The following is a 55,795-nucleotide window of genomic DNA, read 5'->3' on the forward strand; positions in this document are numbered from 1 at the left end:
AGATCGAACAGTACGGTTTGATGGTGCAGAGTCATTGATCGAATCCCTCGGCCAGGTGCAGGTCCTTGAGCTTCACGTAGTTCGCTGCGCTGTAGGTGAAAAACGCGCGTTCCTTGTCAGTCAGTTCGCGGATCTGTTTAACCGGGCTGCCGACGTACAAGAAGCCGCTTTCAAGTCTCTTGCCCGGCGGCACCAGGCTGCCGGCACCGATGATCACGTCGTCTTCGACCACGGCGCCGTCCATCACGATGCTGCCCATGCCGATCAGGATGCGATTACCGACGGTGCAGCCGTGCAGCATGACTTTGTGGGCGATGGTCACGTCGTCGCCGATCAGCAGCGCAAAACCATCGGGATTGAACGGCCCGGCGTGGGTAATGTGCAGCACGCAACCGTCCTGCACGCTGGTGCGCGCGCCGATGCGGATGCGGTGCATGTCGCCGCGGATCACCGTCAGCGGCCAAACCGAGCTGTCGTCGCCGATTTCGACATCGCCGATCACCACCGCCGAAATATCGACAAAAGCCCCGGCGCCCAGGGTTGGCGTGTGGTTCTGATAGGTGCGAAGGGTCACGATAGCCTCTCTCTCTTCTGCTGATAGCTGCGGTGGACGTTGATTGTAATTAAGATGGCCCCATCTTTGTTCTTACATGTTTCTTCAGCCAAGGTGCCAACCGTGAGCGCGAACAACCCTCTTCTGCAGCCCTACGACCTGCCGCCGTTCTCGGCGATCCGTGCCGAGCACGTTCAGCCGGCCATCGAACAGATCCTCGCCGACAACCGGCTTGCCATCGAAGGCATCCTGCAAAGTCAGGGGAAAAATCCGACGTGGGCCGGCCTGGTCCTCGCCATGGATGAGCTGAATGATCGCCTGGGTGCCGCCTGGAGCCCGGTCAGCCACCTCAATGCCGTGTGCAACAGCGCCGAACTGCGCGAAGCCTACGAGGCATGCCTGCCGGCGTTGAGCGCTTATTCCACCGAGATGGGCCAGAACCGCGAACTGTTCCAGGCCTTCGAAGCCCTGGCCAGCAGCCCGGAAGCCGGCGGTTTCGACGTGGCGCAAAAAACCATCCTGGAACACTCGCTGCGTGATTTCCGCCTGTCGGGTATCGACCTGCCGCCCGAGCAGCAAAAACGCTACGCCGAAGTGCAAAGCAAGCTTTCCGAACTGGGCAGCAAGTTCTCCAACCAGTTGCTGGACGCGACCCAGGCCTGGACCAAACACGTCACCGATGAAGCCACCCTCGCCGGCCTGACCGACTCGGCCAAGGCGCAAATGGCCGCCGCGGCCCAGGCCAAAGGCCTCGACGGTTGGCTGATCACCCTGGAATTCCCCAGCTACTACGCGGTGATGACCTACGCCCAGGACCGCGCCCTGCGCGAAGAAATCTACGCAGCCTATTGCACCCGAGCGTCGGACCAAGGCCCGAATGCCGGTCAGAACGATAACGGCCCGGTCATGGAACAGATCCTCGACCTGCGTCAGGAACTCGCCCAACTGCTGGGCTATGCGTCCTTCTCGGAATTGAGCCTGGCCACGAAAATGGCCGACTCCAGCGACCAGGTGCTGAGCTTCCTGCGCGACCTGGCCAAGCGCAGCAAGCCGTTTGCCGCCCAGGACCTGCAACAGCTCAAAGCCTACGCCGCCGAACAAGGCTGCGCCGACCTGCAAAGCTGGGACAGCGGTTTCTACGGTGAAAAACTGCGTGAGCAGCGCTACAGCGTGTCCCAGGAAGCCTTGCGCGCCTACTTCCCGATCGACAAGGTGCTTGGCGGCCTGTTCGCCATCGTGCAGCGTCTGTATGGCATCGAGATCGCCGAGCAGAAGGGCTTCGACACCTGGCACCCAGACGTGCGGCTGTTCGAAATCAAGGAAAACGGCCAGCACGTCGGCCGCTTCTTCTTCGACCTGTACGCCCGCGCCAACAAGCGTGGCGGCGCCTGGATGGACGGCGCCCGCGACCGTCGCCGCACCATCGACGGCGTGCTGCAAAGCCCGGTGGCCAACCTGGTGTGCAACTTCACCCCGGCCGACAGCGGCAAGCCTGCCCTGCTGACCCACGACGAAGTGACGACGCTGTTCCACGAATTCGGCCACGGCCTGCATCACCTGCTGACCCGTGTCGAGCATGCCGGCGTGTCCGGCATCAACGGCGTGGCCTGGGATGCGGTGGAATTGCCGAGCCAGTTCATGGAGAACTGGTGCTGGGAGCCGGAAGGCCTGGCGCTGATCTCCGGCCATTATGAAACCGGCGAGCCGCTGCCCCAGGACCTGTTGGAAAAAATGCTCGCGGCGAAGAACTTCCAGTCCGGCCTGATGATGGTGCGCCAGTTGGAGTTCTCGCTGTTCGACTTTGAATTGCATGCCACCCATGGCGATGGCCGCAGTGTGGCGCAGGTACTCGAAAGCGTGCGCGACGAGGTGTCGGTGATGCGTCCGCCGGCCTATAACCGCTTCCCCAACAGCTTCGCGCATATCTTCGCCGGTGGTTACGCCGCGGGTTACTACAGCTACAAGTGGGCTGAAGTGCTGTCGGCCGATGCGTTCTCCAAGTTCGAAGAAGACGGCGTGCTCAATGCCGAAACCGGACGTGCTTTCCGCGAGGCGATCCTGGCCCGTGGCGGTTCCCAGGCGCCGATGGTGTTGTTTGTCGATTTCCGCGGGCGTGCGCCGTCGATTGACGCACTCTTGCGCCACAGCGGCCTGAGTGAGGACGCAGCAGCATGAGTGACGTACCAGTGATTACCAAAAAGCAATTCATCGCCGGGGCTGTCTGCCCGGCGTGCAGCGAGCCGGACAAGTTGAAGATGTGGACCGAGGACAGCGTGCCGCATCGCGAATGCGTGGCCTGCGGCTATACCGACACCTTGAATGATCAAGGTTTGTCAGTGCCCAAGGAATTGGGCACGCGGGTCAACACCTCGGCGCTCAAAGCGCCGGACCCGACGGTGCAGTCGGTGCAGTTTTTTCCTAATCCCAAGCTGAAGAAAGACTGAGACCCTGTCAGGGGGTTGTCAGCGTCAGCGTGCTTTTCTGAGGTTCGACATGGCTGTTGCCGGCTGTGTTGAACCAGCTTTTCACCGAGCACAGGGCAAACGCGCTGGTGCTGCAATCGCCATTGGCCAAGGCTGTGCGCAACTTGTCGATATCGGCCTTCATCATGTAGCGAACGCCGTCCTTGAAGCCCTTGCTGCTGCCGAAGCCGCCCAAGGTCATTTCGTTCAACGCCTCTTCCTTGCTCCACCCCTGAACCACCACGCGATACATCGCCGCCATCAGGCCGGTGCGGTCTGAGCCATGCTTGCAGTGCATCAGCACTGCACCGTTGGCTTCGGAGTCGCGGATCGCCCTCAGTGCGGCCAGCACGTCAGCGTCATCGACATGATTTGTACGATAAATCAGCTGGATCTGTCGGATATCAGAATTTTTTAGCCAGCTGTCGTCGGACTCCGGCAGAAAGTTGATCACCGTGCCGACCTTGAGTTTTTCCAGCAGAGGCACGGCATTGCTGTCCGGCAGCGCGCTGCGGTAGAGGGTGGGCGTCATCTGGTGCAGGTTGTATTGATTGCCGACCGGCTGCGCCCATTCGGGGGAACGCAGGGATGTGCTGTCGTCCGCCCAGGTGTGAGCGCTGGTGAACAGTGCCAGGAACGCAAGGCCGAGGGCCGGTAGCCATTGATGATTGAACATGGGCGACGTAACCGATAGGGGGTTGGCGGGTGATGCCAAGAGTCGGCCAGGCGCGGTCAATGGGGTGTGAGGGGCGCGTCAAAGAATTGTGAATCACCGTCGATGTTGCAGTTTTGACGCTGAATCGATTCTCTTTATACTTAGCCTGCTATCATTTGTAACTATTGATTGCCGCTACGTTCTATCTGCTTGGATCGGTGGGGTCCACCTTGCTGCTGCCAAACCACAAGCTGCTCCTAGAAGCGGCTGATAAACCCGTGACCACATGATGAGGTACACCCATGTCTGATCAAGATCAAGACAACCCCCGGCGTGACTTTTTGCGCAAATCCTTGACCTTGATCCCGGTGGTCACGGTTGCCAGCACCGGCCTTGGCGGTTCGATGCTGATGGCCGCGCCCGCACCGGCCCAAGCCAGCCCCGCTTCGCCGCCGGTCAGCGACAAGGCGTATGAGCCGAGCTATTTCAGCGCCGAAGAATGGGCATTCATCAACGCCGCCGTGGCGCGCCTGATCCCCGCCGATGCCCAAGGCCCTGGCGCCCTGGAAGCCGGTGCGGCGGAATACATCGACCGCCAGATGAACACGCCCTACGCCAGTGGCGCGCTGTGGTTCATGCAAGGTCCGTTCAACGCCGACGCCGCGCCGGAAATGGGCTGGCAGAGCAAGTTGGTACCCAAGGTCATCTATCGCCTGGGCATTGCCGCGACGGATGCCTGGTCGAAAGCGTTCAACGGCAAGGCTTTTGCTGCGCAAGACAGCGCTACCCAGGATGACATGCTGCGCCGCCTGGAGGCTGGCGGTAGTGAGGTGAGTGCCCATTTCGAGGCGGTGCCGCCGAAGATGTTCTTCAATTTGCTGCTGCAAAACACCAAGGAAGGCTTCTTCTGCGATCCGATCCACGGCGGCAATAAAGGCCTGGTCGGCTGGACCATGATCGGCTTCCCCGGCGCCCGCGCCGACTTCATGGATTGGGTGGAGCGCAACGAGCAATACCCCTTCCCGGCGGTTTCCATTCGCGGCGAGAGGGCATAAACGTGGCGACCATCATGAAAAAAGTGGATGCGGTGATCGTCGGCTTCGGCTGGACTGGCGCGATCATGGCCAAGGAACTGACGGAAGCGGGCCTCAACGTGGTAGCGCTAGAGCGCGGCCCGATGCAGGACACTTACCCGGACGGCAACTATCCCCAGGTCATCGACGAATTGACCTACAGCGTGCGTAAAAAACTCTTCCAGGACATCTCCAAGGAGACGGTGACAATTCGCCATAGCGTGAATGACGTCGCCCTGCCCAACCGTCAGCTCGGCGCCTTTTTGCCGGGCAACGGCGTCGGCGGTGCGGGGCTGCACTGGTCGGGTGTGCATTTTCGCGTCGACCCTATCGAGTTGCGCATGCGCAGCCACTACGAAGAGCGCTACGGCAAACATTTCATTCCCAAGGACATGACTATCCAGGACTTCGGCGTCAGCTATGAAGAGCTGGAGCCGTTTTTCGACTACGCCGAAAAAGTCTTCGGCACCTCCGGCCAGGCCTGGACCGTCAACGGTCAGTTGGTCGGCGAAGGCCGTGGCGGCAACCCGTATGCGCCGGATCGTTCCAACCCGTTCCCGTTGGAGGCGCAGAAGAACACGGTGTCGGCGCAGCTGTTTCAGAAAGCAGCCACGGCAGTCGGTTACAAACCCTACAACCTGCCATCAGCCAATACCTCGGGGCCATACACCAACCCCTACGGCGCGCAAATGGGCCCGTGCAACTTCTGCGGTTTTTGCAGTGGCTACGTGTGCTACATGTACTCCAAGGCGTCGCCGAACGTGAACATCCTGCCAGCGTTGCGCCAGGTGCCGAACTTCGAGCTGCGGCCGAATTCCCACGTACTCAAGGTCAACCTCGACAACACCAAGAGCAAGGCGACCGGCGTGACCTATATCGACGCCCAGGGGCGGGAATGCGAGCAGCCGGCCGATTTGGTGATTCTCGGCGCGTTCCAGTTCCATAACGTGCGCTTGATGCTGCTGTCGGGGATCGGCAAGCCCTACGACCCGATCAGCGGCGAAGGCGTGGTAGGCAAGAACTTCGCCTACCAGAACATGGCGACCATCAAGGCCTTCTTCGACAAGGACACCCACACCAACAACTTTATCGGTGCTGGCGGCAATGGCGTGGCCATCGATGACTTCAACGCCGACAACTTCGACCACGGGCCCCATGGCTTCGTCGGGGGCTCGCCGATGTGGGTCAACCAGGCCGGCAGTCGGCCGATCGCCGGCACCTCCAACCCACCCGGTACTCCGGCGTGGGGCAGCGCCTGGAAGCGTGCCACCGCTGATTACTACACCCATCAGGTGTCGATGGATGCCCACGGCGCGCATCAATCCTACCGCGGCAACTACCTCGATCTGGACCCGGTGTACCACGATGCCTACGGCCTGCCGCTGCTGCGCATGACCTTCGACTGGCAGGAAAACGACATCAAGATGAACCGCTTCATGGTCGAGAAAATGGGCAAGATCGCCGAAGCGATGAACCCCAAGGCCATTGCCGTGCTGGGCAAGAAGGTCGGTGAGCATTTCAATACCGCGTCCTATCAGACCACCCACCTCAACGGCGGCGCGATCATGGGTACCGACCCGAAAACCAGTGCGTTGAACCGCTACCTGCAGTGCTGGGATGTACACAACGTGTTTGTCCCCGGTGCGTCCGCTTTCCCACAAGGTCTAGGTTACAACCCTACCGGCCTGGTGGCGGCGTTGACCTACTGGTCGGCGCGAGCGATTCGTGAGCAGTACCTGAAAAATCCCGGCCCACTGGTTCAGGCATAAGGAACGATGACCATGAAAGCACGTGTTATCGCCTCCTTCGCGGCGTCCCTGGCGTTGCTCGGCAACTGCTCGGTGAGCGCCGCCGACGCCGACCTGATCAAGCAAGGCGAATACCTGGCCCGCGCCGGCGACTGCGTCGCCTGCCACACTGCCAAGGGCGGCAAGCCGTTCGCCGGCGGCCTGCCGATGGAGACCCCCATCGGCGTGATCTATTCCACCAACATCACCCCGGACAAGACCGGCCTGGGCGCCTACAGCTTCGCGGACTTCGACAAGGCCGTGCGCCATGGCGTCGCCAAGAGTGGCAGTACGCTTTACCCAGCGATGCCCTATCCGTCTTACGCCCGCGTCAGTGAAAGCGACATGCAGGCGCTGTATGCGTACTTCATGAAGGGCGTGGAACCGGTCGCCCAGGAAAACCGGGCCAGTGACATTCCCTGGCCTTTGAGCATGCGTTGGCCGTTGGCGGCGTGGCGCTGGATGTTTGCCCCGCCCGTGGCGGATACCCCGGAAGTGGCGGGCGCCGATCCGGTGATCAGCCGTGGCGCTTACTTGGTCGAGGGCCTCGGCCACTGTGGCGCGTGCCATACGCCGCGGGCGCTGACCATGCAGGAAAAAGCCTTGAGTGCGGCCGACGGCAGCGCTTTTTTGGCCGGCAGTGCGCCGCTGGAAGGTTGGATCGCGAAAAGCCTGCGTGGCGACCACAAGGACGGCCTCGGCAGTTGGAGCGAAGAGCAACTGGTGCAATTCCTCAAGACCGGCCGCAGTGATCGCAGCGCGGTGTTCGGCGGCATGAGCGATGTGGTCGTCCACAGCATGCAGTACATGTCCCAGGACGACCTGACCGCGATCGCCCGCTACCTCAAGAGCCTGCCGGCGGTGGACCCTCAAAACCCGCCGCACCAGTACGACAAGCAGGTGGCCGAAGCGCTGTGGAAAGGCGATGACAGCCGGCCGGGCGCGTCGGTGTATATCGACAACTGCGCCGCCTGCCATCGCACCGACGGTCATGGCTACACGCGGGTGTTCCCGGCGCTGGCGGGCAACCCGGTGGTGCAGACGGCGGATGCCACGTCGCTGATAAACATCGTGTTGAACGGCGGCACTTTGCCGGCCACCCACACTGCGCCGTCCACCTTCACCATGCCGGCGTTTGCCTGGCGCCTGTCGGACCAGGAAGTGGCGGATGTCGTCAGCTTTGTGCGCGGTAGCTGGGGTAATAAAGGTGCTGCGGTGAAGGCCAGTGACGTGGCCGACCTACGCAAGAACGACATGCACACGACGTCAGGCGACGACCTGGGGCAAGTCACGCAACCGCACTGACCGCCAAACGGCACTGGTCATCCAGCTTGCGCCCCTATACTGTATATAAAAACAGTATAGGGGCGTTTTCATGTCTGCACCTCTGCCGCCCCGTGGCCGGGGCACGGCGACCAACCTGCGCAATCGTTTCGCGCCCACCGTCAGCGTGGCCGAGGACGACGGCTGGTACCAGGAGGTGCCGCCGACCCAGGGCACCGAAGTGCGTATCGAAACGGCCAAGACCATCATCACGCGCAACAACTCGCCGGACTTGCCGTTCGATCGCTCGATCAATCCCTATCGCGGGTGTGAGCATGGCTGCATCTACTGCTATGCGCGGCCCAGCCATGCCTATTGGGACCTGTCGCCGGGGCTGGATTTCGAAACCAAGCTGATCGCCAAGACCAACGCCGCCGACGTGCTCGAACAGCAGCTGTCCAAGCCCGGCTACGTGTGTGCGCCGATCAACCTGGGTTCCAACACCGATCCGTACCAGCCGATCGAGCGCGAGTACAAGATCACCCGGCAAACCCTCGAAGTGCTGCTGCGCTATCGGCACCCGGTGACCATCATCACCAAGGGCTCGCTGATCCTGCGCGATCTCGACCTGCTCACCGAACTGGCGCGCCAGCGGCTGGTGGCGGTGATGATCAGCCTCACCAGCCTCGACGACGAACTCAAGCGCATCCTGGAACCGCGCACGGCGGCGCCCAAGGCGCGGTTGCGGGCGATCCGGGTGATGCGCGAGGCCGGTATCCCGGTGGGGGTGCTGTGTTCGCCGATGATCCCGATGATCAACGACAGCGAGCTGGAGAGCCTGCTCACCGAAGCCCATGCAGCCGGTGCACAAAGTGCCGCGTATATGATGCTGCGTCTGCCGCTGGAGGTGGCGCCGCTGTTCGAGGAGTGGCTGGCGGCGCATTACCCGCAGCGCGCGGCCCATGTGATGAGCCTGGTACGCCAGGTGCGGGGTGGGGGCGTGTATGACAGTCGCTTCGGCGTGCGTATGCGCGGAGAGGGGCCGTTTGCCGATCTGCTGGCGCAGCGCTTCAGCAAGGCAATCAAGCGCCTTGGGCTCGACCGTCGGGAAGGCTTCAATCTGGATTGCACGGCGTTCTGCCCACCGGGCAGGCAGATGGCGTTGTTGTAGACTATCGGGCAAATACGCACTGTGATCGTAGAGGTGGTCGCGTTTTGACATCACTGAAACCCGCGATCTAGAGCGGTTGATTCAGTTTGAGTTAAGTTTCGACGGCTACTTTGTTCAGCGAGTGACTGACGAGTTGGCACCCGGCTTTGCGGCGTTCTAAAACTATTCCATCGGCCCGGCGTCGAATTGACCTGAACCCTCCCCTGCATTAATCAAGAGGATGAATCATGAGTGACAAGGATAAACAGCCGTTGGCTGCGTCGGCTTCAGCCGCTCAAGTGGCGGAGTCCGCCGATGCAGCGCTAAAGCACATCGTTGACGGCTTTTTGCATTTCCATCACGACGTCTTCCCTCAGCAAGAAGAACTCTTCAAGAAACTCGCCACAGCCCAGAACCCTCGGGCGATGTTCATCACCTGCGCCGACTCGCGCATCGTGCCCGAGCTGATTACCCAGAGCTCGCCCGGCGACCTGTTCGTGACCCGTAACGTCGGCAACGTGGTGCCACCTTACGGGCAGATGAACGGCGGCGTTTCCACGGCCATCGAATACGCGGTCCTTGCCCTGGGCGTGCAGCACATCATCGTGTGCGGGCACTCCGACTGCGGCGCGATGCGCGCGGTGCTCAACCCCGCGAGCCTGGAGAAGATGCCGACGGTCAAGGCCTGGCTGCGGCACGCCGAAGTCGCCAAGACCATGGTTCACGACAACTGCGACTGCGCCAATGAAGGCGAGAGCATGAAGATGCTGACCGAAGAAAACGTCATCGCCCAGTTGCAGCATTTGCGCACCCACCCGTCCGTGGCTTCGCGCATGGCCAATGGTCATTTGTTTATCCATGGCTGGATCTACAACATCGAGACCAGTGAAATCCGCGCCTACGATGCGGAAAAGGCGGCGTTTCGACCGCTGAACGGCACCGAACCAATCCCCTCCGCGACGCCTAAAGCGCGCTTCTAACACACTTCCCTGCCGGGTAAAGCGGTGGCTGCCATGGATGCAGCCAGGCTTTGCCGCGCCCGGCGAATGCCTCGGGAGAGTCATCATGCGTGCTGCTCAATTAAAAGCTGTGTTGCCTCGGGAGCTGCTGGCCTCCGTGGTAGTGTTTCTGGTCGCCCTGCCCTTGTGCATGGGGATCGCGATCGCTTCCGGCATGCCGCCGGCCAAGGGCCTGATCACCGGCATCATCGGGGGCCTGGTGGTGGGCTGGATGGCGGGGTCGCCGTTGCAAGTCAGCGGGCCGGCGGCGGGGTTGGCGGTGTTGGTGTTCGAACTGGTGCGCCAGCACGGCATGCCGATGCTCGGGCCGATCCTGCTGCTGGCCGGCTTGCTGCAACTGCTGGCCGGGCGTTTGCGCCTGGGCTGCTGGTTCCGTGTCACGGCGCCGGCGGTGGTCTACGGCATGTTGGCGGGGATCGGCGTGCTGATTGTGCTGTCGCAGGTCCATGTGATGCTCGACGGTGCGCCCCAGCCATCAGGGCTGGACAACCTGGCGGGCTTCCCGGCCGCGTTGGCAGCGGCGGTGCCTACCCTGGGCGGCGGCCTTGGCTGGCAGGCCGGTTTGCTGGGGCTGTCGACCATGTTGGTGATGTACCTGTGGGATAAGTTCCGCCCGCAACCGCTGCGGTTTGTGCCGGGCGCCTTGTTGGGTGTGGGCCTGGCAACGCTGGCCAGCTTGGTACTGGCGTTGCAGGTCAAGCGCGTGGAGGTGCCGGAAAACCTCGCCGACGCCATCGATTGGCTGCGTCCCAGCGACTTGCTGAACCTGGCCGATCCCCAATTGTTGATCGCCGCGTTCGCCGTGGCGTTTATCGCCAGTGCCGAAACCCTGCTTTCGGCCGCCGCAGTCGACCGCATGCACAGTGGTCAGCGTTCTGACTTCGATAAGGAATTGTCCGCGCAAGGCGTAGGCAACATGCTCTGCGGCCTGGTCGGCGCCTTGCCGATGACGGGTGTGATCGTGCGCAGCTCGGCCAACGTGCAGGCCGGCGCCACCACGCGCTTGTCGGCGATGTTCCATGGCGTGTGGCTGCTGGGGTTCGTGCTGTTGCTGTCGAGCGTGCTGCAAAGCATTCCGGTGGCGAGCCTGGCGGGCGTGCTGGTGTACACCGGGATCAAGTTGGTGGACGTCAAGGCGTTTCGCGCGTTGGGCCGCTACGGGCGGATGCCGATGTTTACCTATGCGGCCACGGCGCTGGCGATCGTCTTTACCGACCTGCTGACCGGCGTGCTGGTGGGTTTCGGGCTGACGTTGCTGAAACTGGCGTTCAAGGCTTCGCGCCTGAAAATCAGCCTGATCGATTTGCCCGGCCACGGTGAAATGGAATTGCGTTTGAGCGGCGCGGCGACTTTTCTGAAAGTGCCGGCATTAACCCGCGTGCTGTCGACGGTGCCGGCGGGAACCACCCTGCATGTACCGCTGAACAACCTCAGTTACATCGACCATTCTTGCCTGGAGTTGCTGGAGGAATGGGGTCGGGCCAATGCGGCCAAGGGCGCGAAGCTGGTGATCGAGGCGCGGGGGTTGAAGCGTCGCTTGGAAGGTCGGGTGCGGACCACGACGAGGATCGGTTCGGCGCCGTTTACCAACTGACGGAACCGGATCAAAAATGCGGGAGGGGGCTTGCCCTCTCCCGCATGTGTTTAGCGTCAGGTCGAAGATTCAGGCCTGCTGATCCAGTTCCAACTCAATGCCCAACTTGCGCGACAGGCACGGCCAGCGCTTCCACGCTGCTTCCGTTGCCAGGCTTTTGAGCTGCTCGCGGTAGGCCTCGACCGATTCCAGCGCAAAGCTGTCTTCGCTGAGCATTTTATCTACCGCATGGTGTACGGCTTCGTCCAACTGGTTGGCAAAGGTTTCACCGATCAGTTGATGGGCAATCAGATTGGCCACGGTGGTGTCCGCTGGAATCAACGGTTGGCCGAAATGCGTGATGTACAGGTCATTGACCTCTTCGACCAGGCGATGGGCCAGATAGGCCTCGTCCAGCAGGCCGTCGAGACCGATATGGCCCGCCAGAATCGCTGGCGGTTGCAGGAAAAACTGCTCGGCAATCTTCAGTACCGGCTTGACCTGGCTTTCGATACCGGCCTCGCGGGCTACGTCGTTGGCGGCGTCCAGCAGGTCTGGGACGAGGTCGACGTAGGCAGTGACAAAGCGTGTCATGACGAGGTTACGATCACCCTCCGCCAGGGTAATGGCCGAATGCAGGTGCGGTAATTGTTTCTCGAGTTGCTGGGCCAGTTGGCCGGTGCTGGCTTCGTGTTGATGGGCAAGGGAAATCTGCTCGCGCAATGCGGCGGTGTTCATGAAAGCTCCAGTGAAGCAGGCGTAGGAAAAGGGAAAGGACAAGGTAGTTCGTTTATACAAGCGTCTAAGACGCATTTGTCATAATTATTTCATGGTTATGCGCCGCTGTTATATCGAATTGCCATCGTTCGTCGGATAAACGATTCCGCCCCCCGGTCTTATGGGCCCCGTCCGTCTGTTTCAGCTCATTTGCCCCTGCACATTGCGGGGTGGCAGGTGCTGTCTATACTCGGTTTTGTACGCGATTAGCTGATGACGCCAGACTGCATAAGCAGGTGAGGCTAAGCGGTTGTAAGCAGTATGGAAGCCGCTCCCTTCGACGCAGGTGCACACCGGCGGGATAACAAGAACGATAAGGGGAACCCGCAATGACGCGACATCCACATGTTTGGATGGGCCTCCTGTTGTGGTCAGTATTCGGTCAGGCGCATGCCGCCTGGACAACGAATATGGCGCCAGGGGCGACAGAAGTCAGTCACGCCGTGTTCGACCTGCACATGACCATTTTCTGGATCTGTGTAGTGATCGGCATTGTCGTATTTGGCGCGATGTTCTGGTCGATGATTCTTCACCGCCGGTCTACGGGCCAGGTGGCCGCCAAGTTCCACGAAAGCACCACCGTGGAAATCCTCTGGACCGTAGTGCCCTTGCTGATCCTGGTGGCGATGGCCATTCCGGCGACCAAGACTCTGATCAACATCTACGACAGCACGGAATCGGACATCGATATCCAGATCACCGGCTATCAGTGGAAGTGGCATTACAAATACCTCGGCCAGGATGTGGAGTTCTTCAGCAACCTGGCTACTCCCGCCGAGCAGATCCACAACAAGGCCACCAAAGGCGAACATTACCTGCTGGAAGTCGACCAGCCGCTGGTGCTGCCGGTGGGCGCCAAGGTGCGTTTTCTGGTGACCGCCGCGGACGTGATCCACTCCTGGTGGGTGCCGGCCTTTGCGGTCAAGCGCGATGCCATCCCCGGTTTCATCAACGAGGCCTGGACCCGTATCGAGAAGCCCGGCATCTACCGGGGCCAGTGCGCCGAACTGTGCGGCAAGGACCACGGCTTCATGCCCATCGTGGTCGAGGTCAAGTCCAAGGCCGACTACGACACCTGGCTCGGCGAGCGCAAGGCCGAGGCCGCTCAGCTCAAGGAGCTGACCTCCAAGGAGTGGACGCTGGACGAACTGGTCGCCCGTGGCGACAAGGTCTACCACACCACCTGTGTGGCCTGTCACCAGGCCGAAGGCCAGGGCCTGCCGCCGATGTTCCCGGCACTCAAAGGCTCGCCGATCGCCACCGGAAGCAAGGAAGACCACCTGCACCGCGTCTACTTCGGCAAGCCCGGCACCGCCATGGCCGCCTTCGGCAAGCAACTCTCGGAAGTGGATATCGCCGCGGTGGTGACCTACGAGCGCAACGCCTGGGGCAACAACAAAGGCGACATGGTCACGCCCAAAGACGTGCTGGCTCTGAAACAGGCGGAAAGCAAATGACTCACTTCATTGCGAATGCGCTGAACCGCCCCGCCCACTCGTTTGCAGGAGAACGGCCATGAGCGCTGTGATCGATGACCATGGCCACGCCAGTGACCATGCCCACGGCCCCGCCAAGGGTTTGATGCGCTGGGTGCTGACCACCAACCACAAAGACATCGGCACGATGTACCTGTGGTTCGCCTTCACCATGTTCCTGCTCGGCGGCTCGTTCGCCATGGTGATCCGCGCCGAGCTGTTCCAGCCCGGCCTGCAGATCGTCGAGCCGGCGTTCTTCAACCAGATGACCACCATGCACGGCTTGATCATGGTGTTCGGCGCGGTGATGCCGGCGTTCGTCGGCCTGGCCAACTGGATGATCCCGCTGATGATCGGCGCGCCGGACATGGCCCTGCCGCGCATGAACAACTTCAGCTTCTGGTTGCTGCCGGCGGCGTTCCTGCTGCTGGTCTCGACCCTGTTCACCCCGGGTGGCGGGCCGAATTTCGGCTGGACCTTCTACGCCCCGCTCTCCACCACCTACGCCCCGGAAAGCGTGACGTTCTTCATCTTCGCCATCCACCTGATGGGCATCAGTTCGATCATGGGCGCGATCAACGTGGTCGCCACCATTCTCAACCTGCGCGCACCGGGCATGACCCTGATGAAAATGCCGCTGTTCGTGTGGACCTGGCTGATCACCGCCTTCCTGCTGATCGCGGTGATGCCGGTGCTGGCCGGCTGCGTGACGATGATGCTGATGGACATCCACTTCGGCACCAGCTTCTTCAGTGCCGCCGGCGGTGGTGATCCGGTGTTGTTCCAGCATGTGTTCTGGTTCTTCGGCCATCCCGAGGTGTACATCATGATCCTGCCGGCCTTCGGCGCCGTCAGCTCGATCATCCCGACCTTTTCGCGCAAACCGCTGTTTGGCTACACCTCGATGGTCTACGCCACGGCGAGTATCGCGTTCCTGTCGTTCATCGTGTGGGCGCACCACATGTTCGTGGTCGGCATTCCGCTGGTGGGCGAGTTGTTCTTCATGTACGCCACCCTGCTGATCGCCGTCCCGACGGGGGTGAAGGTGTTCAACTGGGTCAGCACCATGTGGCAAGGCTCGCTGACGTTCGAGACGCCGATGCTGTTTGCGGTGGCGTTCGTGATCCTGTTCACCATCGGCGGTTTCTCCGGCTTGATGCTGGCCATCGCGCCGGCAGACTTCCAGTACCACGACACCTACTTCGTGGTAGCGCACTTCCATTACGTACTGGTGCCCGGCGCAATCTTCGGCATCTTCGCCTCGGCCTACTACTGGCTGCCGAAATGGACCGGCCACATGTACGACGAAACCCTGGGCAAGCTGCACTTCTGGCTGTCTTTCGTGGGCATGAACATGGCGTTCTTCCCGATGCACTTCGTCGGGTTGGCCGGCATGCCGCGTCGGGTGCCGGACTACAACCTGCAGTTCGCCGACTTCAACATGGTCTCGTCCATCGGCGCGTTCATGTTCGGTGCCACGCAGATCTTCTTCCTGTTTATCGTGATCAAGTGCATCCGCGGCGGCCCGCCAGCACCGGCCAAGCCGTGGGACGGCGCTGAAGGCCTGGAGTGGAGCGTGCCCTCGCCCGCGCCGTACCACACCTTCACCACGCCACCGGAGGTCAAATGAACCGGCTTCCACAAACCCCCTCCCACACTGTCGGGTGATCGCCATGGCTGACTCCGTGCCACTCAAGCGCCTGGTCACCCGTCTGTTGATCCTGGTGCTGGCGATGTTCGCCTTCGGCTTTGCCCTGGTGCCGATCTACGACGTGATGTGCAGGGCGTTCGGCATCAACGGCAAGACGGCCGGGCAGTATGAGGGCGAGCAGATCGTCGATCCGTCGCGCCAGGTGCGGGTGCAGTTCCTGTCCACCAATGCCATCGACATGGTCTGGGAGTTCCATTCCAAGGCCGATGAGATCGTGGTCAACCCCGGCGCGGTCAACGAGATGCTCTTCGTGGCCTACAACCCCAGCGATAAGCCGATGACCGCCCAGGCGATCCCGAGCATTTCCCCGGCTGAAGCGGCGATGTACTTCCACAAGACCGAGTGTTTTTGCTTCACCCAACAAGTGCTGCAACCCGGTGAGCGCATCGAAATGCCGGTGCGCTTCATTGTCGATCGCGACATGCCCAAGGATGTGAAGCATTTGACCCTGGCGTACACGCTGTTTGATATCACCGCGCGCCAACCGCCCGTGGCTGTCCATAGCGGCGGCTAGCTACTGTTTGCCCGCTCAATCAGGAGAGCGAATACATGTCGACTCATGATACGTACTACGTACCAGCGCAAAGCAAATGGCCGATAATTGCCACGGTTGGCCTGCTGATCACCGTGTATGGCCTGGGCGTGTGGTTCAACGACCTGAAGGCTGCGCGCCCGGAATCCCACGGGCCGTGGATCTTTTTCGTCGGTGGCCTGTTACTGGCCTACATGCTGTTCGGCTGGTTCGGCGCGGTGATCAAGGAAAGCCGCGCCGGGTTGTACAGCGCGCAGATGGACCGCTCGTTCCGCTGGGGCATGACCTGGTTCATCTTTTCCGAAGTGATGTTCTTCATCGCGTTCTTCGGTGCGCTGTTTTATGTGCGGCATATGTCGGCGCCGTGGTTGGCGGGCGAAGGCTCCAAAGGCATCGCGCATATGCTGTGGCCGAATTTCGAGTTTGTCTGGCCGCTGCTCAACAACCCCGATCCCAAGCTGTTTCCCGCGCCCGAAGGCACCATCAGCCCGTGGGGCCTGCCGTTGGTCAACACCATCCTGCTGGTGAGTTCCAGCGTGACCATCACCATCGCCCACCATGCGCTGCGCAAAGGCCATCGCGGTGCGCTGAAGCTCTGGCTGGCGATCACGGTGCTGCTGGGCCTGGGGTTTCTTGGGTTCCAGGCAGAGGAATACATCCACGCCTACAAAGAGCTGGGCCTGACGTTGGGCTCCGGCGTGTACGGCGCGACCTTCTTCATGCTCACCGGTTTTCACGGGGCCCACGTGACCATCGGCACGATTATTTTGTTCGTGATGCTGATGCGTATCTTGCGCGGGCACTTCAATGCCGAGCACCAGTTCGGTTTCGAGGCGGCCAGTTGGTATTGGCACTTTGTGGATGTGGTCTGGATCGGCCTGTTTTTCTTCGTGTATGTGCTGTGAGGCGCGCTACCAAGGCGCATGCGACACCAACTGGCCGCTGAAAAAGCCCCAGGCGATCAACGCCACGGTGATCACGGCCAGTACGACACGCACGGTCAAGGCGGTGACGAGGCGGTTGGAGTGGCCCTCGTCCTTGACCAGAAAGAACAAGCCACTGAACAGGCTCGCGACGGTCGCGATCAGCATCAGGGCAATGGCGGCTTTGAGCATGGTCTGGCTCCAGGGCTTATAGGGGAGGGGCGATGAAATCCAGTATAGCCAGTGCCATCCAGCGCTTTCGCCCCGGTATCGCGCCGACGCTGGTGGTGCTCGTGTTGCTGCCGCTGATGGTGGGCCTGGGGTTCTGGCAACTGTCGCGCGGCCATGAAAAACAGCTGATGGTGGACAGCTATGCCGAGCGCCGCGCCGCTGAGCCGGTGGGCAGTGCCCAACTCGACAGCATGGCTGATCCGGCCTTCCGTCGCGTGCATCTGCGCGGCCAATTCGACGGCGAGCACAGTGTGTTGCTCGACAACCGCATGCGTAATGGCAAGGCCGGCGTCGAGCTGCTGCAACCGTTTCACGACCAGGCCAGCGGCTTGTGGCTGCTGCTCAATCGCGGCTGGTTGCCCTGGCCGGATCGGCGCGCGCCGCCCGTCTTCAGCACGCCGGAACAGCCGGTGAATCTTGACGCCTGGGTGTATGTCGCGCCCGGCGAAACCTTCCAGTTGCACGCCGACCCGGCGACCACGCACTGGCCGCGCCTGCTCACCGCGCTGCATCCGGCCACGCTGTGGGCCGAGCTGGGGCGCAGCGGTTTTGCCTACGAACTGCGCGCCGAAGCCGGCCCCGGCACCTACGAAACCACCTGGCCCATCGTTGCCATGGGCCCGGAAAAACACCTGGCCTATGCGGTGCAATGGTTCGCCATGGCGCTGGCGCTGCTCAGCCTTTACCTCTACCTCGGATGGCACAACGCAAAGGAGAAGCACCATGGGAGCGGCCATGAATCCACTCAACATGTCTGATGCGCCAGCGACGCCCGACCGGCGCAAAGGCCGCTGGCAACTGATCCTGATCCTGCTGATGGTGATCGGCCCGATGGCGCTCGCCACCTTTATGTACAAGCTGCAGTTCTGGGTGCCGGACAGTCGCAGTTACCACGGCGAACTGATCGGCAACGGCCAGACCCGCGCCGATATCGGCGTGCAGGCGGACGAACAGCGCTGGCAGTTGCTCGTCACCGCGCCCAGCGCCTGCGCCGCCGAGTGCCGGCAACTGGTGTACCTGGCGCGGCAGCTGCAGATCGGCCTCGGCCGCGATGCGTCCCGGGCCAGTCATGCCCTGGCCAGTGCGCAGCCGGTCGGCGCCGATTACGAGGCCAGGCTCAAGGCCGAATACCCGCAATTGCAACGCTACCCGCTGGACCTGACGACCTTCGGCAAAGCCGCCGCCGCACCGGGCGAGGCGCAACTGTGGATCGTCGATCCCCATGGCAACCTGGTGCTGCGCTACGACACGACGGTCAAGGGCAAGGACTTGCTCAACGACCTGCGCCACCTGCTGAAACTGTCGAACATCGGATAAGGGCATCGTCATGGCCAAACCTGGATTTCGCCTCGCGCTGTTTGCCACCTTGCTGGCGCTGATTGTCGTATTGCTCGGCGCCTATACGCGCCTGACCCACGCCGGCCTGGGTTGTCCGGATTGGCCGGGCTGCTACGGTTTTATCAGCGTGCCGCAAAGCGACGCCCAGTTGGCCCATGCCGAGCTGCATTTCCCGGACACGCCGGTGGAGGCCGACAAAGGCTGGAGCGAGATGGTTCATCGTTACTTTGCCGGCACCCTGGGCCTGCTGATCGTGTTGCTGGCGGCGCGCTCGTGGCGGCATCGGCGCGACCCCGGCCAGCCGGTGAAGTTGCCGCTGTTCCTGTTGGCGGTGGTGTTCGCCCAGGCGGCGTTCGGTATGTGGACGGTGACGCTCAAGCTCTGGCCGCAAGTGGTGACCGGGCATCTGTTGGGCGGCTTTGCGACCTTGAGCCTGTTGTTTCTGCTGACCCTGCGCCTGTCCGGCGTGCTGCCCGCGCTGATCGTGCCCAAGCGCCTGCAATATTGGGCCACCGCCGGCCTGGTGCTGGTGATCGGCCAGATCGCACTGGGCGGCTGGGTGAGTTCCAACTACGCGGCGGTGGCCTGTATCGATTTGCCCACCTGTCACGGCCAGTGGTGGCCGGCGGCGGACTTTGCCAATGGCTTCCACCTGACCCAGCACATCGGCCCCAATTACCTCGGCGGCCAGCTCGACAGCGACGCGCGCACGGCCATTCACCTGACCCACCGCATCGGCGCGCTGCTGGTCACCCTGGTATTGCTGGGCCTGGCCTGGCAGCTGCGCGCGGTGGGCATGACCCGGCTCGCGGGCTTGCTGCTGATCGCCCTGGCGGCACAGATCGGCCTGGGCCTGAGCAACGTGTATTTCCACCTGCCGCTGCCGGTGGCGGTCGGTCACAACGCCGGTGGCGCAGCCTTGTTGCTGACCCTGGTACTGGTCAATTACCACGCCCGTACCAGCCTGGTCCGGGTGCGCCGCCAGATGCCGTTCGGCTGGCGCTTCAGCCCGCGTAAACACGTATCGGGCCTTATCACCCTCAAAGGAGAGATGCCATGGCGACCTTGATCGGTGCGCGTCACGGCCAGGCGATCTGGCGTGACTACCTGGAGCTGACCAAGCCGAAAGTGGTGGTGCTGATGCTCATCACCTCGCTGGTGGGCATGTTCCTCGCCACCCGCGCCGGGGTGCCGTGGGCGGTGCTGATCTTCGGCAATCTGGGGATCGCCCTGTGTGCCGGTGGCGCGGCGGTGGTCAACCACGTCGTCGATCGGCGCATCGATACGCTGATGGCGCGCACGCAAAAGCGCCCGATCGCCCAGGGGCGTGTGTCGCCCGGAGCGGCGCTGGCCTTTGCTTTGTTTCTGGCTGTTGCCGGGTTGGCGCTGCTGCTGGCGTTCACCAACCCGCTGGCGGCCTGGCTGACGCTGGCCTCGTTGCTCGGTTATGCGGTGATCTACACCGGCTTTCTCAAGCGCGCGACGCCGCAGAACATCGTCATCGGTGGCCTGGCCGGCGCGGCGCCGCCGCTGTTGGGCTGGGTTGCGGTCACCGGGCATGTCAGCGCCGAGCCGCTGCTGCTGGTGCTGATCATCTTCGCCTGGACCCCGCCGCACTTCTGGGCCCTGGCCATTCACCGCAAGGAGGAATACGCCAAGGCCGATATTCCGATGCTGCCGGTCACTCATGGCGAGCACTACACCAAGGTGCATATCCTGCTCTACACCTGCGTCCTGCTGGCGGTGAGCCTGATGCCCTACGTCATCCATATGAGCGGCCTGCTGTACCTCGGATCTGCGCTGGTGTTGGGTGCACGCTTTCTGCAATGGGCCTGGGTGCTGTACCGTGGCGCTCAGCCGCACGCGGCGATCAACACGTTCAAGTACTCTATCTGGTACCTGTTCCTGCTGTTTATCGCCCTGCTTGTAGACCACTACTTACTGTTGAACCTATGACCCGAACTCAAAAAACTGTCTTCATTCTGGTGGCCATTGTCGCGTTGATCATGGGCCTGACCGTCAACAAAGTGCTCTCGGGCAAGGGCCAGGGCGACCCGACCGCCTTGATCGATGCCGGCATCATTCTGCTGCCGCAAAGCCGCCAATTGCCGCCGGTGACCATGACCAACCAGGACGGCCAGCCGGTGCTGGTCAACGAGTTGAAGGGCAAGTGGAGCCTGCTGTTCTTCGGCTACACCTTCTGCCCGGACATCTGCCCCACCACCCTCGCCCAACTGCGCCAGATCAAGAGCGAGTTGCCCAAAGAGGCTGTGGATAAGTTGCAGGTGATCCTGGTCAGCGTCGACCCGAACCGCGACACGCCGACTCAGCTCAAGCAATACCTGGGCTATTTCGACCCGCAATTCGAAGGCCTGACCGGCGCGAATGTGGACGATGTGCAGAAGGTGTCGAACGCGGTGAGCATCCCGTTCATTCCGGCGGACACGACCAAGCCGAACTACACGGTCGACCACAGCGGCAACCTCGCGCTGATCGGTCCGGATGGCACCCAGCGTGGGTTCATTCGTGCGCCGCTGAACAACCAGAAACTGGTGGCGCAGTTGCCAGGGCTGTTGCAGCGCAAATAACAGGCAACACAAAACACAGGTGGGAGGGGGCTTGCTCCCGATGGCGGTGGGTCAGTCAACGTATGCATCGACTGAACTGCCGCTATCGGGAGCAAGCCCCCTCCCACATTGTTTGATCTGCGGTGTGTTGGGGAGCGAGTCGGATCAGAACGCTGGCTTGATCGCGCCTTTGTACTTCTCTTCGATGAACTTCTTCACTTCAGGCGTGTGCAGGGCTGCGACCAGCTTCTTCACGGCGTCCGAGTCTTTGTTGTCTTCGCGGGTCACCAGGATGTTCACGTAAGGCGAGTCGCTGCCTTCGATGACCAGAGCGTCCTTGGACGGGTCCAGTTTGGCTTCCAGCGCGTAGTTGGTGTTGATCAGCGCCAGGTCGACCTGGGTCAGCACGCGCGGCAACGTGGCGGCTTCCAGTTCGCGGAACTTGAGTTTTTTCGGGTTGGCGGTGATGTCCTTGATGGTCGACAGGATGTTGGTCGGGTCCTTCAGGGTGATCAGGTTGTGCTTGGCCAGCAGCAACAGCGCACGGCCGCCGTTGGTGGCGTCGTTCGGGATCACGACGTTGGCGCCGTCAGGCAGGTCGGCCAGGGTCTTGTACTTGCTGGAGTAAGCGCCCAGGGGCTCGAGGTGGACCGCGCCGACGCTCACCAGGTGCGTGCCCTTGGCTTTGTTGAACTCATCCAGGTACGGCTGGTGCTGGAAGAAGTTGGCGTCCAGGCGCTTTTCGGCCACTTGTACGTTGGGCTGCACGTAGTCGGTGAAGACTTTGACCTGCAAGTCCACGCCCTCTTTGGCGAGTGCCGGCTTCACGAATTCGAGGATTTCCGCGTGGGGCACCGGCGAGGCGGCAACCGTGATGGTCTCGGCGTGGGCCGAAAACGCGGCGACGGCGGCGAAAGCAACCAGTAGTTTTTTCATCCAGCAAGCTCCTTGTTCGGGCATTTATCGGCGTATAGCCGGCAATAGTCGTTATTTTCGAGAAAAATGCACCACCAGCTTGTCGCCGACGGTTTGCAGAATTTGCACCAGGATCAACAACAGCACCACCGTGACGACCATCACATCGGTCTGGAAGCGCTGGTAGCCGAAACGGATGGCCAGGTCGCCCAGGCCGCCGGCACCGACGACGCCGGCCATGGCGGTGTAGGACACCAGTGTAATCGCCGTCACCGTAATCGCCGCGAAAATGCCGGGGCGGGCCTCAGGCAATAAAGCATGGGTGATGATCTGGCGCGTGCTAGCGCCCATGGACTGGGTGGCTTCGATGATGCCGCGGTCCACTTCACGCAGCGCGGTTTCCACCAGGCGCGCAAAGAACGGTGTTGCGCCCACGACCAGCGGCGGAATCGCACCGGCCACGCCCAGCGAAGTGCCGGTGATCAGCACGGTGAACGGGATCATCACGATCAACAGGATGATGAACGGCAGCGAGCGCAGGATGTTCACGCTCAGCGACAGCAACGCGTACAGGCCTTTTTGCTCGAACAGCTGGCGCGGGCTGCACAGAAACAGCAGCACGCCCAAGGGCAAGCCGAGCAGCACGGTGAAGAACAGCGAACCGAACAGCATGGTCATGGTGTCGCCTGTGGCGAGCCAGATTTCGGACCAGTCGATATTGGCGAAGAAACTCATCAGGACTTCCATTAGCGCAGCACCTCCATGTGGACGTCGGCGGCGGTGAAGCGGGCAAAGGCCGCTTCCATGTCACCGCCGGTGATGGCGAGGGTCAGTTGCCCGTAGGGGATGTCTTTGATGCGGTCGATACGCCCGGCGAGGATGCTGTAGTCCACACCCGTTTCGCGGGCGATGTTACCCAACAGCGGTGCGTAGGTCGCTTCGCCCTGGAACGTCAGGCGCACGATGCGGCCCGGTACATGGGCGAAGTCATCGCGCTGCTCGCTTTCGTCGACCTGATCGGCTTCCTGGACAAAGCGCTTGGTGGTCGGGTGCTTGGGGTGCAGGAACACGTCGGCCACCGAGCCTTGCTCGACGATCACGCCGGCATCCATCACGGCCACCTGGTCGCATACGCGGCGGATCACGTCCATTTCGTGGGTGATCAGTACGATGGTGAGCTTCAACTCGCGGTTGATCTCGGCCAGCAGTTGCAACACCGAGGCGGTGGTCTGCGGGTCAAGGGCGCTGGTGGCTTCGTCGCACAGCAGGATTTTCGGCTTGGTCGCCAGGGCGCGGGCAATGCCGACGCGCTGCTTCTGGCCGCCGGACAGTTGCGCCGGGTACTTCTTGGCGTGGTCCGACAGGCCGACGCGCGCCAGCAGTTCGGCGACGCGCTGGTCGATGGCCTTGCGCGACAATTCGCCGGCCAGTGTCAGCGGCAGCGCCACGTTGTCGGCGACGGTCTTGGAGGCCAGCAGGTTGAAGTGCTGGAAAATCATCCCGACCTGCTGACGGAAACGGCGCAGGCCGTTGGCATCCAGGGCCGTGACTTCTTCGCCATCGACGTTGATCTGGCCGCCGCTGGGTTGCTCGAGGCGATTGATCAGGCGCAACAAGGTACTTTTTCCCGCACCGGAGTGGCCAATCAGACCAAACACCTGGCCGTTCTCGACGCGCAGGTTGGTGGGGTGAAGCGCGGGGATTTCCTTACCGGCGACGCGGTAGGTTTTATGGACGTTATGAAACTCGATCACGTAGCGAACCTTGTGGGGCGCATGGAAAAGGGATCAGCGGTTAGCCGGGCGCGCATTTTAGCCTGTCCGTATAGCGGTTCTTAGCATTTATTTCGCATTCAACCAGTGATTTGGCAATAACGCGATCAAAGGTCATAAAAAAGGAACGGTGCAAATTCGTGTCAGTCACTACTTCAGCAACTCGATTTCCCGGGTGCCGTGCCTGGGGTTTTGCTCAAACGAGCCGGGGACCGCTCTGGCCACTTTGAATAAGGAGTTTTGTCTGATGAGTACCCACAAGCCAGCCATCCCGCCGAAGAGTGAACTGGCGGGCACCGATACCCTGGACCGTGGCAACACCAACGCCAAGCTGCAGGCCCTGGAGGCATTCCGTAGCGACGCGACCGGCCAGGCGCTGCGTACCAACCAAGGCGTGAAGATTTCCGATAACCAGAACACCTTGAAAGTCGGTGCCCGCGGCCCCTCGCTGCTGGAAGACTTCATCATGCGTGAAAAAATCACGCATTTTGACCATGAACGTATCCCGGAGCGCATCGTGCATGCGCGCGGTACGGGCGCGCATGGCTATTTTCAGACCTATGAGAACCATTCGGCGCTGAGCAAGGCCGGTTTCCTGCGTAACCCCGAGCATAAAACGCCGGTGTTCGTGCGTTTTTCCACCGTGCAAGGCCCGCGTGGTTCGGGCGATACGGTGCGCGACGTGCGCGGTTTTGCCGTGAAGTTCTTCACCGAGGAAGGCAACTTCGACCTGGTGGGCAACAACATGCCGGTATTTTTCATTCAGGATGCGATCAAGTTTCCCGACTTTGTGCATGCGGTAAAGCCTGAGCCGCACAATGAAATGCCTACCGGTGGCTCGGCTCACGATACGTTCTGGGATTTTGTCTCGCTGCAGCCGGAATCGGCGCACATGGTGATCTGGGCCATGTCTGACCGGGCTATTCCGAAAAGCCTGCGTGCCATGCAGGGGTTCGGTATTCACACCTTTCGCTTGATCAATACCGAAGGTAAATCGAGCTTCGTGAAATTCCACTGGCATCCAACAGTCGGCACCTGTTCCCTGGTGTGGGACGAAGCGCAAAAGCTTGCCGGTAAAGATACCGATTACCACCGTCGCGACCTGTGGGAAGCGATTGAGGGCGGTGACTACCCTGAGTGGGAGTTGGGTGTACAGATCGTTGCGCAAGAAGACGAGCATAAGTTCGACTTCGACCTGCTCGATCCGACCAAGATCATCCCCGAAGAGTTGGTGCCGATTACGCCGCTGGGCAAGATGGTGCTTAACCGCAACCCCGACAACTTCTTTGCCGAAGTCGAGCAAGTCGCCTTTTGCCCTGGCCATATCGTGCCGGGTATCGACTTCACCAACGACCCGCTACTGCAAGGCCGCCTGTTTTCCTACACGGATACCCAGATCAGCCGACTCGGTGGGCCGAACTTTCATGAGCTGCCGATCAATCGGCCTGTAGTGCCTTTCCATAATGGGCAGCGGGATGCCCAGCATCGCACTGTGATCGATAAGGGCCGGGCTGCGTATGAGCCGAATTCGATCGATGGCGGTTGGCCGAAAGAAACGCCGCCCGCGGCTCAGGAGGGTGGTTTCGAAACCTATTACGAGCGCGTCGATGCCAACAAGGTGCGCGAGCGCAGTGAGTCGTTTGGCGATCACTTCTCCCAGGCCACGCTGTTTTTTAACAGCATGAGCCACCATGAGAAAGAGCACATCATTGCGGCCTACAGTTTTGAGTTGGGCAAGGTGGAGCGCGAGGTTATCCGTGCCCGTCAGGTCAATGAGATTCTGGCCAACATCGACCTGGAACTGGCCAGGCGCGTTGCACAGAACCTGGGTCTGCTCGCACCGACCAAAGGCACGGTGCCGCCGCGCAAGGCGTCGGTGAAAGCGTCGCCGGCGTTGAGCCAGGTGAACCTGCTGTCGGGCGATATCAAAACGCGCAAAGTGGCGATTCTGGCGGCCGATGGTGTCGACGGCGCGGCAATTGCTGCATTGAAGAAAGCGCTGCAAGCCGAGGGCGCACACGCCAAGTTGCTCGGGCCGACCTCGGCGCCGGTCACCACGGCCGATGGCAAGCATCTGGCGGTGGATGCGTCGATGGCAGGCCTGCCCTCGATTGCGTTTGATGCGGTGTTCGTGCCCGGCGGTAAGGCGTCGATCAAGGCGTTGAGTGGGGACGGTGTGGCGTTGCACTACCTGCTGGAGGCCTACAAGCACCTGAAGGCGATTGCCGTGGCCAGTGACGCGCAGCCCTTGCTCGATCTGCTCAAGCTCGAGGCGGATGCGGGGTTGATCGTGGGGGCGGATGCCAAGGCGTTCAAGGCGTTCTTTAAAGCGATTGCCCAGCATCGGGTCTGGGAGCGTGAGCCGAAGGCCAAGGCGGTTCCGGCTTAAGTCATCTGCTGTTGGTTAGATCGCCATCGGGGGCTTGCCCCCGATGGCTTTATTCCGCCTTGCGCGGAATCAGCACAACCTGCGCCGGAATAGTCTTCAGGATCTGCCGGTGAATCGTCAGGTCGTAGCCCGAATCAATGCGCTTGACCCGTTTGCTCAGCAAGGTCGCCAGCCACGGGTAATCCTGGGTGCGCGGTGCCTGGATGGTCACATCGCACTGGTAATTCACCACGTCGGTGGCGATGGCATCCAGCTGATGGCGCAGCTCTTCGATGTCTGTGAGGTTCAGCGCCACGGTGGTGCTCTGCGCGGCCGGGTCGATGACCTTGGCGACGGGCTTGGTTTCGGCGGCCTTGAGGGCGGCCTCGGCTTTGTCCAGCTCGGCTTTGCGCGCGTGGGTGATGGCGCTGTTGACGCCACCGGTCAGCGCCGGAGCCTTGGGCATCAATGCGCGGGCGCGGCTGAGGGCGGTAGCGGCGGCGTTGACATCACCTTTTTGCAACACGATCTGACTGCGTTGCAGGTAGGCTTCGGCCAGTTGACGCTGGTAAGCCTCGAGCGCCGGATCGTTGGGCGACTGGGCTTGCAGCGCGGCCAGTTGGTCTTCGGCGGTGGCCAGCTCGCTGCTGGCCAGGTTTTGCTCCAGTTGCGCGATGGCGACAGCGCGTGCGTCCGGGGCCTCGGGGGCGGCGGGCGGGGTACTTTGACAAGCGCCCAGCAGCAGGGAAAATGCGGCAAGGAGCAGATAACGGGAGGTGAACGGCTTCATTCCTGCGACTCTCTATTTGCGCAAAAAGCGAGCAAGTCTACACCCCTCGACGGGGCAGGACAAAACTCAGCAGAAACAGGGCGGCCGCCGTGACCACAATCGACGGCCCTGCCGGCGTGTCCTTGAACCAGGACAGCGCCAGGCCCCCACACACTGCCAGCATCCCCAGTACGCTGGCGCCGATCGCCATCTGTTCCGGCGAGCGGGCGTGGCGCTGGGCGGCGGCGGCGGGAATGATCAGCAGTGACGTGATCAACAATACGCCGACAATCTTCATCGCGACAGCGATCACCACGGCGATCAACAACATCAAGGTCATGCGCAGCGCGGGCACGGGCAAGCCTTCCACCGTGGCCAGTTCTTCATGCACGGTGATTGCCAGCAGCGGGCGCCACAGCGTCACCAGCAGCACCAGCACGGCTGCGCTGCCGCCGAGAATCCACGCAAGGTCCGTGGGGCTGATCGCCAGCAGGTCGCCGAACAGGTAAGCCATCAGGTCGATGCGTACTTCATGCATGAAGCTCAGCACCACCAGGCCCAGGGACAGGGTGCTGGGCGCCAGGATGCCCAGCAACGTGTCGGAGGCCAGCGGCTGGCGCTGTTGCAGGGTCACCAGTAGCACCGCCAGCAGCAGGCAGCCGACGGTCACGGCGATGGTCGGGCTCACATCCAGCAGAAAGCCCAGGGCCACGCCCAGCAATGCGGCGTGGGACAAGGTGTCGCCGAAATAGGCCATGCGCCGCCAGACCACGAACGAGCCCAGCGGGCCCGCCACCAGCGCCAGAGCCAAGCCTGCCAGCAGGGCGTAGAGCAGAAAATCAGCCATGCTTGCAGCTATCTCCATGAACGTGAGTGTGGGGTGTGGCGGGATCGTCGACCACGGCGCCATGCAGGTCATGGGCGTGATCGTGATGGTGGTGATAAATCGCCAGGCTCTGCGCGTTCTTGCCGAACAGCTCGACGAACGCCGGGTCGCCGCTGACTTGTTCCGGATGGCCGGAGCAGCACACGTGGCGGTTGAGGCACACCACTTGGTCGGTGGTGCTCATCACCAGGTGCAGGTCGTGGGAGACCATCAGCACGCCGCAGCCAAGGCGGTCGCGCAGGCGGGTGATCAAGCTGTACAACTCGGCCTGGCCGGCGACGTCGACGCCCTGCACCGGTTCGTCGAGCACCAGCAGCTCCGGCTCGCGCAACAGGGCGCGGGCCAGCAACACGCGCTGCATTTCACCGCCGGAGATGCTTTGCACCGGGCTGTCGATGACCTGTTCGGCACCGACTTCCTTGAGCGCGGCTTGCGCGCGGGCGCGGTCCACGCCCGGCACCAGGCGCAGGAAGCGCAGCACCGACAAGGGCAGCGTCGGGTCCACGAAGAGTTTTTGCGGCATATAACCGACACGCAGCTTGGGCTTGCGCCACACACTGCCGGTGTCGGGCTTGAGCAGGCCGAGTACGGCGCGCACCAGGGTGGTCTTGCCGGCGCCATTGGGGCCGATCAGCGTGACGATCTGCCCCGGTTCGACGCTCAGCGCGATGTTATCCAGCACGTTTTGCCCGGCGAACGTGACCCCGACTTGCTCCAGGCGGATTAACGCGTTGCTCATCAAGCCCCCTGGCAACCGGCGCAGAGCCCGACGACTTCGACGGTTTGCCCTTCCACCTTGAAGCCGACGTCGGCGGCGCTCTGGATGATGGCGTCGCTAATGCTGCTTTGCTCAAGCTCAATGGCGGCGTGGCACTTGCGACAGATCAGGAACTGCCCCTGGTGCGCGTGTTCCGGGTGGTTGCAGCCGACGAAGGCGTTGAGTGACGCGATGCGGTGTACCAGGCCGTTGTCCAGCAGGAAATCCAGCGCGCGGTACACCGTGGGCGGCGCGGCGCGGCGACCGTCCTGCTCGCTGAGCACGCCGAGGATGTCGTAGGCGCCCAGCGGCTTGTGGCTCTGCCAGACCAGTTCCAGCACGCGCCGACGCAGGGCGGTCAGGCGCAGACCCTGCCGTGCGCAGAGGGTGTCGGCCTCCGACAGCGCGGTATGCACGCAGTGAGAGTGGTCGTGGGGACGGCTGGCAAGCGGTGTTATAGGCATGAGCGGCGACAGATATTTGATAGAGACGTTATTATGTTACCCGTTCCTACGCCATTGAGTGGTCATCGTGTCCCGACTTTTTCCCGTTTTTGTCGTATTTGTCGCCAGTTTGCTCACCGCGGGTGCCGCTCAGGCGGAGGTCAAGGTGCTGACCAGCATCAAGCCGCTGCAGTTGATTGCTGCGGCTGTGCAGGACGGCGTGGCGGTTCCCGAGGTGTTGTTGCCGCCGGGGGCCTCGCCGCATAACTATGCGTTGCGCCCATCCGACGTGCGGCGCGTGCAGTCGGTGGACTTGCTGTATTGGATCGGCCCGGACATGGAAGGCTTCCTGCCCCGCGTCCTCAAGGGGCGCAGCCTGCCGACGGTGGCCGTGCAGGATCTTCCGGGCATGAAACTCCGCCGTTTCGCCGAAGATAGCCATTCTCACGCCGACGATGCCGACGAACATGACCACGATCATCGCCCAGGCACTTTGGATGCACATCTGTGGTTGTCGACGCTCAACGCCCGGGTGATTGCCGCACGCATGGGCGCCGACCTCAGCGCCGCGGACCCGGCCAATGCCGAGCGCTACCAGCTCAACGTGAAGGCGTTCGTGAGCCGACTGGATGCGTTGGACGCGCGCTTGAAAGCGCGGATGGCCGGCATCCACGACAAGCCTTACTTTGTGTTCCACGAAGCCTTTGATTATTTCGAAGAGGCCTACGGCCTCAAGCACGCCGGTGTGTTCAGCGTGGCCGCCGAAGTGCAGCCCGGTGCCCAGCATGTGGCGGCGATGCGTACACGTTTGCAGGAAGTCGGCAAGACCTGCGTGTTCAGTGAGCCGCCGCTGCGTCCGCGCCTGGCGGAAACGCTGGTGGCCGGTTTGCCGGTGAAATTGGCGGAGCTGGATGCGTTGGGCGGGTACACCCCGGCTTCCGCTCAAGGTTACGAACAGGTGCTGGACAAGCTGGGCAATGACTTGGCGGGCTGCCTGGAGTCGCTCTGAAAGCCCAGGCATAACGTCTGTAGGAGGGAGCAAGAAGCCCCCTCCCGCATTTTAGAGCGCGAACGGCAGCTGGATCGCGACCTGCTGGCGCTGCGCCAGCCGATGCTCGAACTCCGCCGGGTCATGAATCAACACATCCTGCCCGGCAAATGACTCCGCCGCGATCAGGCGTGACAACCAGAACCGCACGCACGCCACGCGCAACATCGTCGGCCACAACTCGGCTTCTTTCGCGGTAAACGGGCGCAACCCCGCATAAGCCCCGAGCAGTGCGCGGGCGCGCTGGCCGTCGAGTACGCCGTCGGCGTCCGAGCACCAGTCATTCAGGGCGATCGCCACGTCGTACAGCATCGGGCCCGAGCAGGCGTTGTAAAAGTCGATCAAGCCCGTCAGGTGCGTGCCTTCAAACATCGCGTTGTCGCGAAACAGATCCGCGTGAATATTCGCGCGCGGCAGGGCGAGGATCTGCGCCTTGTGGGCCTCGATCTCATCCAGTGCGTCGCGCAGCAGGCGTTGCGGCGCTGCGTCCAGGTGCGAAATCAACTGCGCGCCTTCGCTGAGCATCCAGTCCAGCCCGCGATCGGTCTTGCGCTCCAGCACCTTGTCGCCCTGGGTCGCCAGGTGCAGATGGCCAAGCAGGTCGCCGACCTGGGCGCAGTGCTGGGCATTGGCGTCCTTGATGTGCTTGCCGGCCAGGCGCGGTTGCAGCAGCGCCGGTTTGCCGGCCAATTCGCGCAGGGCCACGCCGTCGGTGGTGCGCAGGGCGTAAGGCACCGGCAAGTCGGCGTCGTGGAGCACGTCGAGCAGTTCGATGAAGAACGGCATTTCCTGCACCGGGCCGCGCTCGACCAGGGTCAGGACGAACTCACCCTGTTCCAGGCTGATGAAGAAATTGGTGTTTTCGCTACCCGCGGCGATCCCCTGGAAATCAAGCAGGCGGCCGAGCCCGTAAGGGGCAAGAAAGGTTTCCAGCTCGGGCCGAGCCAGGGGGGTGAACACAGACATGGTTAAAACTGCCAGTACGGGCGCCGCGGTGTGCGGCGCCAATTGAAGTTAAGAAATCATTTCCATTCGAAGATCTTCCATGACGGGATCAGCATATCCGGTTGGTCAGAGCGGATGAAATTCGCATCGGTTCCGTCCGCGCGCACCAGGAAATACGGTGGGAAGCCTTTCTTCGTTATCTTGATTGCGTACAGGAAACCGTTTTGACGGTACTCCTGAATGGTTCTGTCGCCCTCTGTGCGAATGGTAACTTCCGGATCACCCGAAGGCGCACTGTCGGCCGCCATGGCAACCATCGGAGCGAATGCAAACAAGCCGGTCAACAGCAGGCGATTGAATGAGCGCATGATAACCTTGTCCCTTTGTTGTCTGTGGTCCGGCTATTCTAGCGCCTGACCCGCCGAAAAGGTTGATCCTGCTCATGAGCCAAGCCCCCCTCGTCCTGGTGGACGGTTCTTCATATCTGTACCGCGCCTTCCACGCGCTGCCACCGCTGACCACTTCCAAAGGCCTGCCGACCGGTGCGGTCAAGGGCGTGTTGAACATGCTCAAGAGCCTGCGCAAGCAGTACCCGGACAGCCCGTTCGCGGTCGTGTTCGACGCCAAGGGTGGGACCTTTCGCGACGAAATGTACGCCGAATACAAGGCCAACCGCCCAAGCATGCCCGACGACATGCGCCTGCAGATCGAGCCCCTGCACCAGAGCGTGATCGCCCTGGGTTTCCCGCTGTTGTGCGTCGAAGGCGTCGAAGCCGATGACGTGATCGGCACCCTGGCCCGCAGCAGCGCAGCCGCGGACCGCCCGGTGGTGATCTCGACCGGCGACAAAGACATGGCGCAGCTGGTGGACGGGCACATTACCCTGGTCAACACCATGACCGGTAGCGCCATGGATGTGGAGGGCGTAAAGGAGAAATTTGGCGTCGCTCCGGAGCAGATTATCGACTATCTGGCGTTGATGGGTGATTCGTCCGACAACATTCCTGGCGTTCCGGGCATTGGTCCGAAGACCGCTTCTGGCTTGCTGGTGGGCGTCAATGGCGGCCTGAAAGAGCTGTATGAAAATCTGGATATTGTGCCGAGCCTGCCTATCCGTGGGGCCAAGACCCTGCCGGCCAAGCTGCAAGAGCATAAGGACATGGCCTTCCTCTCCTATCAACTGGCGACGATCAAGATCGACGTGCCGCTGGACGTGGGCCTGGATGATCTGCACCTGATCGAGCCGGATCGCGAAAAACTCCTGGAGCTGTACACCCTCCTGGAGTTCAAAAGCTGGTTCGAGGAAGTGCAGCGCGACGCCAAGCGCACCGGCTTGGAGGTGGCGGCTCCGGTCGCCGAGAATGCGCCGGTCGTCAGCACCGAGCTCAAGTACGAGACCATCCTCGATCAGGCGCGTTTCGATGTGTGGCTGAAGAAGCTCGGCGAGGCCAAGCTGTTCGCCTTCGATACCGAGACCACCGGCATCGATGCACAGCAAGCGCAGCTGGTTGGGTTGTCGTTCGCGGTGCAGCCCTACGAAGCGGCCTACATCCCGCTGACCCATTCCTACATGGGCGTGCCGGAGCAGCTGGACCGCGACACGGTGCTGCGCGCGCTCAAGCCGATCCTCGAAGACCCGAGCAAGCTCAAGGTGGGCCAGCACGCCAAGTTCGATATGAATATCCTGGCCAACTGTGCCATCGGTGGCGATCAGAATTGTGGCATCACGGTGCAGGGCATTGCCTACGACACCATGCTCGAATCCTACGTCCTCGACTCCACCGCCACACGGCATGACATGGACAGCCTGGCTCAGAAATACCTGGGTCACACCACGGTGAGCTTCCAGGATATTGCGGGTAAAGGCGCCAAACAGCTGACCTTTGACCAGATCTCCCTCGAACAGGCCGGCCCTTACGCGGCTGAAGATGCCGACGTCACCCTGCGCCTGCACCAGACCTTGTTCGAAAAACTCCAGGCGATCCCCAGCCTGGTCAGCGTGCTGACCGATATCGAGATGCCGCTGGTGCCGGTGCTGGCGCGTATCGAGCGCCAGGGCGCACTGGTGGATGCCAAGTTGCTCGGCGTGCAGAGTGTTGAGCTGGGCGAGAAGATGGTCGAACTGGAGCGTGAGGCATTTGCCATCGCCGGTGAGGAATTCAACCTCGGCTCGCCCAAGCAATTGGGCGCGATCCTCTACGAAAAACTCGGCCACCCGGTTCTCAGCAAGACCGCCAAGGGCCAGGCGTCGACCGCCGAAGCGGTGCTTGCCGAACTGGCCGAGCAGGATTTCCCGCTGCCCAAGGTGCTGATGCAGTACCGCTCCATGAGCAAGCTGAAAAGCACCTACACCGACCGCTTGCCTGAGCAGATCAACCCGCGCACCGGGCGCATCCATACCTCGTATCACCAGGCGGTAGCGGCCACTGGGCGTTTGTCGTCGAGTGATCCGAACCTGCAGAACATTCCGATCCGCACCGCTGAAGGCCGGCGGATTCGTCAGGCGTTCGTCGCGCCAAAAGGCTACAAGCTGCTGGCGGCGGACTACTCGCAGATCGAGCTGCGGATCATGGCGCACCTGGCCAAGGACGAAGGCTTGCTGCACGCCTTCCGCAATGACCTGGACGTACACAAGGCCACCGCCGCCGAAGTATTTGGCGTGGAGCTGGGCGCGGTCACCACCGACCAGCGTCGCAGCGCCAAGGCGATCAACTTCGGCCTGATCTACGGCATGAGCGCGTTTGGCCTGGCCAAGCAGATCGGTGTCGATCGTAAACAGTCCCAGGCCTATATCGACCGTTATTTCGCCCGCTATCCGGGCGTGCTGGCCTATATGGAGCGCACCCGCGCCCAGGCGGCCGAGCAGGGTTATGTCGAGACGATCTTCGGTCGCCGCCTGTACCTGCCGGACATCAACGCGAAGAACCCGGCGCTGCGCAAAGGCGCCGAGCGCACGGCGATCAACGCGCCGATGCAGGGCACGGCGGCGGATATCATCAAGAAAGCCATGGTGGCGGTGGATAACTGGCTGACCGCGTCAGGCCTGGATGCCAAAGTCATCCTGCAGGTACACGATGAACTGGTGCTGGAGGTTCGCGAGGATCTGGTCGATCAAGTGCGTGACGAGATCCGCCAGCACATGAGCCACGCGGCGACGCTGGATGTGCCGCTGCTGGTGGAAGTGGGCGTGGGTGATAACTGGGACGAAGCGCACTGATAGCGCGGTTCTGCCACCGCCGAGGGTGGTGGCAGAACGCTTTAGACCCGAAAACGCCGTCGCTTATTGCAAATAGTTTTTTGTACCTGCCGGAACTTAACTCATGAAATGCCACTCAGAGTTACTGAATGGGTGGTGAAGCCCTTCAATGCTCCTATGTTGTGTTAAGTGTTGGCAGATATCTGGACCCCGCCCTAGCGGTCCGGAGCTTGAACCCCGAACTTCCCCTCCCCATACGAAGTCCGGGGTTTTTTTTGCCTGCGCAAAAGTCACTCCGCGGTTTCTGCGCCCTTGTCGGCCAATTCCATCCAGTCGGCCAGCACGGTGTAGGCTTCTTCCAGGCCCAGGCGCTTTGGCGCCGAGAACAGCTGGATGGTGATGGTGTCACCCCAACCTTTGCGGATTTCCGCCTGCACCTTCAACAGCGTGTTCTTGGCGGCGCCATAGGTCAGTTTGTCGGCTTTGGTCAGCAGGATATGCATCGGCATGCCGCTGGCGACTGCCCAGTCGAGCATCAGCAGGTCGAAGTCGGTCATTGGATGACGGATGTCCATCATCAGGATCAAGCCCTTCAAACTCTCCCGGCCACCCAGGTAAGCCTCGAGGTGACGCTGCCAGTGCAGCTTCAGCGGGATAGGTACTTTTGCATAACCGTAGCCCGGAAGGTCGACCAGACGCCGATCATCGTCTAGCTTGAAGAAGTTGAGCAACTGCGTGCGGCCCGGGGTTTTCGAGGTGCGCGCCAGGCTGGCATGGGTCAAGGTGTTCAGGGCGCTGGATTTGCCCGCGTTGGAACGGCCGGCAAAGGCGACTTCAAAGCCCTCGTCATCGGGGCATTGGTCCACTTTGGCGGCGCTGAGCATGAAGGTGGACTGTTGGCACAGGCCGAGGATGGGGTTCTTGAGTTGCATGAGATTTCCGATATGGGCGGTGCCGAAAAAGGGTGCGGCAAGCGGTGTCGTTTCCGTTTCAGTAGCGCCAGTATATAATGCCGCAGATTTTGTGTGTGCTTTGTCCCAGCGAAGGATGAAGTTCACGGGAGCGATAGACCTTTATTGCGCATTAGAACGCAAAACGCTCCCAAACCCTGAAAAGGTCGATGTATGACCAGATGGTTGCTTGCTGTCGGTGTCTTGATGCCGCTTTACGGCGCTCAGGCTACACAGGAACCGGAAGCGGTGTACAACCGAGTTTGCGTGGCTTGCCATGCCGGCCAACTGCCGAACGCCCCGAAGCGGGGTGACCAGGCAGCCTGGGCGCCCAGACTGGCGCAAGGCATGGACACGCTGGTGCAACACGTGACCCAGGGTTTCAAGGCAATGCCGCCGCGTGGTTTGTGCATGGACTGCAGTACCGAGGATTACCAGGCCATCATTGAGTGGATGGTGAGTAAACCCGGTTAGATAACTCTTAAACCCTTAGCCGTAGTTGGATTAGCTGATGAACAAACTGATCGTGAGTCTGCTGTTGACCTTGGGCATCACCGGTGTTGCCCATGCTGCAGGCGACGCTGCTGCGGGTCAGGCGAAAGCCGCCGTGTGTGGTGCTTGCCATGGACCGGATGGTAATAGCCCGGCGCCGAACTTCCCTAAACTGGCCGGCCAGGGTGAGCGTTACCTGACCAAGCAGATGCACGACATCAAGGACGGCAAGCGCACGGTCCTGGAAATGACCGGCTTGCTGACCAACCTCAGCGATCAGGACCTGGCCGATATCGCGGCCTATTTTTCCAGCCAGAAAGGCAGCGTGGGAGCTGCTGATCCGAAGCAAGTGGCCCGTGGCGAAGAACTGTTCCGCGGCGGCAACCTCGACAAAGGCATGCCTTCCTGCATCGGTTGCCACTCGCCTAACGGCGTGGGCAACGCCGCTGCGGGCTTCCCGCATGTGGGTGGCCAGCATGCGCAGTACGTCGCCAAGCAACTGACGGACTTCCGTGAAGGCAATCGTACCAACGACGGCGATACCAAAATCATGCAGAGCATTGCCGCCAAGCTGAGCAACAAGGACATCGAAGCGGTTTCCCAATACATTCAGGGGCTGCACTGATCGAGGGCTGCGTTAACGCTCGATTAATCCGTTGATGCAAGCATAAAAAGGGTGGCCTAGGCCGCCCTTTTTTGTGGCCGGTGCCGTTACACTAACGAACTCATGCCCGCGCAGACCTGTCACAACAAAGGTCGCGTGAGGCGACTTTATTTGTCCAGGAGTAAAGCATGCGTAATCTGATCCTCAGCGCCGCTCTCGTCACCGCCAGCCTCTTCGGCATGACCGCACAAGCCGCCGATGTGCCGCTTGAAGCCGGTAAAACCTACGTGGAATTGGCCAACCCCGTGCCGGTTTCGGTGCCGGGCAAGATCGAAGTGGTGGAGCTGTTCTGGTACGGCTGCCCGCATTGCTACGCCTTCGAGCCAACCATCAACCCATGGGTTGAGAAACTGCCCAAGGACGTGAACTTCAAACGCATCCCTGCCATGTTCGGCGGCCCCTGGGATGCCCACGGCCAACTGTTCCTGACCCTGGAAGCCATGGGTGTCGAGCACAAGGTTCACAACGCTGTCTTCGAGGCGATCCAGAAACAAGGCAAGCGTCTGACCAAGCCTGAGGACATGGCTGATTTCGTCGCGACCCAAGGTGTCGACAAGGACAAGTTCCTGGCCACCTTCAATTCCTTCGCCATCAAGGGCCAGATCGAAGCCGCCAAGAAACTCGCCGTGGCTTATGGCGTGCAAGGCGTTCCGACCATGATCGTCAACGGCAAGTACCGTTTTGACCTGGGCACCACCGGCGGTCCTGAAGCGACCCTCAATGTGGCCGACCAGTTGATCGCCAAAGAACGCGCCGCCAAGTAAGGGGCCTGCCATGCGTCGCTGGGGTACCGAACGCGTTGTCGGTCTGCATGACCCGCAGGTCAACGAAGCTCACCTGGAATCCACGGGCCTGCCGGCGGACAGCCGCCTGCGGCTGCTCAGCTTCAATATCCAGGTGGGTATCAGTACCGAGAAGTACCGGCACTACCTCACCCGTGGCTGGCAGCACTTGCTGCCCCACAACGGGCGGGCCGGCAACCTGCAGAAGATCGGCGACCTGTTGGGCGACTTCGATCTGGTCGCCCTGCAGGAAGCCGACGGCGGCAGCATTCGCTCCGGCTACATCAACCAGGTGGAACACCTGGCCCAGTTGGGTGCATTTCCCTACTGGTATCAGCAACTCAATCGCAACCTCGGGCGTCTGGCGCAGCACAGCAACGGCGTGCTCAGCCGCCTGAAGCCATCGGCCATCGAAGATCACCCATTGCCGGGCCCCAAGGGTCGTGGCGCGATCCTCGTGCGTTTTGGCGAAGGTTCGGAAGCCCTGGTGGTGGTGATGATGCACCTGGCGCTCGGGGGGCGGACCCGCAACCTGCAGTTGGCCTACGTGCGTGAGTTGATTGGCGGCTACAAGCATCAGGTGTTGATGGGTGACATGAACACCCATGCCATCGACCTGCTGCAGAATTCCCCGTTGCGTGACCTTGGGTTGCTGGCGCCGCAAGTCGAAGCCACGTTCCCCAGCTGGCGCCCGCAACGCTGTCTTGATCACATCCTGCTCAGTCCGACCCTCACGCTTGAAAGTGTGCAGGTGCTGGCGCAGCCCATCTCCGATCACCTGCCGGTCGCGGTAGAGATTCGTCTGCCGGGTTCGCTCACGGTGGATGCATTGCCCGCGTTGAGCCCCGGCCCTCGCGGACCCCTTGCATGAGCGACGAAGCCCAGCGCTGGAAAGAGAAATACCTTAAAAGCATCGATCAACAAGACAAACTCGAACGCCGCTGGGCCGCCCGCCTCGACCTGCTGCGCCGAGGCTTGGTGCGCAGTACGTTGGCCGCTGAAGGCACCGACCGCGCGGTCGATCAATGCATGAAGGAAATGCGCGACGTGGTGCGCAGCGACGACATGGATGCCGCCCTCGCCGCATTGCTGCCGCGCCTGGAAAAAGCCGTACTGGATTCGGAGCAGCGTCGCGAAACCCGGATTGACCAGATGAGCAGCGCGCTCACGGCCCTGGTTGCGCAGTTGCAGAAACTGCCGCTGCCCCGCGAGGTGGCCCGCCCGTTGAAAACCTTCGCCAAGCAGCTGGATAGCCGCGTGGGTCAGGCGCGCGAGATCCCGCTGTTGCTCAGTGAGTTGAGCAACCTGCAAGGGCAGGCGTTGAATAACCTGGAACCGGACGGCGAAACCCCACGCCCCGGTCCCGGCCTGCTGCAACGTCTGTTTGGTGCCAAGGAAGTTGCGAGTGAGGCGCCGACCGGCGAGCCCGCGCCGCCGCCTTCTGCGCCCTCTGCGCCCGCCGCCGCCGCCAGGCCGGTGCCCGAACCCGTCGCCGAAGCGGCACCGCCGCCCCAGTCCGACGAGTTGGCCCAGGCCCTGCGGGCGTTCGCGCCGTTGCCGCAAGGCTCGGCCCCGCCCCCGCCGGAACCGGTGGCAGCGGCCAAGGCGGCCACGGTGGCCACGGCGGCCGAGGTCGTGAGCCCGGTCGTCGCCCCCGAAGCCGCGCCCCAGCCCGTGCCGATCGCCCGGCCCGTCGAAGTGGCGGCGCCTGCCGCGCTTCCAGCAGCGGCGCCAGAACCTGGCGCCGAAAGTGCACTCGCCGCGCTTATCGAACCACCACCGGTTCAGGTCGATGCACCGCAACAAACCGTCATCGGCAGCCTGTCACTGCCGCCGGTGCTGGACGCGCCGGACCCGGACGAGCTGCTGGCGGACGCAATCTACGCCCTGCCCGATTCGCCGGAGCCGTCCTACAGCTCCGTGGCCAAACACATTGAAGACACCTTGCTTGGCCTGCTGGAGGACCTGTCCCTGCCCGAGCGCCACCGGCCCCAGGCCGAGGCCATGCGCGAGCGCCTGGCCCATGGTTTGAACTGGTACGAACTGCTGCCGATCCTCGATGACCTGGCCACGCTGATGCTGGCGATCACCGACAGCGGCCAGCATGAGTTCGAGGCCTACCTCAAGCAGCTCAACGAACGCCTCGAAGCGTTCCAGGGCCATCTGCAGACGGCCAGCGAAGGCTATGCCGACAGTCGCTCGGCCGCCCGTGAGCTGGACACGCAAATCCGCGAACAGGTCGACGGCCTGCAAAGCAGTGTGCAGGGCGCCGCCGACCTGGACAGCCTCAAGCAGGTATTGGAAAGCCACCTTGAAGGCCTGCTCGGCACCATGGACCAGCACCAGCAGCAGCGTGACCTGCGCGAGCAGGAAGTGGCGGAGCGCTTGAAAGGGCTCGCCGAACGCGTCGCCAATATGGAGCAGGAGGCCCAGGGTTATCGCGATCACCTCGAAGTGCAGCGCCAGAAAGCGCTGGTCGATCCGCTTACCGGCTTGCCCAACCGTGCCGCGTGGAGCGAGCGCCTGGACCATGAGGTCAACCTCTGGCATCAGCGCGGCAACAGCCTGTCGCTGGCGATGCTGGACCTTGATCACTTCAAGCGTATCAACGACGGTTACGGGCACCTGGCCGGGGACAAAGTGCTGAAAATCATCGCCAGCGTGCTGCGCAAGCGCCTGCGCCCCGGCGACTTCATTGCGCGCTTCGGCGGCGAAGAGTTTGTGTTGCTGATGCCCGACTCATCCCTGGCGAATGCCCTCGCCGCCGGCGAAGCGCTGCGTGCGGCGATTGAAGTCTGCCCGTTCCACTTCAAGGGCGAGCCGGTGACGATCACGGTGTCGATGGGCGTGGCGCAGTTCCAGCCCGGCGAGCGCAGCGACCTGGCGCTCAAGCGCGCCGATGAGGCGTTGTACCGGGCCAAGGCAGCGGGACGTAACCGGGTGCAGGCGGCCTAAAAGATGTTCCATTTTGTAATTTGACGTTCGGGCCACAAACGGTACGTTACACTGTTGCATTATCGTCTTCAGCGTAACGTTATCCGCCATGAAATCCGTGTACTTCGCCTTTGTGTTCCTCCTGCTCAGCGGCTGCGCCAGCGGCCCGCGCCTGGATACCAGCCACCCTTCGGTCAACCATGACAACCGCGTGCAGTTCGTGGTCGTCCATTACACCTCGACCAACCTCGAACGCTCCCTGGCGCTGCTGACCCATGGTCAGGTCAGCAGCCATTACCTGATCGGCGACGACGCTTCGGGCACCATCTACAAGCTGGTGGATGAAAGCCAGCGCGCCTGGCATGCCGGGGAAAGCGAGTGGATGGGCCGCACCTGGCTGAACTCCAGCTCCATCGGGATCGAGATCGTCAACCCAGGGTTCCGCGACACGCCGACGGGCCGCGTGTGGTACCCGTATTCCGAAGCGCAGGTGAAATCCCTGGAGGTGTTGCTCAAGGACATCAGCACGCGCAACGGCATCGACCCCAGAAACATCATCGGTCACAGCGACATCGCGCCGCTGCGCAAGCTGGACCCGGGGCCGTTGTTCCCATGGAAGCGCCTGGCCGAGAAAGGCCTGGGCGTCTGGCCCGACGCGCAGGCGGTGGCACGCTTCCAGGCGCAGTACGCCACGGACCTGCCGAGCATCACCTGGTTCCAGGAAGCGTTGGCGCACCTGGGCTACCAGACGCCGCAGACCGGTGAGCTGGACGTCGCCACGCGCCATGTGCTCGCCGCGTTCCAGATGCACTTCCGCCCTGCGCTGTTCGATGGCACGCCGGATGCCGAGAGTGCCGCGATCCTGCGTGCCCTCGACCGGCGTTAATCGCTACAGCGGCAACGCCATGTAGAACTGCGTGCCCTGCCCCGGCCGCGAATACACGCCCATGCGGCCGCCGTGCAGTTGCACGATCTCCTTGCACAGCGCCAGCCCCAGGCCGGCGCCGCCTTTCTTGCGACCCACCTGCACGAAGGGTTCGAAGATGCGCCCTTGTTGGCCATAGGCGATACCTTCGCCGTTGTCCTCGACGCTGATGATCACCCGCTCGCCATGGCGCCGTGCCTGCAGACGGATCTGCCCGCCCTCGGCGGTATGGCGCAGGGCGTTGCCCAACAGGTTGTCGAGCACGCGTTCCAGTTGCGCCTGGTCGGCATACAGCCGAGGCAGGTCGGGCTGGGCTTCTACCAGCAGTTCGATGTGTTGTGCATTCGCCGGCTCGGCAAAGCGCGCCCGTGCGTGCTCCAGCAGGTCGGTGACATCGCACGGGGCCAGGGTGAGTTTCTGCAGGCCGTTCTGGTAGCGCGAAAAGTTGAGCAGGTCATTGATCAACTGCATCAGGCGCTGCATTTCTTCATTGACCGTATCCAGCAGGTCCGCTTCACGGGACTCCGCAGGAAACTTCGCGCGTTCGCGGAACAAACCGAAGGCCATGTGCATACCGGTCACCGGCGTGCGCAGTTCGTGGGAGGCGCGCAACACGAACTCGCTGCGTACCCGTTCAAAGGCGCGCTGTTCGGTGACGTCATGCAGCACCATCACGGCACCGAGGATATGCCCCTGGGTGTGGCTCACCGGCGTCAGGCTGTAGGTCAGCAGGCGCAGTTCGCCCTCGACTTCCACTTCCAAGTCGTCCGGCGCGCGCTCCAGGCTGCCGCCACGCAGCACCAGTTGCAGCTGATCGTCCATTTCCGGGCGACCCAGCGCCTCGCCCAGGCCCTGGCCGAGACGTTCCTCGTCCCAGCCCAACTGGCGCTGTGCCACTGGGTTGAGGTGCTCCAGGCGGCCTTGCCGGTCAATCATCAACAGGCCGTCGTCGATACTGTCGAGTACCGCCTGCAGGCGCTGCTGGCCGGCGAGCAACTCATCGATATTGGTTGCCTGATGCTGGCGCAAGGCTTCGGCCATGATGCCGAAGCGCCGGGTCAGTTGGTTCATTTCCGCTGCCGAAGAAATGGGCAGGGTCACTTCGAAATCGCCTTGCCCGATCTTGTCGGCGGCCTTGGCCAGTGCTTCGATCGGCGCGCCAAACCGTCGGGCGATGCCATGGGCGGTAACAAAACCGATGATCAACACCGCGAGGCCAACCAACCCCAGCAGCCCGGCGATCAACAAGGCGCGCTCGCGGGATTTATGTTCGCTGGCGCTGATGTTTTCCAAGGCCTGCTTGTGCTCGGCGATCAGGCCGTTGCGCAGGACATTGAAGGTTTCGGTGATTTTCTCTTTGCTGCCGGGCGGTGGGGACGCTTGTTGAGACTCGTCAAAAGCCGCCAGGAAGCGCTGATAGTCGGCCCGGGCCCGGCTGAAACCGCCGCTGTTCCCGTCGCGCTGTTCATGCGCAATGCCTTGGTCGAGCAGCTCGAAGTAACGCTGTTCGGACGCTTGCAGCGCCTCGGGATTGGGGCGCTGTTCGAGCATCATCATCAACTGATCGCCCAGGCTCTGGCGCAGTTTGAGTCCCAGGTCGAGGGTGATGAAGTTGCTGCGGATCGACGACTCCTGGGTCTTGGCCATCTGCATCACGCTGACCAGGCCCAGGATCAACCCCAGCAGGGCGACGGTGATCAGCGCTGAGATACTCAGGAATAACCGAGTGCGCAATGTCATCGCTAACTTCATAGGGTGCCGCTCACAGGTTGTACTGTTTGCGTTTGCGGTACAGCGTCGACGCGTCGATGCCCAGGGTGCGGGCCGCCTGATCCAGGGTGTCGCTGGTGGCAAGTACCGCGCCGATATGCGCTTTTTCCAGCTCGTCCAGGCTCAACGCTGCACCGATACGGGGGGCATTGTTGGTCGGCTGTTCGGCCATCCCGAGGTGGCTGATTTCGACTTTTTCCTGCGGGCAGATAATGCTCGCGCGCTCCACCACGTTGCGCAGCTCGCGGATATTGCCCGGCCAGCGGTAGTTGAGCAGCGCTTCGCGTGCCTCATCGCTGAAGCCCCGCGCCGGGCGGGCGTATTCCTTGACGAAGCGGGCGAGGAAGCGGTCGGCCAAGGCCAGGATGTCTTCGCTGCGTTCGCGCAACGGCGGCAGGTGCAAGGTGATGACGTTGAGGCGGTACAGCAAGTCTTCGCGGAAGCGGCCGTCGCGCACCATGTCTTCGAGATTCAGGTTGGTGGCCGCGAGGATGCGTACATCGGCGCGCCGGGTGACCGGGTCGCCCACGCGCTCGTATTCCTTGTCCTGGATAAAACGCAGCAATTTGGGTTGCAGAGTGAGGGGAAAATCGCCGATCTCGTCGAGAAACAGCGTGCCGCCATCCGCCTGGTTGACCCGGCCCAAGGTGCTTTCGCTGGCGCCGGTAAAGGCTCCGCGGCTATGGCCGAACAGTTCGCTTTCCATCAGCTCCGCCGTCAGCGACGGGCAGTTGATGGTGACGCAGGATTTCTTCGAGCGCTTGCTCCAGCCATGAATGGCCCGCGCCAGCTCGCCTTTACCGGTGCCGGACTCGCCGAGGATGAGGATGTTGGCGTCAGTCCCGGCCACTTGGCGCGCAGTTTCCAGCACCGCCATCATCGCCGGGCTGTGGGAGTCGAGACCGTCTTTCGGTTGGCGCACTTCGCCTTCCAGTGCTTCCAGGCGCGCGGAGAGCTGGCGCACTTCCAGCTGTTTGGCGGTGGCCAGACGCAGTTGGTCGGGGCTGCACGGTTTGACCAGATAATCAGCCGCGCCGGCCTGGATGGCATCCACCGCGGTGTCGACGGCGGAATGCGCGGTCACAATCACCACGCGCATCCACGGCGCCTGGATACGCATCTGCGCCAACACATCCAGGCCGTTGTCCTCGCCCAGGCGCAGGTCGAGGAAGCACAGGTCGAACACCTGGCGTTGCATCAAGGCATCGGCCTGGGCGGCGCTGTTGGCGGTGGCTACGGTGTAGCCCTCATCTTCCAGGCAATAACGGAAGGTACGAAGGATCGCGGATTCGTCGTCCACCAAAAGAATGCGGCCTTGAAGTTCCTTGGCTGATTCCATCTGTCCCGCGCTCCTTAATATGAATGATGGTGTTTAGTCCCGGAATAATCGGGCAAGTTGCATGGTTCATTCTGATCGATAAAACGCAACGTCGTGCAGCTATCTGCCTGCATTCCTACAAAGCCTGCGCCCAATGGCGTTTTCATGCCTTCTTGCCACTTCGGCAACGCGCGATGGGTTTTCTATCCGTCGATCCGACCGCTGGCGATCGTGCATTTCGCACGGCGCCCAGGCGGCCATCGTGCAGGATGCTGGGCTTTGCTCCGGTCGCATATATCTAACTTATTGATTTAGTTGAATATTATTTTGTAAAAAAACTGGCATGCGCTCTGCAATAGCTCTCCTAACGAATAATCAAAATGCGGGAGAAAGCAGCATGACTCGCCCAAGCCTCAGCTCACTGCATGTATCGCCACTGCGCTTGCAACAAGGCCTGTTCGCCAGCCTGGCCTTGATGGTCACGTTGATTGGCGGCCAGCAGCTGCAGCATTGGCAGCAGAGTCAGCAGCAAACCCCGCATTTCGAACGTCCGGCGATGACCCAGACCCACTTTCGTTCCATTGATAGCCGTTCCGTTGGCAGCGTTTCTGCCGATGTAACCGTTCCCCAACTGCGGATGGTTGACCAGGCGTCTGCCCTGAATGAACTGCCATCCCAGGAACGTTGGGTGTTCTAGGCAATAAAAGGTCGCTTGAGTTGAGCGATTGCACGGCAGTACCGCTGTCACCCCCTATAAAAGCGTAAGGAGAATCACCATGTTGAGTTGGGCAATCACATTTCTGATCATCGCCATTGTGGCTGCAGTCCTGGGCTTCGGTGGTATCGCGGGCACCGCCACGGGTATCGCCAAGATCCTGTTTGTGGTCTTCCTGGTGATGTTCATCGCTTCGTTCTTCTTTGGTCGTCGTGGCCGAGGCTGAATATGACCCGTTTGTCCCTCAAAACCATGGCTGCCGTCCTGCTCCTGGGCGGCAGCGGCTTGGCGATGGCCGCTCACGACGGCCAGAGCCGCGCCAACGAATTGCTCGGCGCGGACCCGCAGTACCGTGAAACCTGGCAAAGCGTGGTGAAGAAAGAAGAGCGCCTGCCAGAATGGGTCATGAACCTGTCTGGCGCCGCCGAGCAAATGAATGCCGTCGAAGAAGGTGGCGACAAGTACTTGGTCGGGCCGCTCTGCGAAACCGCAGACACCTGCCGAAACAAGCGCCTGATCGTCGCCTTCAGTTACGACAAGGAAGATGCCTACGCCATGTTGGTGGAAGTCCCGGCCGGCCTGCCGGCGGACAAGTCCCCGACCCGGCACGCCGATTACCGGTTTATCGGTAAGCCGGACGCAGGCATGCAAAAACTGCTGATGGAGCAGCTTAAGAACGATCCGAATTGGTACTAGGTTCCGTCTGATGCATTTGTCGTCTACGGGACCGGCGTCCATAGAAAGAAGCCTGTGCGCTTCTTTCTGTTTGCATCGCTCGCCAAGGGTGATGCATGACCAGGGGGCCGGGTTGCTCTGATCCTTCGCGATCGGCGCGACCTACGGGGACAGGGAGTGCCTGCGCAAGGGCCGGGTCAGGTGAAAAGCTGCGCCGCAAGTCCACCCGCTTTCGAGCTTGCTGGATTTGCGGCGCGCTTATTACGTTCATCCCCGCTTCTTATGCCGCTCATAGCCGAGAGTCTTCTTTTCGCCCGAGCCCAATCATTACTGGGTATGTCGGGGCGACCATCTATCGAGAAAATTTTGCCTGCGCTATAGGACATTTCAGACAACAGGCCCCTGAATACACAGGCATTTTCGCGAATGCCCTGAGGTCTCCTGAATCTCTGAGCGAGCCTGATTTGACCGGTTCACGGCATATTCACCGGGCAACATGTCGCATTTGAACTGACCGTTCGGACAGTTATTCTTAAAAAAAGCCATGCCGATTCGGCATGGGGTAGGCGTTTACGGCATTAGACGTCGCCCCCTTGCATGGGAATAGTTGCGCCTTTTTTCGCCTGCCAGTAAGCCATTTCGGCCATGCGGCGATGACTTTCTACGGAGGCAGATGCACACACTTTTTCGCTTCCGAGCGTTGCAGCTGGCGCATTTGCCTTAAGTTCACTTGAAGTAAGGGTAATGACATGAAGAAGGCAAAGCTAAGCCTCGCCTGGCAGATCCTCATCGGTTTGGTGCTGGGTATCGCAATCGGTGCCGTGCTCAACCATTTCAGTGCTGAAAAGGCCTGGTGGATCAGCAATGTGCTGCAGCCAGCGGGCGATATCTTTATCCGCCTGATCAAGATGATCGTGATCCCGATTGTGATTTCTTCGCTGATCGTCGGCATTGCCGGTGTCGGTGACGCGAAAAAGCTCGGGCGCATCGGTGTCAAAACCATCCTTTACTTCGAAATCGTCACCACCATCGCCATCGTGGTCGGCCTGTTGCTGGCCAACCTGTTCCACCCCGGTACGGGCATCGACATGAGTACCCTGGGTACCGTGGACATCTCCAAGTACCAGGCGACCGCAGCGGAAGTGCAGCATGAGCATGCGTTCGTCCAGACCATCCTCAACCTGATCCCGTCGAACATCTTTGCCGCCGTCGCGCGTGGCGAGATGCTGCCGATCATCTTCTTCTCCGTGCTGTTCGGCCTGGGCCTGTCGAGCCTCAAGCCTGAGCTGCGCGAACCGTTGGTGACGATGTTCCAGGGCGTGTCCGAGAGCATGTTCAAAGTCACCCACATGATCATGAAGTACGCGCCTATCGGTGTGTTCGCGCTGATCGCGGTGACCGTCGCCAACTTCGGCTTCGCTTCCCTGCTGCCACTGGCCAAGCTGGTGATCCTGGTTTACGTCGCCATCCTGTTCTTCGCCTTTGTGGTCCTGGGCCTGATCGCACGCCTGTTCGGCTTCTCGGTGATCAAGCTGATGCGTATCTTCAAGGATGAGCTGGTGCTGGCCTACTCCACCGCCAGTTCGGAAACCGTGCTGCCGCGTGTGATCGAGAAGATGGAAGCCTACGGCGCGCCGAAGGCGATCTGCAGCTTCGTGGTGCCGACCGGTTATTCGTTCAACCTCGATGGTTCGACCCTGTACCAGAGCATCGCGGCGATCTTTATCGCGCAGCTGTATGGCATTGATTTGTCGGTCGGCCAGCAACTGATGCTGGTGTTGACGCTGATGGTCACCTCCAAGGGCATCGCCGGTGTGCCGGGTGTGTCCTTCGTGGTGTTGCTGGCGACGCTGGGCAGCGTGGGCATTCCGTTGGAAGGCCTGGCGTTCATTGCCGGCGTCGACCGAATCATGGACATGGCGCGTACCGCGCTCAACGTGATCGGCAACGCCCTGGCGGTACTGGTTATCTCCCGTTGGGAAGGCATGTACGACGATGCCAAGGGCGAGCGCTACTGGAACTCCCTGCCGCACTGGCGCACCAAGCAAGTGCTGCCGGTCGGCGAGACCAGCCGCGGCTGAGGCCAGCCTGATGCGAACAAACCCCGGGAAATCCGGGGTTTGTCGTTTCTGCCAGCCCCGCTATCATTCGCCCCATCTTTCGGGGGATTCAACTGATGCTCAATGGCCTGTGGCTTGGCTTCTTTGTCGTGGCAATGGTGTCAGCACTGGCGCAATGGCTGGTGGGCGGTAACGCCGGGATTTTTGCGGCGATGGTGGAAAGCATTTTCGCCATGGCCAAATTGTCGGTGGAGGTCATGGTGTTGCTGTTCGGCACCCTGACGTTATGGCTGGGGTTTTTGCGCATCGCCGAAAAAGCCGGGATCGTCAATTGGTTGGCCAAGGCCCTGGGCCCCCTGTTCCGCCGGCTGATGCCGGAAGTGCCGGCCGGCCACCCGGCCATCGGCTTGATCACCCTCAACTTCGCCGCCAACGGCCTGGGCCTGGACAACGCCGCCACGCCCATCGGCCTGAAAGCCATGAAGGCGTTGCAGGAACTCAACCCGATCCCCAATACCGCGAGTAACGCGCAGATTCTGTTCCTGGTGCTCAACGCGTCCTCGCTGACGCTGTTGCCGGTGACCATCTTCATGTACCGCGCCCAGCAAGGCGCGGCCGACCCGACGCTGGTGTTCCTGCCGATCCTGCTGGCCACCAGCGCGTCGACCCTGACGGGCTTGCTCTCGGTGGCGGTGATGCAGCGCCTGCGGCTGTGGGACCCGGTGGTGCTGGCCTATTTGATCCCGGGCGCACTGCTGCTGGGCGGCTTCATGGCATTGCTGGCGACCTTGTCCGCCACGGCGCTGGCCGGGCTGTCGTCGATCCTCGGCAACCTGACGCTGTTTGGTCTGATCATGCTGTTCCTGCTGGTCGGCGCGTTGCGCAAGGTGAAGGTGTACGAGGCGTTTGTCGAAGGGGCCAAAGAAGGCTTCGACGTCGCCAAGAACCTGCTGCCATACCTGGTGGCGATGCTTTGCGCGGTGGGCGTGTTGCGTGCGTCCGGCGCGCTGGACTTTGGCCTGGAAGGCATTCGTCATGTGGTGGCCTGGACCGGCCTGGACACGCGCTTCGTCGACGCGCTGCCGACCGCGATGGTCAAGCCGTTCTCCGGCAGTGCCGCACGGGCGATGTTGATCGAGACCATGCAGACCCAGGGCGTCGACAGCTTCCCGGCGTTGGTGGCGGCGACGGTTCAGGGCAGTACCGAGACCACCTTCTATGTGTTGGCGGTGTATTTCGGCTCGGTGGGCATCCAGCGGGCAAGGCATGCGGTGGGTTGTGCATTGCTGGCGGAGTTTGCTGGTGTGGTGGCGGCGATTGCGGTGTGCTACTGGTTTTTCGGTTAAGGCTTGGATAGCTATCGGGAGCAAGCTCCCTCCCACACTCAACCGTATTCATCCTGACGAAACGCGGTCAACTGTGGGAGGGAGCTTGCTCCCGATGAGGCCCTCAGCGCTTCGGCGCAGTGTTGCCCTGCGCCACCACCCAATCCACCACCTGCTTGTTCAACTGATCCCCCGCCAGCCCAAACCCGGCCACCACCGCCGGTACTTTGTTGTCGCCGACTGGCTGGCGCACTTCAAACCGGCGGCTGGCAATGATCCGCTGATCGCTGCCGCGCACCAGCCGCGCATCCAGGCGGATCACCACCTCCACTGCGTTGCCGCGGTATTCGCTCTGGAACGCCTGCAATTGCCCGCCCAACTCGTAGTCGGCCTGCAGGTTGGTCTCGTCGCTGCTCAGCAGTGTCACCCGGCCATCGCGCTGGAAGCCATCCATGAAGCGGTTACGCAGCAGCACCGGCGCCGGGTCGCTCCAGCGTGAGTTGGCGTAGCTGCTGATCAGATCACCCTGGGGCACCACGGCAATGCGCGAGCTGTCGAGGAACTCGCTGGTCTGCGGCTTGGTCACGCGCAGCGACCAGGCTACCGGCGCCGCTTGGGTGGTCGCCGGGGCCGAGGCCAGGCGATAGACGTCGGACGGGTTGGGGCTGGGCAGGATCGAGCACGCGCTGACCAGCGCCAGGGCCACGGGGGCGATCAGTTGGTAAGCACGCTTCATGGCGTGAACTCCTTGTTCTTGTCGCTGCCCAGCAGGTAACCGCTGGGGTTGGCTTCCAGGCGGCGGGAGATGGCGCGCAGCGAACCGAGGGTTTCGCGCAGTTCGCGCACGGCCGGCGCCAGTTCGTTGAGGCCCTGCATGCCGCTGTTCACCGAGTCCTTGTTATCGGTCAGCAAGGTATTGATGGTCGCGGTGCTTTGCTCAAGGGATTTCATCGCCTGTTCGGCGCTGCCGAAGACCTGCTTGCCTTGATCGTTGAGCAGGCCGTTGGCATTGCGCATCAGCGCAGTGGTCTGCTCCAGGGCGGCACCGGCCTGCTTGCTGACCTGCATCAGTTGCTGCATCACCACCTTGATATCACCGCGCTGCTCGGCAATCGCGCCGGTGGTTTGTTCCAGGTGGTCCAGGGTGTTGCTGATGCGCTCGACATTCTGCGCGGAGAACATTTCGTTGGCGTTGTGCAGCAGCAGGTTGATGCTGGTCATCAGGTCGTTGCTGTTGGTCAGCAACCGCGCGATTGGCGATGGCGAGGCAATGATCTCCGGCAGGTTGCCGTCCTTGCCCTTGAGTTTCGGGCTTTGCGGTGTGCCGCCGCTGAGCTGGATGATCGATGTGCCAGTGATGCCGGTCAGCGCCAGTTTGGCCTGGGTGTCTTCCTTGATTGGCGTCTGCCCGGAGAGGCGGATGCGCGCGAGCACGCGGCGCGGGTCTTTGGGGTCCAGGCGCAGGCTGATGACATCGCCCACCTTGATCCCGCTGTACTGCACCGAGCTGCCCTGGGACAGGCCGCTGACCGCCTCGTTGAAAATCACTTCGTAATCCTGGAACGCGGTGTCGACGCTGGACTTGGCCAGCCACAGGCCGAACAGCATCGCGCCGACTACCACAATCACGCTGAACAGACCGATCATCACATGATGGGCTCGGGTTTCCATGTCATACCTCGTTGAGCGGTTGAGCGGCATCCAATGCCGCGCGGCCCCGGGGGCCGTGGAAATATTCGTGAATCCAGGCGTCGTCGGTTTCCGAGACGACATCGATGGCATCGGCCACCAGCACTTTCTTCTGCGCCAGCACCGCCACGCGGTCGGTGATGGTGTACAGCGTGTCCAGGTCATGGGTGACCAGGAACACACTCAAGCCCAGCGCATCGCGCAGGGTCAGGATCAGTTGGTCGAATTGCGCGGCGCCGATCGGGTCGAGCCCGGCGGTGGGTTCGTCGAGGAACAGGATGTCCGGGTCCAGCGCCAGGGCACGGGCCAGGGCTGCACGCTTGATCATGCCGCCGGACAGCGACGCCGGGTATTTGTCGGCCGCCGACAACGGCAACCCGGCCAGGGCCAGTTTGACCGCAGCCAGGTGCTCGGCGTCGGCGCGGCTCAGGCCGGCGTGTTCGATCAGCGGCAGCGCGACGTTCTCGATCACCGTCAGCGAGGAAAACAGCGCGCCCTTCTGGAACAGTACGCCAAAGCGTCGTTCCACCAGGGAGCGCTCATGCTCCGGCAGGTTCGACAAGTCCTTGCCGAATACCCGCACCTCGCCTGCGCTGGGCCGGCGCAGGCCGACGATGCTGCGCAACAGCACCGACTTGCCGCTGCCGGAACCGCCGACCACGGCGAGGATTTCGCCCTTGTACAGATCCAGGTCGAGGTTTTCATGCACGCTCTGGCTGCCAAAGCGATTGCACAGCCCACGGACTTCGATCACCGCCTCGCTGGGCGCTCGGGGTCGGCGACTCACCAGCTCATCTCCATGAAGAACAGCGCGGCGACTGCATCGAGCACGATCACCACAAAAATCGATTGCACCACGCTGGAGGTGGTATGGGCGCCGACCGACTCGGCGCTGCCGCTGACCTTGAAGCCTTCCAGGCAACCGATGGCGGCGATCAGGAAGGCGAAGAACGGCGCTTTCACCATGCCCACCAGGAAATGCTTCACGCCAATGTCCGACTGCAGCAGCGAGAGGAACATCGCCGGCGAAATATCCAGGGTCAGCGCACACACCACCCCGCCGCCGACAATCCCCGAGAGCATCGCCAGGAACGTCAGCATCGGCAGCGACACCAGCAGTGCCAGTACCCGGGGCAATACCAGCAGCTCCATCGGGTCCAGGCCCAGGGTGCGGATTGCGTCGATTTCTTCGTTGGCCTTCATCGAGCCGATCTGTGCGGTAAAGGCACTGGCGGTGCGGCCGGCGATCAGGATCGCGGTGAGCAAGACGCCGAATTCCCGTAGGAAGGAGAACGCTACCAGGTCCACGGTGAAAATCGTCGCGCCAAAGCTCTTGAGTACCGTGGCGCCAAGGAATGCCACCACGGCGCCCACCAGAAACGTCAGCAAGGCGACGATGGGCGCGGCGTCGAGGCCGGTCTGTTCGATATGCGCAACCATCGGCGTCACGCGCCAGCGCTTGGGCCGGAAAATGCTGCGGGCGAAGGTTTCCAGGATCAGGCCGATAAAGCCCAGCAGTTGCTTGCTGTCCAGCCACACTGTGTCCACCGCGGCACCGATGCGCGCCAGCAACTGGATGCCGGCGGCTTCTTCCGGCGCTTTTTCCGGTACGCAGAAATCGTTCAGGGAGCGGTAGACGGTCTTGAGCAGCGCGCGGTCGGCGGCGGACAGGCTGCAATCGGTCTGCTCGGCGGATTGCTCGATGCGGTCCGGGCCCAGCAGCTCCACCAGCAGTGAGGCGCCGGCTGTGTCGAGGGCACCGAGGCCATTGAGGTCGATGCGGGCACCGGCGTCGTATTGGCCGTCGAGTTTGTCCGACAGTTTCTTCAGGTTTGTGTAGTGGGCAAGCGTCCAGTCCCCCGTAATCCTGAGTAACGGGGGGGCGGTGGACGTATCGAGGTGGGCTGTGCCGGCCGAGGTACGAGTGGTCATAAGCTCCGAGCTTGTCTGGCTATCCACAATGCCTACGTAATAGCACGATACAGCTTACTTTGGGTTGTCCGTTTGTGCTGTGTCAGTCACTTTGAAGCGCAGCACACCGATCACCTGCCCGTCCTCGGTCAGCACCCGGACTTGCCAGCGCCCCACGGAGTCGGCCGGGAAGTTCTGCTTGTGGGTCCAGGCGCGGTAGCCTTCCTTGCGCCCGCCGTGGATATCCAGGGCGATGCGGTCGACTTCCTGGCCGTTGAATTTCCACACATGGTAGATCCGCTCATCCAGCCCGCGCGGGGCATTGATCGCGGTATAGGCATACAGCCCGCCGCTGCGCAGTTGGGCGGCGCTGACCTCTTTGAGATCGTCGCCGGGTGTGCGGTCTTGCAACTGGGTGCTGATCGCCACTTCGGTCATCCACAAGGTGGCCGGTGGAACCCAACTGCGTAGGAACCATCCGGCGCAGCCAATCGCGGCCGTGACCCCGAGCAGCATCGCCCAGCCTTTGACGCTGCGCAGCGGTAGGCTTACGGCCAGGCTCGGGATCGACAGGACCATGGCCACGCCGAGGGCCAGCTTGTAACTCTCGGCGGTGGTCAGGTGCAGGATGATCGGCAGCGCGGTGAGCAGCGCGGCGAACAGGGTCAAGGTGTGCAAGGCGAGGAACAGCGAGCGTTTGGGCGCCAGCCACTTGTAATACAGCGGGTCGGTGATCGACACCAGCGCCGCCGCGCCGAGCAGCCCGGTGAAGATCGATTGGCCGCTGTTCCAGGTGGTGGTGATGAAAAAGAACGGCAGCACGAAAAACAGACTTTCCTGGTGGATCATCTGGGTGGCGTAGCGCAGCAGCGGTTCGGGGATTTCGCGCTTGAAGAGTTTGGTGAACAGCTGGGTAAAGCTGTTTTCCAGCATCAGCCACAGCCAGCTCACCAGCATGATCACCGCGATCCAGCTGGCCATGCCCTGCTGGCGGTCCACCAGGATGAAGCTGCTCACCCCCGAGATGAAACCGCCGAGTGCAATCACCCCTGGGTAGCGCTTCATCAGTTCGAGGATGCGCTGGATGTAGTGGTTCAGGTTCGGCATTCGGCGGTCACAGTCTTTGTAGGAAAAATCCCAGACAGAATAACGTCTTAGCCCAGGGTGCGGTGCCTCATTACGCGATCCGTTTGCGATAACTGCGCACGCCGATCACTCCAATCGCGATCAGCCCGAGCACACCGGCGCCGATCCAGTTCAGCATGTCGTAGCTCAGCAGCGGTTTCTCGATGCGCCAGTAGCCCGGCTGCTTGAAGAGTTGGCGCATGGCCTGGTTGGTCTGCGTCAGGCTCACGGCCTTGATGCGTTTGACCGGGTCGCTGAAGTGACCGTTGTCGTAGTCGCCCGAGGCGCTCCAGTAATAGTCGGCCAGCGCGCTGTTGCCCTGCACGGCCCAGGCCTGGCGTGCGATGGCGGCGTTTTGCAGGCGGGCGAATGCCGCCGGGTCGAGGCCGTCCTTGAGCAGTTGGGCCGTGAGGTCTTGCAACACCTGTTCGGCTTCGGCGAGGTTTTCCCGTTCGAGGTCGGCATTCAGGCTGAGGAAACCGACGCCGCCGAGCACTTCGCGTTCGCTCCACGGGCCGTAGGACAAACCGTGCTTGAGGCGCAGTTGGCGATACAGCGCCCAGTCGAGGTAGTCCTTGAGCAGGTTGTAGGTTTCGTCATGCTGGTCGTCGAGTACCGGCTCGGGGAACAACCAGTGCAGTTTGGCGCCGTTGCCGACCCAGCCATGGATCAGGTCGCGGCGGTTGGCGGCGGCGTGCTGGATTTCCGGCAGGGCCAGATGCTCGGTGGGCTCGACCGGGACAAGTTGGCCATAAGTGCGTTCCAGATAGGCCGGCAGCAGTTTGTCGAGGTCGCCGACGATGATCAGCGTCATGTTGTTGGGGGCGTACCAGTTTTTGCGCAGTTGCTCCAACTGGTCGCGGGTCAACTGGCCGGCCTCGGCGCGTTCGGCGCACTTGAGGCCCAGTTCGACCGCCAATTGGTTGCTGGCGGTGTGGCCCAGGTCCTGGCGGTCCAGCAGGCGTTGCAGGTGCGAGTAATGGCCGCCGTCTTCGCGCTCGACCACCTGCTTGGCTGCATTGATATGGGCATCGGTCAGTTCGGCGCGGGTGAGGATCGCCCGCAGCAGGTCCAGGACCTTGCGCTGGTTTTGCGCGGGCGCCTCGATCACGAAGGTGGTGTCGGCGTTGCTGGTGTAGGCGTTCCACTCGCCGCCCAGGGCTTGCATGCGTTCTTCGAGTTCGCCTTCGCCGCCGCCGTCGATACCGCTGAACAACAAGTGTTCGAGCAGGTGCGGCAGTTCCTTGTCTTCGCAACGGAAGTCATCCAGGCCCACGCCGACCACCAGGCGAATCGCCACATGCCCGCGTTCGGTGCCCGGTTTGAGCAGCAGCTGCAGGCCGTTGGGCAAGGTGTAACCCTCGACGTGCAGGCGGTCAAAGGCAAAGGCGTGTGCAGAGCCCATGAGCAGGCAGGCGAGTAACAGGCGACGCATAACTGGCTTCCTGGCGAGTGAGGTCAGTGTTAACTGACTTCAGCGGCCGTCTTACGTTCAGGGCGAATGTGTGATGTCGGCAATATCTTCGGCGGACAGCGCGCCGGTGTCGGACGTTTCCAAGACTACATAAGCACTGCTGCAAAACAATGAGTTCAAGCGTTTCATGTCGGCAATCAGTTCCAAATGCAGGGAACTGGTCTCCAGGCTCTGTACGATCTTGCGTTGCAGGCGACTGACGTGGGCATGGGCCAGGCGCCGCTCCTGGGCGCGGAAGCGGCGTTTCTCGCGCAGCAATTGGCGCGCGCTTTCCGGGTCGGCACTGAGGAATACCGACAGGCCCAGGCGCAGGTTGGCAATCAGTTGGCTGTGCAGGCCGGTGAGTTCTTCCAGGCCCACTTCGGAGAACTGGCGACGTTGGGACGTTTTCTGCTGCTGGACTTTGCGCAGCATGCGTTCGATCAGGTCGCCGGCCAGTTTCAGGTTGATCGACAGCTCGATGATCTCGGCCCAGCGGCGGTTGTCCTGCTCGCTGAGGTCTTCGCGGGGCATTTGCGCCAGGTAGAGTTTGATCGCGCTGTAGAGCGCCTCGACGTCGTCGCTGAGGCTGCGCATTTCCTGGGTGATGGCTGTCTGTTTGCCGCGCAGCACTTCGAGCATCGCGGTGAGCATGTTGTCGATCAGGTCGCCCAGGCGCAGGGTTTCCCGCACCGCGTTGGCCAGCGCCAGGCTTGGCGTGGCCAGGGCGGCGAGGTCCAGGTGGCGCGGCGTGGCCTTGCCGTTGGCCTCTTCCCGTTCGGGCAGCAACCACGCGCAGACCCGGGCCATCGGGCCGAT

The 55,795-nt window shown here is 61.9% G+C and carries 55 protein-coding genes (2 of these 55 running past the window's edge); 31 read left to right on the forward strand and 24 right to left on the reverse strand.

From position 1 onward, the window contains the following. Together JN756_RS00270 and JN756_RS00275 are read right to left on the reverse strand one after the other, a co-directional pair. Positions 1 to 35, reverse strand: the 5' portion of a protein-coding gene (locus tag JN756_RS00270) for an HAD family hydrolase (protein WP_079442550.1). Its footprint begins 625 nt before the window's first position; the window shows 35 of its 660 coding nt (coding positions 1-35); its start codon is at positions 33 to 35; its stop codon lies beyond the left edge, outside the window. Beyond that, positions 32 to 574 carry a gamma carbonic anhydrase family protein gene (locus JN756_RS00275; RefSeq protein WP_017848994.1) on the reverse strand — a complete coding sequence of 181 codons (543 nt, stop codon included), beginning with the start codon at positions 572 to 574 and terminating at the stop codon, positions 32 to 34. Before JN756_RS00275 ends, JN756_RS00270 begins: the two co-directional genes overlap by 4 nt. Positions 575 to 628: 54 nt before the next feature. Between JN756_RS00275 and prlC the strand changes: the two genes are divergently transcribed. Together prlC and JN756_RS00285 are read left to right on the forward strand one after the other, a co-directional pair. After that, complete coding sequence (prlC, locus tag JN756_RS00280; RefSeq protein ID WP_169881584.1) at positions 629 to 2,728, forward strand: oligopeptidase A; 2,100 nt, start codon at positions 629 to 631, stop codon at positions 2,726 to 2,728. Beyond that, positions 2,725 to 2,997 carry a YheV family putative zinc ribbon protein gene (locus tag JN756_RS00285; protein WP_046381548.1) on the forward strand — a complete coding sequence of 91 codons (273 nt, stop codon included), beginning with the start codon at positions 2,725 to 2,727 and terminating at the stop codon, positions 2,995 to 2,997. Before prlC ends, JN756_RS00285 begins: the two co-directional genes overlap by 4 nt. 7 nt (positions 2,998 to 3,004) lie before the next feature. On the opposite strand, the gene JN756_RS00290 is transcribed toward JN756_RS00285, so the two are convergent. Then, positions 3,005 to 3,691 carry a tyrosine-protein phosphatase gene (locus JN756_RS00290; protein WP_046381547.1) on the reverse strand — a complete coding sequence of 229 codons (687 nt, stop codon included), beginning with the start codon at positions 3,689 to 3,691 and terminating at the stop codon, positions 3,005 to 3,007. 281 nt (positions 3,692 to 3,972) lie between these two features. Between JN756_RS00290 and JN756_RS00295 the strand changes: the two genes are divergently transcribed. The 6 genes from JN756_RS00295 to JN756_RS00320 all read left to right on the forward strand — a co-directional run bounded on the left by JN756_RS00295 (position 3,973) and on the right by JN756_RS00320 (position 11,556). Next, positions 3,973 to 4,725 (forward strand): gluconate 2-dehydrogenase subunit 3 family protein, encoded by a 753-nt coding sequence (locus JN756_RS00295; protein WP_201021683.1) that lies wholly within the window; start codon positions 3,973 to 3,975, stop codon positions 4,723 to 4,725. A 2-nt stretch (positions 4,726 to 4,727) separates the two neighbouring features. Next, on the forward strand, positions 4,728 to 6,512 hold the full coding sequence (locus JN756_RS00300) for a GMC family oxidoreductase (RefSeq protein ID WP_057004940.1): 1,785 nt from the start codon (positions 4,728 to 4,730) through the stop codon (positions 6,510 to 6,512). Between the two features lie 12 nt (positions 6,513 to 6,524). Further along, positions 6,525 to 7,835, forward strand: coding sequence for a c-type cytochrome (locus tag JN756_RS00305; RefSeq protein WP_201021684.1), 1,311 nt, complete (start codon positions 6,525 to 6,527; stop codon positions 7,833 to 7,835). 70 nt (positions 7,836 to 7,905) lie between these two features. Continuing rightward, positions 7,906 to 8,964 (forward strand): PA0069 family radical SAM protein, encoded by a 1,059-nt coding sequence (locus JN756_RS00310; RefSeq protein ID WP_126589237.1) that lies wholly within the window; start codon positions 7,906 to 7,908, stop codon positions 8,962 to 8,964. 227 nt (positions 8,965 to 9,191) lie between these two features. Beyond that, positions 9,192 to 9,923: a carbonic anhydrase gene (locus JN756_RS00315; protein ID WP_017849002.1), complete on the forward strand. Its 732-nt coding sequence runs from the start codon at positions 9,192 to 9,194 to the stop codon at positions 9,921 to 9,923. A gap of 85 nt (positions 9,924 to 10,008) precedes the next feature. Beyond that, positions 10,009 to 11,556: a SulP family inorganic anion transporter gene (locus JN756_RS00320; RefSeq protein ID WP_126589236.1), complete on the forward strand. Its 1,548-nt coding sequence runs from the start codon at positions 10,009 to 10,011 to the stop codon at positions 11,554 to 11,556. 69 nt (positions 11,557 to 11,625) lie between these two features. Here JN756_RS00320 and JN756_RS00325 read toward each other — a convergent pair whose 3' ends face one another. After that, positions 11,626 to 12,273, reverse strand: a complete 648-nt coding sequence (locus JN756_RS00325; protein ID WP_046381543.1) for a hypothetical protein — start codon at positions 12,271 to 12,273, stop codon at positions 11,626 to 11,628. Between the two features lie 368 nt (positions 12,274 to 12,641). Here JN756_RS00325 and coxB point away from each other — a divergent pair, with 368 nt between their 5' ends. The 4 genes from coxB to JN756_RS00345 are packed head-to-tail and all read left to right on the forward strand — an operon-like array spanning position 12,642 to position 16,935. Then, complete coding sequence (coxB, locus tag JN756_RS00330; protein ID WP_057004943.1) at positions 12,642 to 13,769, forward strand: cytochrome c oxidase subunit II; 1,128 nt, start codon at positions 12,642 to 12,644, stop codon at positions 13,767 to 13,769. A 58-nt stretch (positions 13,770 to 13,827) separates the two neighbouring features. Continuing rightward, entirely contained in the window at positions 13,828 to 15,417 is a 1,590-nt protein-coding gene (gene ctaD, locus JN756_RS00335) for a cytochrome c oxidase subunit I (protein WP_017849006.1), read from the forward strand. 43 nt (positions 15,418 to 15,460) lie between these two features. Beyond that, on the forward strand, positions 15,461 to 16,012 hold the full coding sequence (locus JN756_RS00340) for a cytochrome c oxidase assembly protein (RefSeq protein WP_201021685.1): 552 nt from the start codon (positions 15,461 to 15,463) through the stop codon (positions 16,010 to 16,012). A gap of 35 nt (positions 16,013 to 16,047) precedes the next feature. Then, positions 16,048 to 16,935 (forward strand): cytochrome c oxidase subunit 3, encoded by an 888-nt coding sequence (locus JN756_RS00345; RefSeq protein ID WP_177030074.1) that lies wholly within the window; start codon positions 16,048 to 16,050, stop codon positions 16,933 to 16,935. 6 nt (positions 16,936 to 16,941) lie between these two features. Here the strand turns inward: JN756_RS00345 and JN756_RS00350 are convergent, their stop codons facing one another. Continuing rightward, positions 16,942 to 17,145 (reverse strand): twin transmembrane helix small protein, encoded by a 204-nt coding sequence (locus JN756_RS00350; protein WP_017849009.1) that lies wholly within the window; start codon positions 17,143 to 17,145, stop codon positions 16,942 to 16,944. A gap of 32 nt (positions 17,146 to 17,177) precedes the next feature. Between JN756_RS00350 and JN756_RS00355 the strand changes: the two genes are divergently transcribed. The 5 genes from JN756_RS00355 to JN756_RS00375 are packed head-to-tail and all read left to right on the forward strand — an operon-like array spanning position 17,178 to position 21,110. Beyond that, the gene (locus JN756_RS00355) at positions 17,178 to 17,942 is read left to right on the forward strand and encodes an SURF1 family protein (RefSeq protein ID WP_046381542.1); all 765 of its coding nucleotides are present in this window, start codon (positions 17,178 to 17,180) and stop codon (positions 17,940 to 17,942) included. Continuing rightward, entirely contained in the window at positions 17,908 to 18,501 is a 594-nt protein-coding gene (locus JN756_RS00360; protein WP_026140286.1) for a PA_0111/PP_0108 family redox-active disulfide protein, read from the forward strand. Before JN756_RS00355 ends, JN756_RS00360 begins: the two co-directional genes overlap by 35 nt. Before the next feature lie 10 nt (positions 18,502 to 18,511). Beyond that, a complete protein-coding gene (locus JN756_RS00365; protein ID WP_017849012.1) occupies positions 18,512 to 19,591 on the forward strand; it encodes a COX15/CtaA family protein in 1,080 nt (359 codons plus the stop codon). Continuing rightward, the gene (gene cyoE, locus JN756_RS00370; protein WP_046381540.1) at positions 19,579 to 20,478 is read left to right on the forward strand and encodes a heme o synthase; all 900 of its coding nucleotides are present in this window, start codon (positions 19,579 to 19,581) and stop codon (positions 20,476 to 20,478) included. The genes JN756_RS00365 and cyoE overlap by 13 nt, the downstream gene beginning before the upstream one ends. After that, a complete protein-coding gene (locus tag JN756_RS00375; RefSeq protein WP_017849014.1) occupies positions 20,475 to 21,110 on the forward strand; it encodes an SCO family protein in 636 nt (211 codons plus the stop codon). Before cyoE ends, JN756_RS00375 begins: the two co-directional genes overlap by 4 nt. Before the next feature lie 144 nt (positions 21,111 to 21,254). Here JN756_RS00375 and JN756_RS00380 read toward each other — a convergent pair whose 3' ends face one another. From JN756_RS00380 to JN756_RS00390, 3 genes are read right to left on the reverse strand one after another with little or no spacing between them, the layout of a single operon-like run. Next, entirely contained in the window at positions 21,255 to 22,025 is a 771-nt protein-coding gene (locus JN756_RS00380; protein WP_017849015.1) for a MetQ/NlpA family ABC transporter substrate-binding protein, read from the reverse strand. A 51-nt stretch (positions 22,026 to 22,076) separates the two neighbouring features. Beyond that, entirely contained in the window at positions 22,077 to 22,751 is a 675-nt protein-coding gene (locus JN756_RS00385; protein ID WP_017849016.1) for a methionine ABC transporter permease, read from the reverse strand. After that, positions 22,751 to 23,758 (reverse strand): methionine ABC transporter ATP-binding protein, encoded by a 1,008-nt coding sequence (locus JN756_RS00390; protein WP_017849017.1) that lies wholly within the window; start codon positions 23,756 to 23,758, stop codon positions 22,751 to 22,753. The genes JN756_RS00385 and JN756_RS00390 overlap by 1 nt, the downstream gene beginning before the upstream one ends. 244 nt (positions 23,759 to 24,002) lie before the next feature. On the opposite strand from JN756_RS00390, the gene katE reads away from it, so the two are divergent. Beyond that, on the forward strand, positions 24,003 to 26,165 hold the full coding sequence (katE, locus tag JN756_RS00395) for a catalase HPII (RefSeq protein ID WP_268933232.1): 2,163 nt from the start codon (positions 24,003 to 24,005) through the stop codon (positions 26,163 to 26,165). Positions 26,166 to 26,214: 49 nt separating this feature from the next. Here the strand turns inward: katE and JN756_RS00400 are convergent, their stop codons facing one another. The 4 genes from JN756_RS00400 to zur are packed head-to-tail and all read right to left on the reverse strand — an operon-like array spanning position 26,215 to position 29,020. After that, the gene (locus tag JN756_RS00400) at positions 26,215 to 26,934 is read right to left on the reverse strand and encodes a PA5502 family lipoprotein (RefSeq protein WP_017849019.1); all 720 of its coding nucleotides are present in this window, start codon (positions 26,932 to 26,934) and stop codon (positions 26,215 to 26,217) included. 37 nt (positions 26,935 to 26,971) lie between these two features. Continuing rightward, entirely contained in the window at positions 26,972 to 27,760 is a 789-nt protein-coding gene (gene znuB, locus JN756_RS00405) for a zinc ABC transporter permease subunit ZnuB (RefSeq protein WP_079442557.1), read from the reverse strand. Continuing rightward, positions 27,753 to 28,538: a zinc ABC transporter ATP-binding protein ZnuC gene (gene znuC, locus JN756_RS00410; protein WP_017849021.1), complete on the reverse strand. Its 786-nt coding sequence runs from the start codon at positions 28,536 to 28,538 to the stop codon at positions 27,753 to 27,755. Before znuC ends, znuB begins: the two co-directional genes overlap by 8 nt. After that, positions 28,538 to 29,020 carry a zinc uptake transcriptional repressor Zur gene (gene zur, locus JN756_RS00415; RefSeq protein ID WP_026140288.1) on the reverse strand — a complete coding sequence of 161 codons (483 nt, stop codon included), beginning with the start codon at positions 29,018 to 29,020 and terminating at the stop codon, positions 28,538 to 28,540. Before zur ends, znuC begins: the two co-directional genes overlap by 1 nt. Positions 29,021 to 29,078: 58 nt before the next feature. Between zur and JN756_RS00420 the strand changes: the two genes are divergently transcribed. Then, positions 29,079 to 30,008 (forward strand): zinc ABC transporter substrate-binding protein, encoded by a 930-nt coding sequence (locus tag JN756_RS00420; protein ID WP_017849023.1) that lies wholly within the window; start codon positions 29,079 to 29,081, stop codon positions 30,006 to 30,008. A gap of 51 nt (positions 30,009 to 30,059) precedes the next feature. Here the strand turns inward: JN756_RS00420 and JN756_RS00425 are convergent, their stop codons facing one another. Next, a complete protein-coding gene (locus tag JN756_RS00425; protein ID WP_017849024.1) occupies positions 30,060 to 31,013 on the reverse strand; it encodes a homoserine kinase in 954 nt (317 codons plus the stop codon). Positions 31,014 to 31,069: 56 nt separating this feature from the next. Continuing rightward, positions 31,070 to 31,360 (reverse strand): DUF2782 domain-containing protein, encoded by a 291-nt coding sequence (locus JN756_RS00430; protein WP_017849025.1) that lies wholly within the window; start codon positions 31,358 to 31,360, stop codon positions 31,070 to 31,072. 74 nt (positions 31,361 to 31,434) lie between these two features. Between JN756_RS00430 and polA the strand changes: the two genes are divergently transcribed. Then, complete coding sequence (polA, locus tag JN756_RS00435; protein WP_017849026.1) at positions 31,435 to 34,209, forward strand: DNA polymerase I; 2,775 nt, start codon at positions 31,435 to 31,437, stop codon at positions 34,207 to 34,209. Between the two features lie 269 nt (positions 34,210 to 34,478). On the opposite strand, the gene yihA is transcribed toward polA, so the two are convergent. Continuing rightward, entirely contained in the window at positions 34,479 to 35,120 is a 642-nt protein-coding gene (yihA, locus tag JN756_RS00440) for a ribosome biogenesis GTP-binding protein YihA/YsxC (RefSeq protein WP_017849027.1), read from the reverse strand. Positions 35,121 to 35,312: 192 nt separating this feature from the next. Here yihA and JN756_RS00445 point away from each other — a divergent pair, with 192 nt between their 5' ends. From JN756_RS00445 to JN756_RS00470, 6 genes are all read left to right on the forward strand, one after another. Beyond that, positions 35,313 to 35,612, forward strand: a complete 300-nt coding sequence (locus JN756_RS00445) for a c-type cytochrome (RefSeq protein ID WP_017849028.1) — start codon at positions 35,313 to 35,315, stop codon at positions 35,610 to 35,612. A 37-nt stretch (positions 35,613 to 35,649) separates the two neighbouring features. Beyond that, complete coding sequence (locus JN756_RS00450) at positions 35,650 to 36,255, forward strand: c-type cytochrome (RefSeq protein ID WP_017849029.1); 606 nt, start codon at positions 35,650 to 35,652, stop codon at positions 36,253 to 36,255. 167 nt (positions 36,256 to 36,422) lie between these two features. After that, positions 36,423 to 37,058 carry a thiol:disulfide interchange protein DsbA gene (dsbA, locus tag JN756_RS00455; RefSeq protein ID WP_017849030.1) on the forward strand — a complete coding sequence of 212 codons (636 nt, stop codon included), beginning with the start codon at positions 36,423 to 36,425 and terminating at the stop codon, positions 37,056 to 37,058. A 10-nt stretch (positions 37,059 to 37,068) separates the two neighbouring features. After that, positions 37,069 to 37,947: an endonuclease/exonuclease/phosphatase family protein gene (locus JN756_RS00460; RefSeq protein ID WP_046381537.1), complete on the forward strand. Its 879-nt coding sequence runs from the start codon at positions 37,069 to 37,071 to the stop codon at positions 37,945 to 37,947. Beyond that, positions 37,944 to 40,031, forward strand: coding sequence for a GGDEF domain-containing protein (locus JN756_RS00465; RefSeq protein WP_201021686.1), 2,088 nt, complete (start codon positions 37,944 to 37,946; stop codon positions 40,029 to 40,031). The genes JN756_RS00460 and JN756_RS00465 overlap by 4 nt, the downstream gene beginning before the upstream one ends. A gap of 88 nt (positions 40,032 to 40,119) precedes the next feature. Further along, complete coding sequence (locus tag JN756_RS00470) at positions 40,120 to 40,896, forward strand: N-acetylmuramoyl-L-alanine amidase (protein WP_017849033.1); 777 nt, start codon at positions 40,120 to 40,122, stop codon at positions 40,894 to 40,896. 3 nt (positions 40,897 to 40,899) lie between these two features. Here JN756_RS00470 and JN756_RS00475 read toward each other — a convergent pair whose 3' ends face one another. Both JN756_RS00475 and algB read right to left on the reverse strand, forming a co-directional pair. Beyond that, entirely contained in the window at positions 40,900 to 42,687 is a 1,788-nt protein-coding gene (locus JN756_RS00475) for a KinB sensor domain-containing domain (protein ID WP_057004948.1), read from the reverse strand. 10 nt (positions 42,688 to 42,697) lie between these two features. Further along, complete coding sequence (algB, locus tag JN756_RS00480) at positions 42,698 to 44,044, reverse strand: sigma-54-dependent response regulator transcription factor AlgB (RefSeq protein WP_017849035.1); 1,347 nt, start codon at positions 44,042 to 44,044, stop codon at positions 42,698 to 42,700. A gap of 376 nt (positions 44,045 to 44,420) precedes the next feature. On the opposite strand from algB, the gene JN756_RS00485 reads away from it, so the two are divergent. The 5 genes from JN756_RS00485 (at position 44,421) to JN756_RS00505 (ending at position 48,819) form a co-directional block, all read left to right on the forward strand. Beyond that, positions 44,421 to 44,720, forward strand: a complete 300-nt coding sequence (locus JN756_RS00485; protein ID WP_017849036.1) for a hypothetical protein — start codon at positions 44,421 to 44,423, stop codon at positions 44,718 to 44,720. Positions 44,721 to 44,799: 79 nt separating this feature from the next. Next, complete coding sequence (locus JN756_RS00490) at positions 44,800 to 44,964, forward strand: DUF1328 domain-containing protein (RefSeq protein ID WP_003170804.1); 165 nt, start codon at positions 44,800 to 44,802, stop codon at positions 44,962 to 44,964. Positions 44,965 to 44,966: 2 nt separating this feature from the next. Then, on the forward strand, positions 44,967 to 45,434 hold the full coding sequence (locus tag JN756_RS00495) for an inhibitor of vertebrate lysozyme family protein (protein ID WP_079442563.1): 468 nt from the start codon (positions 44,967 to 44,969) through the stop codon (positions 45,432 to 45,434). 728 nt (positions 45,435 to 46,162) lie between these two features. Next, positions 46,163 to 47,494, forward strand: coding sequence for a glutamate/aspartate:proton symporter GltP (gene gltP, locus JN756_RS00500; protein WP_046381531.1), 1,332 nt, complete (start codon positions 46,163 to 46,165; stop codon positions 47,492 to 47,494). A 95-nt stretch (positions 47,495 to 47,589) separates the two neighbouring features. Further along, entirely contained in the window at positions 47,590 to 48,819 is a 1,230-nt protein-coding gene (locus tag JN756_RS00505) for a spore maturation protein (RefSeq protein WP_017849039.1), read from the forward strand. 103 nt (positions 48,820 to 48,922) lie between these two features. Here the strand turns inward: JN756_RS00505 and JN756_RS00510 are convergent, their stop codons facing one another. The 7 genes from JN756_RS00510 to JN756_RS00540 all read right to left on the reverse strand — a co-directional run. Beyond that, entirely contained in the window at positions 48,923 to 49,534 is a 612-nt protein-coding gene (locus JN756_RS00510; RefSeq protein WP_057004949.1) for an ABC-type transport auxiliary lipoprotein family protein, read from the reverse strand. Then, positions 49,531 to 50,469: an MlaD family protein gene (locus tag JN756_RS00515; protein ID WP_046381529.1), complete on the reverse strand. Its 939-nt coding sequence runs from the start codon at positions 50,467 to 50,469 to the stop codon at positions 49,531 to 49,533. Before JN756_RS00515 ends, JN756_RS00510 begins: the two co-directional genes overlap by 4 nt. Position 50,470: 1 nt before the next feature. Next, positions 50,471 to 51,274, reverse strand: a complete 804-nt coding sequence (locus JN756_RS00520; protein WP_046381528.1) for an ABC transporter ATP-binding protein — start codon at positions 51,272 to 51,274, stop codon at positions 50,471 to 50,473. Beyond that, a complete protein-coding gene (locus tag JN756_RS00525; RefSeq protein ID WP_046381527.1) occupies positions 51,271 to 52,419 on the reverse strand; it encodes an ABC transporter permease in 1,149 nt (382 codons plus the stop codon). Before JN756_RS00525 ends, JN756_RS00520 begins: the two co-directional genes overlap by 4 nt. Before the next feature lie 54 nt (positions 52,420 to 52,473). Continuing rightward, entirely contained in the window at positions 52,474 to 53,505 is a 1,032-nt protein-coding gene (locus tag JN756_RS00530) for a DUF5924 family protein (RefSeq protein WP_017849044.1), read from the reverse strand. A 70-nt stretch (positions 53,506 to 53,575) separates the two neighbouring features. Continuing rightward, positions 53,576 to 54,958 carry a M16 family metallopeptidase gene (locus JN756_RS00535; protein ID WP_201021687.1) on the reverse strand — a complete coding sequence of 461 codons (1,383 nt, stop codon included), beginning with the start codon at positions 54,956 to 54,958 and terminating at the stop codon, positions 53,576 to 53,578. A 57-nt stretch (positions 54,959 to 55,015) separates the two neighbouring features. Continuing rightward, positions 55,016 to 55,795: the end of a Na/Pi cotransporter family protein gene (locus JN756_RS00540; RefSeq protein WP_126589231.1), read on the reverse strand. The gene runs 879 nt beyond the window's last position; the window shows 780 of its 1,659 coding nt (coding positions 880-1,659); its start codon lies beyond the right edge, outside the window; its stop codon occupies positions 55,016 to 55,018.

Origin of the sequence: Pseudomonas sp. Y39-6, from assembly GCF_023651955.1 — a bacterium.
In the GTDB taxonomy this organism is placed as follows: domain Bacteria; phylum Pseudomonadota; class Gammaproteobacteria; order Pseudomonadales; family Pseudomonadaceae; genus Aquipseudomonas; species Aquipseudomonas veronii.

What these genes read in the sequence shown, in the direction of transcription:
- JN756_RS00475 (WP_057004948.1), bottom strand. Translation starts at nt 42,687, where the DNA reads ATGAAGTTAGCGATGACATTGCGCACTCGGTTATTCCTGAGTATCTCA.
- JN756_RS00450 (WP_017849029.1), top strand. Translation starts at nt 35,650, where the DNA reads ATGAACAAACTGATCGTGAGTCTGCTGTTGACCTTGGGCATCACCGGT.
- JN756_RS00485 (WP_017849036.1), top strand. Translation starts at nt 44,421, where the DNA reads ATGACTCGCCCAAGCCTCAGCTCACTGCATGTATCGCCACTGCGCTTG.
- polA (WP_017849026.1), top strand. Translation starts at nt 31,435, where the DNA reads ATGAGCCAAGCCCCCCTCGTCCTGGTGGACGGTTCTTCATATCTGTAC.
- JN756_RS00345 (WP_177030074.1), top strand. Translation starts at nt 16,048, where the DNA reads ATGTCGACTCATGATACGTACTACGTACCAGCGCAAAGCAAATGGCCG.
- JN756_RS00365 (WP_017849012.1), top strand. Translation starts at nt 18,512, where the DNA reads ATGGCCAAACCTGGATTTCGCCTCGCGCTGTTTGCCACCTTGCTGGCG.
- gltP (WP_046381531.1), top strand. Translation starts at nt 46,163, where the DNA reads ATGAAGAAGGCAAAGCTAAGCCTCGCCTGGCAGATCCTCATCGGTTTG.
- JN756_RS00445 (WP_017849028.1), top strand. Translation starts at nt 35,313, where the DNA reads ATGACCAGATGGTTGCTTGCTGTCGGTGTCTTGATGCCGCTTTACGGC.
- JN756_RS00505 (WP_017849039.1), top strand. Translation starts at nt 47,590, where the DNA reads ATGCTCAATGGCCTGTGGCTTGGCTTCTTTGTCGTGGCAATGGTGTCA.
- JN756_RS00460 (WP_046381537.1), top strand. Translation starts at nt 37,069, where the DNA reads ATGCGTCGCTGGGGTACCGAACGCGTTGTCGGTCTGCATGACCCGCAG.
- JN756_RS00285 (WP_046381548.1), top strand. Translation starts at nt 2,725, where the DNA reads ATGAGTGACGTACCAGTGATTACCAAAAAGCAATTCATCGCCGGGGCT.
- JN756_RS00295 (WP_201021683.1), top strand. Translation starts at nt 3,973, where the DNA reads ATGTCTGATCAAGATCAAGACAACCCCCGGCGTGACTTTTTGCGCAAA.
- JN756_RS00325 (WP_046381543.1), bottom strand. Translation starts at nt 12,273, where the DNA reads ATGAACACCGCCGCATTGCGCGAGCAGATTTCCCTTGCCCATCAACAC.
- znuC (WP_017849021.1), bottom strand. Translation starts at nt 28,538, where the DNA reads ATGAGCAACGCGTTAATCCGCCTGGAGCAAGTCGGGGTCACGTTCGCC.
- JN756_RS00385 (WP_017849016.1), bottom strand. Translation starts at nt 22,751, where the DNA reads ATGGAAGTCCTGATGAGTTTCTTCGCCAATATCGACTGGTCCGAAATC.
- JN756_RS00360 (WP_026140286.1), top strand. Translation starts at nt 17,908, where the DNA reads ATGGGAGCGGCCATGAATCCACTCAACATGTCTGATGCGCCAGCGACG.
- JN756_RS00510 (WP_057004949.1), bottom strand. Translation starts at nt 49,534, where the DNA reads ATGAAGCGTGCTTACCAACTGATCGCCCCCGTGGCCCTGGCGCTGGTC.
- yihA (WP_017849027.1), bottom strand. Translation starts at nt 35,120, where the DNA reads ATGCAACTCAAGAACCCCATCCTCGGCCTGTGCCAACAGTCCACCTTC.
- JN756_RS00525 (WP_046381527.1), bottom strand. Translation starts at nt 52,419, where the DNA reads ATGACCACTCGTACCTCGGCCGGCACAGCCCACCTCGATACGTCCACC.
- JN756_RS00430 (WP_017849025.1), bottom strand. Translation starts at nt 31,360, where the DNA reads ATGCGCTCATTCAATCGCCTGCTGTTGACCGGCTTGTTTGCATTCGCT.
- JN756_RS00400 (WP_017849019.1), bottom strand. Translation starts at nt 26,934, where the DNA reads ATGAAGCCGTTCACCTCCCGTTATCTGCTCCTTGCCGCATTTTCCCTG.
- JN756_RS00305 (WP_201021684.1), top strand. Translation starts at nt 6,525, where the DNA reads ATGAAAGCACGTGTTATCGCCTCCTTCGCGGCGTCCCTGGCGTTGCTC.
- JN756_RS00380 (WP_017849015.1), bottom strand. Translation starts at nt 22,025, where the DNA reads ATGAAAAAACTACTGGTTGCTTTCGCCGCCGTCGCCGCGTTTTCGGCC.
- cyoE (WP_046381540.1), top strand. Translation starts at nt 19,579, where the DNA reads ATGGCGACCTTGATCGGTGCGCGTCACGGCCAGGCGATCTGGCGTGAC.
- coxB (WP_057004943.1), top strand. Translation starts at nt 12,642, where the DNA reads ATGACGCGACATCCACATGTTTGGATGGGCCTCCTGTTGTGGTCAGTA.
- JN756_RS00515 (WP_046381529.1), bottom strand. Translation starts at nt 50,469, where the DNA reads ATGGAAACCCGAGCCCATCATGTGATGATCGGTCTGTTCAGCGTGATT.
- JN756_RS00530 (WP_017849044.1), bottom strand. Translation starts at nt 53,505, where the DNA reads ATGCCGAACCTGAACCACTACATCCAGCGCATCCTCGAACTGATGAAG.
- JN756_RS00375 (WP_017849014.1), top strand. Translation starts at nt 20,475, where the DNA reads ATGACCCGAACTCAAAAAACTGTCTTCATTCTGGTGGCCATTGTCGCG.
- algB (WP_017849035.1), bottom strand. Translation starts at nt 44,044, where the DNA reads ATGGAATCAGCCAAGGAACTTCAAGGCCGCATTCTTTTGGTGGACGAC.
- znuB (WP_079442557.1), bottom strand. Translation starts at nt 27,760, where the DNA reads ATGGCTGATTTTCTGCTCTACGCCCTGCTGGCAGGCTTGGCTCTGGCG.
- JN756_RS00315 (WP_017849002.1), top strand. Translation starts at nt 9,192, where the DNA reads ATGAGTGACAAGGATAAACAGCCGTTGGCTGCGTCGGCTTCAGCCGCT.
- JN756_RS00465 (WP_201021686.1), top strand. Translation starts at nt 37,944, where the DNA reads ATGAGCGACGAAGCCCAGCGCTGGAAAGAGAAATACCTTAAAAGCATC.
- JN756_RS00340 (WP_201021685.1), top strand. Translation starts at nt 15,461, where the DNA reads ATGGCTGACTCCGTGCCACTCAAGCGCCTGGTCACCCGTCTGTTGATC.
- JN756_RS00290 (WP_046381547.1), bottom strand. Translation starts at nt 3,691, where the DNA reads ATGTTCAATCATCAATGGCTACCGGCCCTCGGCCTTGCGTTCCTGGCA.
- JN756_RS00495 (WP_079442563.1), top strand. Translation starts at nt 44,967, where the DNA reads ATGACCCGTTTGTCCCTCAAAACCATGGCTGCCGTCCTGCTCCTGGGC.
- JN756_RS00310 (WP_126589237.1), top strand. Translation starts at nt 7,906, where the DNA reads ATGTCTGCACCTCTGCCGCCCCGTGGCCGGGGCACGGCGACCAACCTG.
- JN756_RS00320 (WP_126589236.1), top strand. Translation starts at nt 10,009, where the DNA reads ATGCGTGCTGCTCAATTAAAAGCTGTGTTGCCTCGGGAGCTGCTGGCC.
- JN756_RS00535 (WP_201021687.1), bottom strand. Translation starts at nt 54,958, where the DNA reads ATGCGTCGCCTGTTACTCGCCTGCCTGCTCATGGGCTCTGCACACGCC.
- JN756_RS00490 (WP_003170804.1), top strand. Translation starts at nt 44,800, where the DNA reads ATGTTGAGTTGGGCAATCACATTTCTGATCATCGCCATTGTGGCTGCA.
- dsbA (WP_017849030.1), top strand. Translation starts at nt 36,423, where the DNA reads ATGCGTAATCTGATCCTCAGCGCCGCTCTCGTCACCGCCAGCCTCTTC.
- JN756_RS00350 (WP_017849009.1), bottom strand. Translation starts at nt 17,145, where the DNA reads ATGCTCAAAGCCGCCATTGCCCTGATGCTGATCGCGACCGTCGCGAGC.
- prlC (WP_169881584.1), top strand. Translation starts at nt 629, where the DNA reads ATGGCCCCATCTTTGTTCTTACATGTTTCTTCAGCCAAGGTGCCAACC.
- JN756_RS00425 (WP_017849024.1), bottom strand. Translation starts at nt 31,013, where the DNA reads ATGTCTGTGTTCACCCCCCTGGCTCGGCCCGAGCTGGAAACCTTTCTT.
- ctaD (WP_017849006.1), top strand. Translation starts at nt 13,828, where the DNA reads ATGAGCGCTGTGATCGATGACCATGGCCACGCCAGTGACCATGCCCAC.
- zur (WP_026140288.1), bottom strand. Translation starts at nt 29,020, where the DNA reads ATGCCTATAACACCGCTTGCCAGCCGTCCCCACGACCACTCTCACTGC.
- JN756_RS00355 (WP_046381542.1), top strand. Translation starts at nt 17,178, where the DNA reads ATGAAATCCAGTATAGCCAGTGCCATCCAGCGCTTTCGCCCCGGTATC.
- JN756_RS00470 (WP_017849033.1), top strand. Translation starts at nt 40,120, where the DNA reads ATGAAATCCGTGTACTTCGCCTTTGTGTTCCTCCTGCTCAGCGGCTGC.